Origin of the sequence: Agrococcus jejuensis, from assembly GCF_007679035.1 — a bacterium.
GTDB classification, from domain to species: Bacteria; Actinomycetota; Actinomycetes; order Actinomycetales; family Microbacteriaceae; genus Agrococcus; species Agrococcus jejuensis_A.
This window is the reverse complement of record NZ_VEFR01000005.1, coordinates 168,706-224,090: the sequence shown is the minus strand read 5'-3', so window position 1 is coordinate 224,090 and position 55,385 is coordinate 168,706. Positions and strand designations below refer to the sequence as shown.

56 protein-coding genes (1 of these 56 running past the window's edge) are annotated in these 55,385 nt (G+C 73.1%); 18 read left to right on the top strand and 38 right to left on the bottom strand.

What is annotated here, in order from left to right:
* Positions 1-126: 126 nt before the first annotated feature.
* From FS793_RS16750 to FS793_RS14630, 6 genes are all read right to left on the bottom strand, one after another.
* Positions 127-2,409 (bottom strand): transglutaminase-like domain-containing protein, encoded by a 2,283-nt coding sequence (locus FS793_RS16750; protein WP_144721615.1) that lies wholly within the window; start codon positions 2,407-2,409, stop codon positions 127-129.
* Positions 2,406-3,476: a DUF58 domain-containing protein gene (locus FS793_RS14650; RefSeq protein WP_144721613.1), complete on the bottom strand. Its 1,071-nt coding sequence runs from the start codon at positions 3,474-3,476 to the stop codon at positions 2,406-2,408. Before FS793_RS14650 ends, FS793_RS16750 begins: the two co-directional genes overlap by 4 nt.
* Positions 3,476-4,405, bottom strand: coding sequence for an AAA family ATPase (locus FS793_RS14645; protein ID WP_144721611.1), 930 nt, complete (start codon positions 4,403-4,405; stop codon positions 3,476-3,478). The genes FS793_RS14650 and FS793_RS14645 overlap by 1 nt, the downstream gene beginning before the upstream one ends.
* A 37-nt stretch (positions 4,406-4,442) precedes the next feature.
* Positions 4,443-5,273, bottom strand: coding sequence for a coenzyme F420-0:L-glutamate ligase (cofE, locus tag FS793_RS14640; protein ID WP_144721609.1), 831 nt, complete (start codon positions 5,271-5,273; stop codon positions 4,443-4,445).
* A gap of 10 nt (positions 5,274-5,283) precedes the next feature.
* The gene (coaD, locus tag FS793_RS14635; RefSeq protein WP_092502345.1) at positions 5,284-5,766 is read right to left on the bottom strand and encodes a pantetheine-phosphate adenylyltransferase; all 483 of its coding nucleotides are present in this window, start codon (positions 5,764-5,766) and stop codon (positions 5,284-5,286) included.
* A gap of 274 nt (positions 5,767-6,040) precedes the next feature.
* Entirely contained in the window at positions 6,041-8,239 is a 2,199-nt protein-coding gene (locus FS793_RS14630; protein WP_313959377.1) for an ATP-dependent DNA helicase RecG, read from the bottom strand.
* A gap of 202 nt (positions 8,240-8,441) precedes the next feature.
* Between FS793_RS14630 and rsmD the strand changes: the two genes are divergently transcribed.
* Positions 8,442-9,008, top strand: coding sequence for a 16S rRNA (guanine(966)-N(2))-methyltransferase RsmD (gene rsmD / locus FS793_RS14625; protein WP_144721604.1), 567 nt, complete (start codon positions 8,442-8,444; stop codon positions 9,006-9,008).
* A 106-nt stretch (positions 9,009-9,114) separates the two neighbouring features.
* On the opposite strand, the gene FS793_RS14620 is transcribed toward rsmD, so the two are convergent.
* The gene (locus FS793_RS14620; RefSeq protein WP_144721602.1) at positions 9,115-9,771 is read right to left on the bottom strand and encodes a hypothetical protein; all 657 of its coding nucleotides are present in this window, start codon (positions 9,769-9,771) and stop codon (positions 9,115-9,117) included.
* 70 nt (positions 9,772-9,841) lie between these two features.
* Positions 9,842-10,834: a thiamine-phosphate kinase gene (thiL, locus tag FS793_RS14615; RefSeq protein ID WP_260980189.1), complete on the bottom strand. Its 993-nt coding sequence runs from the start codon at positions 10,832-10,834 to the stop codon at positions 9,842-9,844.
* A 23-nt stretch (positions 10,835-10,857) separates the two neighbouring features.
* Here thiL and FS793_RS14610 point away from each other — a divergent pair, with 23 nt between their 5' ends.
* The 3 genes from FS793_RS14610 (at position 10,858) to rmuC (ending at position 13,828) form a co-directional block, all read left to right on the top strand.
* A complete protein-coding gene (locus FS793_RS14610; protein WP_144721598.1) occupies positions 10,858-11,343 on the top strand; it encodes a DUF3515 domain-containing protein in 486 nt (161 codons plus the stop codon).
* A gap of 69 nt (positions 11,344-11,412) precedes the next feature.
* On the top strand, positions 11,413-12,033 hold the full coding sequence (locus tag FS793_RS14605; RefSeq protein WP_144721596.1) for an exonuclease domain-containing protein: 621 nt from the start codon (positions 11,413-11,415) through the stop codon (positions 12,031-12,033).
* A gap of 238 nt (positions 12,034-12,271) precedes the next feature.
* Positions 12,272-13,828 carry a DNA recombination protein RmuC gene (gene rmuC / locus FS793_RS14600; RefSeq protein ID WP_144721594.1) on the top strand — a complete coding sequence of 519 codons (1,557 nt, stop codon included), beginning with the start codon at positions 12,272-12,274 and terminating at the stop codon, positions 13,826-13,828.
* Between the two features lie 57 nt (positions 13,829-13,885).
* Here rmuC and FS793_RS14595 read toward each other — a convergent pair whose 3' ends face one another.
* From FS793_RS14595 to FS793_RS14525, 17 genes are all read right to left on the bottom strand, one after another.
* Positions 13,886-14,989, bottom strand: a complete 1,104-nt coding sequence (locus FS793_RS14595) for an alpha/beta fold hydrolase (RefSeq protein ID WP_144721592.1) — start codon at positions 14,987-14,989, stop codon at positions 13,886-13,888.
* A complete protein-coding gene (locus FS793_RS14590; RefSeq protein WP_186329550.1) occupies positions 14,986-15,615 on the bottom strand; it encodes a CoA transferase subunit B in 630 nt (209 codons plus the stop codon). Before FS793_RS14590 ends, FS793_RS14595 begins: the two co-directional genes overlap by 4 nt.
* A 2-nt stretch (positions 15,616-15,617) precedes the next feature.
* Positions 15,618-16,388, bottom strand: coding sequence for a CoA transferase subunit A (locus tag FS793_RS14585; protein WP_144721590.1), 771 nt, complete (start codon positions 16,386-16,388; stop codon positions 15,618-15,620).
* Positions 16,385-17,293: an alpha/beta hydrolase gene (locus tag FS793_RS14580; RefSeq protein ID WP_144721588.1), complete on the bottom strand. Its 909-nt coding sequence runs from the start codon at positions 17,291-17,293 to the stop codon at positions 16,385-16,387. Before FS793_RS14580 ends, FS793_RS14585 begins: the two co-directional genes overlap by 4 nt.
* Positions 17,278-18,024 carry a 3-hydroxybutyrate dehydrogenase gene (locus tag FS793_RS14575; protein WP_144721586.1) on the bottom strand — a complete coding sequence of 249 codons (747 nt, stop codon included), beginning with the start codon at positions 18,022-18,024 and terminating at the stop codon, positions 17,278-17,280. The genes FS793_RS14580 and FS793_RS14575 overlap by 16 nt, the downstream gene beginning before the upstream one ends.
* A complete protein-coding gene (locus FS793_RS14570; RefSeq protein WP_186329549.1) occupies positions 18,021-18,650 on the bottom strand; it encodes a TetR/AcrR family transcriptional regulator in 630 nt (209 codons plus the stop codon). The genes FS793_RS14575 and FS793_RS14570 overlap by 4 nt, the downstream gene beginning before the upstream one ends.
* A 174-nt stretch (positions 18,651-18,824) precedes the next feature.
* A complete protein-coding gene (locus FS793_RS16675) occupies positions 18,825-19,430 on the bottom strand; it encodes a signal peptidase I (protein WP_260980188.1) in 606 nt (201 codons plus the stop codon).
* On the bottom strand, positions 19,427-19,915 hold the full coding sequence (locus tag FS793_RS16670) for a hypothetical protein (RefSeq protein WP_260980187.1): 489 nt from the start codon (positions 19,913-19,915) through the stop codon (positions 19,427-19,429). The genes FS793_RS16675 and FS793_RS16670 overlap by 4 nt, the downstream gene beginning before the upstream one ends.
* Positions 19,912-20,523, bottom strand: a complete 612-nt coding sequence (locus FS793_RS16665; RefSeq protein ID WP_260980186.1) for a hypothetical protein — start codon at positions 20,521-20,523, stop codon at positions 19,912-19,914. Before FS793_RS16665 ends, FS793_RS16670 begins: the two co-directional genes overlap by 4 nt.
* Complete coding sequence (locus FS793_RS14560; protein ID WP_260980185.1) at positions 20,523-21,188, bottom strand: SipW-dependent-type signal peptide-containing protein; 666 nt, start codon at positions 21,186-21,188, stop codon at positions 20,523-20,525. The genes FS793_RS16665 and FS793_RS14560 overlap by 1 nt, the downstream gene beginning before the upstream one ends.
* An 8-nt stretch (positions 21,189-21,196) precedes the next feature.
* Positions 21,197-21,826, bottom strand: coding sequence for a SipW-dependent-type signal peptide-containing protein (locus tag FS793_RS14555; protein ID WP_144721582.1), 630 nt, complete (start codon positions 21,824-21,826; stop codon positions 21,197-21,199).
* A gap of 182 nt (positions 21,827-22,008) precedes the next feature.
* Positions 22,009-23,007: a class II fructose-bisphosphatase gene (gene glpX / locus FS793_RS14550; protein WP_260980184.1), complete on the bottom strand. Its 999-nt coding sequence runs from the start codon at positions 23,005-23,007 to the stop codon at positions 22,009-22,011.
* Between the two features lie 120 nt (positions 23,008-23,127).
* Positions 23,128-24,069: a sugar phosphate isomerase/epimerase family protein gene (locus FS793_RS14545; protein WP_144721580.1), complete on the bottom strand. Its 942-nt coding sequence runs from the start codon at positions 24,067-24,069 to the stop codon at positions 23,128-23,130.
* On the bottom strand, positions 24,066-25,562 hold the full coding sequence (locus FS793_RS14540; RefSeq protein ID WP_144721578.1) for a tripartite tricarboxylate transporter permease: 1,497 nt from the start codon (positions 25,560-25,562) through the stop codon (positions 24,066-24,068). Before FS793_RS14540 ends, FS793_RS14545 begins: the two co-directional genes overlap by 4 nt.
* A complete protein-coding gene (locus FS793_RS14535) occupies positions 25,562-26,143 on the bottom strand; it encodes a tripartite tricarboxylate transporter TctB family protein (protein WP_144721576.1) in 582 nt (193 codons plus the stop codon). Before FS793_RS14535 ends, FS793_RS14540 begins: the two co-directional genes overlap by 1 nt.
* On the bottom strand, positions 26,140-27,096 hold the full coding sequence (locus FS793_RS14530; RefSeq protein WP_144721574.1) for a tripartite tricarboxylate transporter substrate binding protein: 957 nt from the start codon (positions 27,094-27,096) through the stop codon (positions 26,140-26,142). Before FS793_RS14530 ends, FS793_RS14535 begins: the two co-directional genes overlap by 4 nt.
* 62 nt (positions 27,097-27,158) lie before the next feature.
* Positions 27,159-28,148, bottom strand: a complete 990-nt coding sequence (locus tag FS793_RS14525) for a PdxA family dehydrogenase (protein ID WP_144721572.1) — start codon at positions 28,146-28,148, stop codon at positions 27,159-27,161.
* Between the two features lie 125 nt (positions 28,149-28,273).
* Here FS793_RS14525 and FS793_RS14520 point away from each other — a divergent pair, with 125 nt between their 5' ends.
* Together FS793_RS14520 and FS793_RS14515 are read left to right on the top strand one after the other, a co-directional pair.
* Positions 28,274-29,581, top strand: coding sequence for an MFS transporter (locus tag FS793_RS14520; protein ID WP_186329548.1), 1,308 nt, complete (start codon positions 28,274-28,276; stop codon positions 29,579-29,581).
* The gene (locus FS793_RS14515; RefSeq protein WP_144721568.1) at positions 29,578-30,501 is read left to right on the top strand and encodes an amidohydrolase family protein; all 924 of its coding nucleotides are present in this window, start codon (positions 29,578-29,580) and stop codon (positions 30,499-30,501) included. Before FS793_RS14520 ends, FS793_RS14515 begins: the two co-directional genes overlap by 4 nt.
* A gap of 7 nt (positions 30,502-30,508) precedes the next feature.
* On the opposite strand, the gene FS793_RS14510 is transcribed toward FS793_RS14515, so the two are convergent.
* Genes FS793_RS14510 through FS793_RS14495 form a run of 4 tightly spaced genes read right to left on the bottom strand, consistent with a single transcriptional unit; the run spans position 30,509 to position 34,156 of the window.
* On the bottom strand, positions 30,509-31,204 hold the full coding sequence (locus tag FS793_RS14510) for a GntR family transcriptional regulator (RefSeq protein WP_144721566.1): 696 nt from the start codon (positions 31,202-31,204) through the stop codon (positions 30,509-30,511).
* Positions 31,201-31,962 (bottom strand): triose-phosphate isomerase family protein, encoded by a 762-nt coding sequence (locus tag FS793_RS14505; protein ID WP_144721564.1) that lies wholly within the window; start codon positions 31,960-31,962, stop codon positions 31,201-31,203. The genes FS793_RS14510 and FS793_RS14505 overlap by 4 nt, the downstream gene beginning before the upstream one ends.
* 2 nt (positions 31,963-31,964) lie before the next feature.
* Entirely contained in the window at positions 31,965-32,423 is a 459-nt protein-coding gene (locus FS793_RS14500; protein ID WP_144721562.1) for a ribose-5-phosphate isomerase, read from the bottom strand.
* Positions 32,420-34,156, bottom strand: a complete 1,737-nt coding sequence (locus tag FS793_RS14495; RefSeq protein WP_144721560.1) for a dihydroxyacetone kinase family protein — start codon at positions 34,154-34,156, stop codon at positions 32,420-32,422. The genes FS793_RS14500 and FS793_RS14495 overlap by 4 nt, the downstream gene beginning before the upstream one ends.
* Before the next feature lie 128 nt (positions 34,157-34,284).
* On the opposite strand from FS793_RS14495, the gene fbaA reads away from it, so the two are divergent.
* Positions 34,285-35,313, top strand: coding sequence for a class II fructose-bisphosphate aldolase (fbaA, locus tag FS793_RS14490; RefSeq protein WP_144721558.1), 1,029 nt, complete (start codon positions 34,285-34,287; stop codon positions 35,311-35,313).
* Positions 35,314-35,362: 49 nt separating this feature from the next.
* Here the strand turns inward: fbaA and FS793_RS14485 are convergent, their stop codons facing one another.
* Positions 35,363-35,710: a DUF2834 domain-containing protein gene (locus FS793_RS14485; protein ID WP_144721556.1), complete on the bottom strand. Its 348-nt coding sequence runs from the start codon at positions 35,708-35,710 to the stop codon at positions 35,363-35,365.
* 56 nt (positions 35,711-35,766) lie between these two features.
* Here FS793_RS14485 and FS793_RS14480 point away from each other — a divergent pair, with 56 nt between their 5' ends.
* Positions 35,767-36,399: a MerR family transcriptional regulator gene (locus FS793_RS14480; protein WP_144721554.1), complete on the top strand. Its 633-nt coding sequence runs from the start codon at positions 35,767-35,769 to the stop codon at positions 36,397-36,399.
* A 44-nt stretch (positions 36,400-36,443) separates the two neighbouring features.
* Positions 36,444-37,436, top strand: a complete 993-nt coding sequence (locus tag FS793_RS14475; RefSeq protein WP_260980183.1) for a hypothetical protein — start codon at positions 36,444-36,446, stop codon at positions 37,434-37,436.
* Positions 37,437-37,498: 62 nt separating this feature from the next.
* Here the strand turns inward: FS793_RS14475 and FS793_RS14470 are convergent, their stop codons facing one another.
* The 4 genes from FS793_RS14470 to FS793_RS14460 form a co-directional block, all read right to left on the bottom strand.
* A complete protein-coding gene (locus tag FS793_RS14470; protein WP_144721552.1) occupies positions 37,499-38,020 on the bottom strand; it encodes a hypothetical protein in 522 nt (173 codons plus the stop codon).
* 57 nt (positions 38,021-38,077) lie between these two features.
* A complete protein-coding gene (locus FS793_RS16325; RefSeq protein ID WP_186329547.1) occupies positions 38,078-38,254 on the bottom strand; it encodes a hypothetical protein in 177 nt (58 codons plus the stop codon).
* An 88-nt stretch (positions 38,255-38,342) separates the two neighbouring features.
* Positions 38,343-38,678, bottom strand: coding sequence for a hypothetical protein (locus FS793_RS14465; RefSeq protein WP_144721550.1), 336 nt, complete (start codon positions 38,676-38,678; stop codon positions 38,343-38,345).
* 117 nt (positions 38,679-38,795) lie between these two features.
* Positions 38,796-39,821: a 4-hydroxy-3-methylbut-2-enyl diphosphate reductase gene (locus FS793_RS14460; protein ID WP_440130471.1), complete on the bottom strand. Its 1,026-nt coding sequence runs from the start codon at positions 39,819-39,821 to the stop codon at positions 38,796-38,798.
* A 27-nt stretch (positions 39,822-39,848) separates the two neighbouring features.
* Here FS793_RS14460 and xseA point away from each other — a divergent pair, with 27 nt between their 5' ends.
* Positions 39,849-41,063 (top strand): exodeoxyribonuclease VII large subunit, encoded by a 1,215-nt coding sequence (gene xseA, locus FS793_RS14455; protein WP_144721548.1) that lies wholly within the window; start codon positions 39,849-39,851, stop codon positions 41,061-41,063.
* Positions 41,064-41,079: 16 nt separating this feature from the next.
* On the opposite strand, the gene FS793_RS14450 is transcribed toward xseA, so the two are convergent.
* Together FS793_RS14450 and argE are read right to left on the bottom strand one after the other, a co-directional pair.
* On the bottom strand, positions 41,080-42,369 hold the full coding sequence (locus tag FS793_RS14450) for an MFS transporter (protein WP_144721546.1): 1,290 nt from the start codon (positions 42,367-42,369) through the stop codon (positions 41,080-41,082).
* A 35-nt stretch (positions 42,370-42,404) separates the two neighbouring features.
* Positions 42,405-43,574: an acetylornithine deacetylase gene (gene argE, locus FS793_RS14445; protein WP_260980182.1), complete on the bottom strand. Its 1,170-nt coding sequence runs from the start codon at positions 43,572-43,574 to the stop codon at positions 42,405-42,407.
* 90 nt (positions 43,575-43,664) lie between these two features.
* On the opposite strand from argE, the gene FS793_RS14440 reads away from it, so the two are divergent.
* The 8 genes from FS793_RS14440 (at position 43,665) to FS793_RS14405 (ending at position 53,787) form a co-directional block, all read left to right on the top strand.
* Complete coding sequence (locus tag FS793_RS14440) at positions 43,665-43,907, top strand: exodeoxyribonuclease VII small subunit (RefSeq protein WP_144721694.1); 243 nt, start codon at positions 43,665-43,667, stop codon at positions 43,905-43,907.
* Positions 43,904-44,536: a DUF4245 family protein gene (locus FS793_RS14435; protein WP_144721544.1), complete on the top strand. Its 633-nt coding sequence runs from the start codon at positions 43,904-43,906 to the stop codon at positions 44,534-44,536. Before FS793_RS14440 ends, FS793_RS14435 begins: the two co-directional genes overlap by 4 nt.
* A gap of 62 nt (positions 44,537-44,598) precedes the next feature.
* Positions 44,599-46,002: a class II fumarate hydratase gene (locus tag FS793_RS14430; protein WP_144721542.1), complete on the top strand. Its 1,404-nt coding sequence runs from the start codon at positions 44,599-44,601 to the stop codon at positions 46,000-46,002.
* A 106-nt stretch (positions 46,003-46,108) separates the two neighbouring features.
* The gene (locus FS793_RS14425) at positions 46,109-48,157 is read left to right on the top strand and encodes a prolyl oligopeptidase family serine peptidase (protein ID WP_186329546.1); all 2,049 of its coding nucleotides are present in this window, start codon (positions 46,109-46,111) and stop codon (positions 48,155-48,157) included.
* Between the two features lie 5 nt (positions 48,158-48,162).
* A complete protein-coding gene (locus FS793_RS14420) occupies positions 48,163-48,654 on the top strand; it encodes a tetratricopeptide repeat protein (RefSeq protein WP_144721538.1) in 492 nt (163 codons plus the stop codon).
* Positions 48,655-48,694: 40 nt separating this feature from the next.
* Complete coding sequence (locus tag FS793_RS14415) at positions 48,695-49,993, top strand: O-acetylhomoserine aminocarboxypropyltransferase/cysteine synthase family protein (RefSeq protein ID WP_144721536.1); 1,299 nt, start codon at positions 48,695-48,697, stop codon at positions 49,991-49,993.
* The gene (locus FS793_RS14410) at positions 49,990-51,309 is read left to right on the top strand and encodes an LLM class flavin-dependent oxidoreductase (RefSeq protein WP_144721534.1); all 1,320 of its coding nucleotides are present in this window, start codon (positions 49,990-49,992) and stop codon (positions 51,307-51,309) included. The genes FS793_RS14415 and FS793_RS14410 overlap by 4 nt, the downstream gene beginning before the upstream one ends.
* 144 nt (positions 51,310-51,453) lie before the next feature.
* On the top strand, positions 51,454-53,787 hold the full coding sequence (locus FS793_RS14405) for a PhoX family protein (RefSeq protein WP_144721532.1): 2,334 nt from the start codon (positions 51,454-51,456) through the stop codon (positions 53,785-53,787).
* A 99-nt stretch (positions 53,788-53,886) separates the two neighbouring features.
* On the opposite strand, the gene FS793_RS14400 is transcribed toward FS793_RS14405, so the two are convergent.
* Both FS793_RS14400 and FS793_RS14395 read right to left on the bottom strand, forming a co-directional pair.
* The gene (locus FS793_RS14400; protein WP_144721530.1) at positions 53,887-54,102 is read right to left on the bottom strand and encodes a CstA-like transporter-associated (seleno)protein; all 216 of its coding nucleotides are present in this window, start codon (positions 54,100-54,102) and stop codon (positions 53,887-53,889) included.
* Positions 54,102-55,385, bottom strand: the 3' portion of a protein-coding gene (locus FS793_RS14395) for a carbon starvation CstA family protein (RefSeq protein WP_144721528.1). Its footprint extends 951 nt past the window's final position; the window shows 1,284 of its 2,235 coding nt (coding positions 952-2,235); the start codon falls outside the window, past its right edge; it ends in the stop codon at positions 54,102-54,104. The genes FS793_RS14400 and FS793_RS14395 overlap by 1 nt, the downstream gene beginning before the upstream one ends.

The window sequence follows — 55,385 nt, the reverse complement described above, 5'->3', positions numbered from 1 at the left end:
CCCTTCGGGCTCGCGCGCTCCTCGACCAGCTGGTGGGGATCACCGCCGGATCCGCGGCTCAGGGACCCGCGGAGAGGAATGCGCCCTCGGCGGCGTGCTCGACCGCGGATTCGGCGGGGGTGCAGCTCAGACGAGCGCGTCGTCGTCGGATCGGTCTCGGCGCCAGACGCGGATGAGGCTCGGCGGCGCGAGGGCGCGCAGCAGTCGCTCGCTGCGCGGGATCGTGCGGCGGATGCCCGCGATCACCGCGCGCGCATCCCTGCCGTGCGCCGTCGACGGCTCGCCCGCGAAGCGCTCGCGCTCCGCCGCGTCGCGCAGTCGCTCGAGCGCGTGCCGCTCCCGCTCGCGCAGGGGCAGCGCCGCGACCGCCGCGGCGATCTCGCCCGGCGTGCGCGACGTCGGCACCCGGCTGCCGGCATCCGCGAGCGTCGCCTGCACCTCCCACAGCGCACCACCCGCACCCTCGGCGATGCGGCGCCGCCGCAGCACCTCGCGCACGGTCGCCGGCGTGAGCAGCACGAGCAGCAGCGCCAGCACGACGAGCACGGGACGCGCCACGAGGTCCCAGCGCACCGGCTCCCCCGCCGAGCCCGGCCCCGTCGCGGTCGGGATCGCACCCGGGTCGGCCGACGTCGACGGGCTCGGCGACGCCGTCGGCGACGCGCTCGGCGACGGCGCCACCGCGGTCGGCGACGGCAGCGTCGGCTGCTCGGTGGCGCCGGCGTCGTCGTCGTCCTCCGCTGACGCGACCGTGCCGCCGGCGGCGATGCCCGGCGTCGTGTCGAACGGCACCCAGCCGTAGCCGTCGAACCACAGCTCGGCCCACGCGTGCATGTCGTTCGTGGTCACGGTGTACGTGCCATCGGCCTGCGGATCCGTGCCCGGCAGGAAGCCGACCGAGATGCGCGCGGGGATGCCCGCGGCGCGCGCGAGGATCGCCGTCGCCGACGCGTAGTGCACGCAGTAGCCCGAGCGCGCATCCATGAACCGCTCGAGCGCAGACCACTGGCCGCCGCCCGTCGTGCCGAAGCCCTCGAGCGGCACCGTCTCGGAGTAGTCCCACGAGCCGTCGGTCATGTACGCCTCGATCTGCTGCGCCCGCTCGAGCGGCGCAGCATCCTCGTCGACGATCTCGTCGGCGAGCTCGGCGAAGAACGAGGCGTCGCCCGGCACCTCGAGCGCCTCCTGCGCTCCCGTCGACTCGGGCGACTCCCCCTCGGGGATGGGCGTGGGCCGCACGCTCGCGACCGAGTACGTCTGGTCGTTGAGCGACACGAGCCGGTCGGGATCGGTGAAGCCGATCGACTGCGACGCCGGATCCCACCGCCACGTGCCCGAGAAGTCGGCCGTCGACGTCGCCTGGACCGGGATGGGCACGTTGCCGATGAAGGCGCGGCCGAGGGTGAACTGCGTGGAGATGGCGTCGCCGCTCGCCGACGCGCCCATGTCCTCGAACGAGGTCGACAGCTCGCCGCGCTCCTCGACGAAGCCGTCGGGCCCGATGCCCTGCAGCGACGTGAGGCGCGTGAGCATCGGCAGACCGTCGCTCGGCGCGTAGTCGAAGATGCGCACGGGCGACCCGCGGCGCAGGTCCTCGGCGAGGTCGATGCCCGTCGACAGCTGCGGCGGCCCCGACGCGATGCCGCCGCTCGCCGGCCCCTGCATCCACCGCGGCCACGCGATGTCGGCTTCGCGCGGCGCGGGCATGACCGCGGGCGCGACGACGGCGGCGAGCACCACGACGACGGCGGCGGCGAGCGCGCGACGCCGGGACCGCTCGCGCCGGCCGAGCACGAGGAACGCCGTCATGGCGATCGCCGCGGGCACGAGCCGCAACGGGTCGAGCTCGATGCGGTACGCCATCGTCATGATCGCCGGCAGCAGCAGCGGCGTCGCGGCGAGCGCGGGCACCCCGAGCGAGAGCAGGCCGTCGACGAGGACCCACAGCAGCAGCACCGCGACGAGCAGCACGCCCACGACGTCGGGAGTCATCGGCACGGGCGGCCCGGGCGTGAACAGCAGCTGCGTGACGCCCTCCACGATCGAGGCGCCCGATGCCGCGAGCGACGACCGCGTGGGGATGAGCCCCGCGATGGCCTCCTGCGGTGCCGTCGCCAGCGTGAGCCACGGCACGGCGACGACGATGGCCGCGAGCGGGGCGAAGATGCCCGCGCCGAGCAGTCGCGCGATGGTCGTGACGCCGACGAGCGCGAGCACGAACGCCACGACGACCGTCTGCCAGCCGCCGTCGAGCAGGTCGATCCACGGCACGAGCGAGAGGCAGATGCCGCCCGCCACGAGCAGCGCGCGCATGCCGATCGACGCGATCTCGCTGCGATGCTGCGGCGCTCGCCGCTCCTCGACCGGCGCCTGCTCGACGGGCGCGACGAGCTCGGGCGCGCGCGTCATGCCGGCCGCCGAGCGTCGTAGGGATGCCCCGCGTTCCACCGCACGTGCCGCACCGAGCGAGCGACGGTGCGGTCGTCGCCGGTGACCGACCACACGGTCGAGCCCGGGTCGAGGTCGGCGAGGATGCGCTGCATCGGCTGGCTGCCCATCCCCGTCACGACGATCGTCGGCCCCTGGGTGCCACGGTCGACCGCCATGCGCGCGACCTCGAGGCGGGCGCACGCGTCGAGCAGCGCCGTGCGCGACGCGAGCACGCCGTCGCCCAGCTGCGCGACGCCCGTCTCCTGCACCTCGACCTGCAGCCCCTGCGACGCGACCGCCATGCACAGCGACGCGAAGGCGCGCACGCCCTCGTCGAACTCGTCGTCGTCGCGCCAGCCGTCGGCGAGCGTGTCGAGCACGATGACGACGCGCGGCGTCGCCGGCGGCTGCTCCTGCCGCACCATGAGATCGCCGTGGCGCGCCGTCTGCCGCCAGTGGATGCGCCGCACCGGATCGCCCGGCCGGTAGTCGCGCACGAGCTGGTCGACGAGGTCGCCCTGCCCGACGCGGCTCACGGCCGCGTCGATGCCGTGCCCGAGCACCGCCGACGCCTGCAGCGGCGTGACGCGCGGGCCGACGACGAGCTCCCCGAGGGTCTCGAGCCGTCGTGTCGACAGCCACGCGCCCAGCGGATCCTTGCGGCGCACGCGCACGGGGCCGAGTCGGTGCACGCCGCGATGCGGTGCGTAGACGCGCAGGTGCGTCGCCGACGACTCGAGTCGATCCCACGAGAACGTCACGGGGTCGAGCGACGTCTGCGGACGCCACCAGCCGCCCGCGTACGCATCCGGCAGCCGCACGGGCACGTCGAGGTCGACGCCCTCGACGGCGACCGACGGCGGATGCCAGTCGACGTCGCGCCCTGCCGGCGCCAGGATGAGCAGCAGCAGGCCAGCCACGACGACGCCGCCTGCGAGCACGGCGGGCACGAGGAACGCGCCCTGCAGCGTCCAGTAGGCGGCCACGCCGAGGCCGATCGCGGCGCACGCGAGCGCGACCCCGCGCACCGTGAGCCGCAGCCGCATCACCGCGCCCTGGGCGCCGGGGTGGTGTCGAGCACGCGGTCGACGACCTGCAGCGCATCGTCGATCGTCGCCGCCTGGTCGTGCAGCAGGATGCGGTGCGGCAGCACGCGACGGGCGAGCAGCTTCACGTCGTCGGGCGACAGCCAGTCGCGGCCCTCGAGGTGCGCGCGGGCCTTCGCGGCGCGCAGGAGCTGCAGCGTCGCTCGAGGGCTCGCGCCGATGCGCACGTCGGGGCGCTCGCGCGTCGCGCGCACGAGGCGCACGGCGTACTGCTCGACGAGCTCGTGCGCGCGCACGGCATGGGCCGCGTCGATCTCCTGCTGGAACGCGTCGCTCGACACGACCGTGTGCAGGTCGGTGAGCGGCGTGTGCGTCTTGCGCGCCTGCACCATGCGCAGCTCGGCCGCTGCATCCGGGTACCCGATCTGCAGGCGCACCATGAAGCGGTCGCGCTGCGCCTCGGGCAGCGCGTACGTGCCGTCCATGTCGATGGGGTTCTGCGTCGCGATGACCATGAAGGGGCGCGGCAGCTGGTGCGTGACGCCGTCGACGGTGACCTGCCCCTCCTCCATGCACTCGAGCAGCGCCGACTGCGTCTTGGGGCTCGCGCGGTTGATCTCGTCGGCGATGACGATGTTCGAGAAGACCGGGCCCGGCGTGAACTCGAAGCGACCCTGGCGCTGGTCGTAGATCGAGACGCCCGTGATGTCGCTGGGCAGCAGGTCGGGCGTGAACTGGATGCGATGCACGCTGCCGCCGATCGCGGCGGCGAACGCCCGGGCGAGCTGCGTCTTGCCGACGCCCGGCACGTCCTCGAGCAGGATGTGGCCCTCGGCCAGCAGCACCGTCAGCACGGTGCGGATCTCGTCGGGCTTGCCGTCGATGACGGTGCCGACTGCACCCTCGATGGCCTCTGCGAGCTCGGTCATCCCACCCCCTATGGTCCGGGCAGTCTCGCACGTCGCCCTATGCGGGCCTGAGGTCTTCCTGGGCGTGCGACGGCGTGTCGCCGTCGGCTCCGGGCGCGTCGGCGGATCGCGCCGCGGCGAGGCCCGCGGCGAAGCCCTCGGCGTGCGCCTCGGCCGACCCGAGGCGGAACATGTCGCTGTCCGCGTCGCGCACGAGCGCACGCGCGCCCGGCTCGCCGAGGCCCAGCACGTGGCGGCCGAGGCCGCGAACGATCGTCACGGGACGGCCGCTCGTCTTGCCCGCGACGAGCTCGGCCGTCGACGCGATCTCGTCGGCCACCGCAGCCGCGCTCACCACGAGCGGACGCCCGTGCGTGTCGACGCTGCCGGCGAGCGGCTCGATGACGCGCAGCCCGGCGGCACCGATGGCCACGTCGGTCTGCCCCGCTCGCCACGGGCGCCCGAACGTGTCGCTCACCACGACGCCGATCGCCACCTGGAAGCGGTCGCGCAGCGCCGTCGCGAGCGCGAGCGCCGACGCGTCGGGATCGACGGGCAGCAGCAGGATCGTGCCCTCGGGCGTGTTCGACGCATCCACGCCGGCCGCCGCCATCACGAAGCCGTTGCGATCCTGCACGATGCGCGTGACGCCGCCCGGGTGCGCTCGGCTCGCCACGACGCGCACGGTCTCGTCGGTGATCGCCTGCTCGCGGTCGACAGCCTGCCGCATCCGCCCCTCGGCCTTCGACACGACCTTGCTCGTCACGACGACGACGTCGCCCTCGGTCGGCGCATGCGGCGCGATCGCGTCGCCCACGATGCGCGCGAGGTCGTCGCCGGCGACGATCTCGCCGATGCCGTCGACCGACCAGGCCTCCAGCCTGCTCATCGGCCCCGCGTCACTTGCGCTGCAGGAACGTCGCCACGGCGCGTGGCACGTAGGGGCTCACGTCGCCACCCAGCTCGGCCACCTGCCGCACGAGGCTCGACGACACGTGCGCGTTCTCGGGGTTCGGCAGCAGGAACAGCGTCTCGATGCCGGCCAGGTCGCGGTTCACGATCGACATGGGCGTCTCGTACGCCAGGTCGATCTGCGAGCGGATGCCCTTCACGAGCACGTCGGCGCCCACCTGCTGGCAGTAGTCGACGAGCAGGCCCATCGACCAGGTCGCGACGGTGAACTGCCCCTCGACGCGCGCCTCCTCGAGCGACCGCTCGATGAGCAGCTGCCGATCCGGCGCAGGCAGGAACGCGTTCTTGTCGGGATTGTGCACCACGAGCACGTGCACCTCGTCGAAGATGCGCGCAGCACGAGAGATGACATCCAGATGACCCAGGGTCACGGGGTCGTAGGAGCCGGGCACGACGGCGATGCGGGGCATGAGGGAAGTCTATCGAGGGTGACGTGTCGGTCATGTTTCGGGGTGCGGTCGGTGTGTCCGCGCACGTCTGGGAGGTGGAGGCGCTCGTCGACGCTCGTCGGGAGGGACGCGGACGCGATGCTCGCGTTCGTGCGTCGGGGCGCGCGGGTGCCGCGCGGCAGGTCGGTGGCCCACGTCCTCCCCAGCCGGACGCGGGCAGGCGCTCACGGTGCCGGGTACGCATCTCGCGTCCCTCGCACCGAATGGGCGCAGCGAGCCCGCAGGCCCGCTCCCCCTACGCCGAGGTCAGGGCCGCTCGAGCGTCGGGGTCGAGGCGACGATGGACCGCGAGGCGCAGCGCGGCGTGGCGCTCGAGCCGCGGATCGGCGGCGAGCACCGCGAGCGCCGCATCCCGCGCCGCCTCGATGACCGCGCGGTCCCTCGTGACGCGCAGCAGCCGCAGGCTGGACCTGCCGCCCGACTGCGCCGTGCCCAGCACGTCGCCCTCGCGTCGATGCTCGAGGTCGACCTCGGCGAGCGCGAACCCGTCGAGCGTCGCCGCGACCGCATCCACCCGCTCGCGCGCGAGCGTGCCGTCCTCCGCCGTCGTGCGCAGCAGGCACAGCCCCGCGTACGCGCCACGACCGACGCGGCCGCGCAGCTGATGCAGCTGCGAGACGCCGAACCGGTCGGCGTCGTTCACGACCATCGTCGTCGCGTTCGGCACGTCGACGCCGACCTCGATGACGGTCGTCGCCACGATCACGTCGACGTCGCCAGCGACGACGGCGCGCATGACGGCGTCCTTCTCGTCCGACGCCATCGCGCCCGTGAGCGACTCGATGCGCGCACCCCGCAGCCGGTGGTGGGTGCGCAGCCTGCGCGTCCACGTCTCGACGTCGGCGAGCACCGTCGGGCCGGCGTCGCCCTCGTCGTCGGTCGGCATGCCGCGCTCGACGTCGCCGGGCGCGATCGCCGGGCACACGACGAACGCCTGCCTGCCCGCCTCCACCTCGTCGGCCACCCGATCCCACACCCGATGCGCGACGGCCTGCGACGCCTCCGGACCCACCACGTGCGTCTGGATCGGCGAGCGGCCGGGCGGCAGGGTGCGGATGGTCGACACGTCGAGGTCGCCGAACGCCGTCATCGCGATCGTGCGCGGGATGGGCGTCGCCGTGAGCACGAGCGTGTGCGGTGCCACGCCCTTCTGCCGCAGCGTCTCGCGCTGCTCGACGCCGAAGCGGTGCTGCTCGTCGATGACGACGAGGCCCAGGTCGGCGAACGTCACGCGGTCGGCGAGCAGCGCATGCGTGCCGACGACGATGCGCGACTGCCCCGCCGCGATCGCGAGCAGCGCCCGCCTCTGCTCGGCGGTCGACATCTGCCCCGTGAGCAGCACGGGATGCAGCTCGGCGGCGAGGTCGGGGCCGAGCGTCGCGACGATCGACCGCAGATGCTGGCTCGCGAGCACCTCCGTCGGCGCGAGCAGCGCCGACTGCCCGCCCGACTCGGCGACGGCGAGCATCGCGCGGATCGCCACGAGCGTCTTGCCCGATCCCACCTCGCCCTGCACGAGGCGGTGCATCGACGTGCGGTCGGCGAGGTCGGCCTGCACCTCGTCGCCCACCGTGCGCTGGTCGGGGGTGAGCTCGTACGGCAGCGATGCGTCGAGCCGCGCCAGCAGCGCGCCCGCAGGGCGCGGCGTCGACGGCAGCGACTGCATCCACGCCCGCGTCGCCAGCAGGTACGTCTCGAGCAGGAACGCCTCGTGCCAGCGCAGCGTGTGCATGGCGACGCGGCCCGCCTCCTCGGACTCGGGCGCGTGGATGCGGTCGAGCGCCGTGCGCAACGGCAGGAGCCGATGCTCTCGGCGCACGTCGTCGGGCAGCGGGTCGGCGACGGGGCCGAGGTCGGCGAGCACCTGCTGGATGAGGGCGCGCAGGTCCTTCGTGGGCAGCGTCGCCGTGGCCGGATAGACGGGGATGACCTCGGCGGCCCATGCCGTGGGGTCGGCCCCCTCCTCCTCGAACGTCTCGTACTCGGGATGCGTCAGCTGCCGCTGGTCGCGGAACACGCTCACGGTGCCCGAGAACATGCCCGTGACGCCGCGGTGCAGCTCGTTCGTGATCCAGGGCTTGTTGAAGAAGGTGAGCTGCAGGGTGTCGGTGCCGTCGGAGATGTCGACCGTCGTGACCCGCAGCGGCCGGCCGCGGCGGTCGCGCTTGCCGGTCTCGCGCGTCTCGATCGCACGCACCTCGGCGACGACCGTCACGTGGTCGCCGACCTGCAGCGCGGACAGGTCGGTGAGCTCCCCGCGCGTGACGTAGCGGCGCGGCACGTGCATGACGAGGTCGCCGACGCGCTCGTAGCCGAACGCGCGCCCCAGCCTGTCGGCCGTCTTCTGCCCGACCGCGTGGCGCAGCGACCGCTCGAGCCCGTCGGGCACGGCGCCGTCGGCGACGCCAGCGTCGTCGGCGGGGCGGTCGGTCACGGCAGCCAGCGTAGGCGACGCGTGCGACGCGGGATGCGGAGGCCGCTGCGGGGTGCGCTGATCGCAGCGCGAGGCGCACCTCGCGGCAGCGGCTCGTCCGTCGCGCATCGAATCTGCACCCCACAGCCACCGCATCCGCACCCTGCACCGCAGGTGGCCGTGGCGTGCGGATTCGACGAGCGGCGTGCGCGAGGATGGATGCGTGACGCGCATCATCGCCGGAGTGGCCGGGTCGTTGACCCTCAAGGTGCCCGACGCGGGCACGCGCCCCACGTCGGATCGGGTGCGCGAGTCGATCTTCTCGGCGCTCGACGCGCGCGGCCTCTGCGACGGCGCGCACGTGCTCGACCTCTTCGCCGGCTCGGGCGCGCTCGGCCTCGAGGCGGCGAGCCGCGGCGCGGCGTCCGTCGTGCTCGTCGACTCGGCGAAGCCAGCAGCGAAGGTCGCGCAGCGCAATGCGGATGCCGTCGCGAAGGCCGGCGCCGAGCGTGCGCTCGTCGTGGCGCAGACGGCCCTCGCCTACCTCGGGCAGACGACGCGCACGTTCGACCTCGTCTTCCTCGACCCGCCGTACGACCTGCCGCCCGCGCAGGTCGCTGCCGTGCTGCAGGCGCTCGTGCCGACGCTCGTCGACGATGCGGTCGTCGTGCTCGAGCAGGCGACCCGCTCGGGCTCCCCTGCGCTGCCGAGCGATCTCGAGCTCGAGCGGACGAGGAAGCACGGCGACACGGCGGTGCACTGGCTCGCACGGCGTCCCACCGCCACCTGAGGCACCCTCCCGGCCGGGCGTTCCGAGGTACGCATCTCGCGGCGAGGTGCTCGAGTCGGCGTACCTGCCCGCGAGCGGCGTACCTCGCGACGATCCCACCGACGCGTCAGGCCTTCGAGAGCCCCGTCCAGTCGACGTCGCCGGACGGGCGCGGGGGCCGCGGATGCGCTTCGGGGTCGAACGCGTGCAGGCGATCGCGGATGCGGGCGGCGAACTCGAGCGCACGGCTCGGCGTCTGCCGGAGCTGCGGCGGCTCGTCGCGGAAGGCCGTCGGGATGAGTCGCACGGTCGGATCGCCGGACACGGCGGGGTCGAGGTCCACGTACGCACCGCCCTCGCGCACCACCGCATCCGCGACGTGCGTCCACGAGCACCGCATGACCTCGATCGGCTGGCCGCGCCGCACGTCCCAGAGCGCGTACCCGAGGGGGTCGTCCACGAGCACGAGGAACGGGGTGATCCAGCCGCGCGTGCCGAGCCACCACGTCGCCTGCCGCTCCTGCACGCCCATGAGCATCGCGGTCTCGTCGACGTCGATCGCAGCCTCGACCGCCTGGAGTCGCGCACGGAGTCGACGCGGCCGATGCCGCGCCATGAGCACGAGGCCGGGCGCAGCGATGATCGGCCAGACGACGAGGAACGACGAGCGCCACTCGGGGGCGAGCACCCAGATCGCGACGTACGCGCCGACGACCGCGAGCACGATCGTCGTGCCGGTCGCGAGCGCGATGCGGCGTCGGCGGCGCCAGGCGGTCACGTCCATGCCCCCACCCGAGCACGGGCGAGCCGTCGAGGCGAGGGCTTGCGCGATGCGACGTCTCGTCGCCGACGACTCAGGCGAACGGGTCCCAGCCGCGCGCCTCGAGCGGCTCGTCGTCGAGCGTCACGCCCTCGCCCGCCTCGACGACGCCGATCTCGAGCACGCCTGCCGGCAGCGCGGCGGATGCGGGCAGCGTCGCGAGCAGCGCGTGGTCCTCGCCGCCGTGCAGCACGCGGTCGAGCGGCGCGGGGAAGCCGCGCAGCGGCGCCGAGCGCAGCGCGAGGCGCACGCCCGACGCCGAGGCGATGCGGGATGCGTCGAGCGCGAGCGCGTCGGAGACGTCGAGCATCGCCGTGGCACCCGCATCCGCGAGCACGGGCCCCATCGCCACGGGCGGCACGGGCGCGAGCTGCGCCGTGACCGCGCGGGGGTGCTCGGCACGCAGCCGCCGCGCCTCGGTCACCGACTCGACGCCGTCGACGATCGCCTCCGCGAACAGCAGCGCCACGCCCTCGCCCGCCGATCCGAGGTCGCCGGCCACGACGACGCGGTCGCCGACCTGCGCCCCCGAGCGCAGCACGGGCGAGCGCCCATCGAGCGACCCGAACGCCGTCACCGCGATGACCGTGCGCTCGGACGTCGTGAGGTCGCCGCCCACGACGCCGCAGCCGGGCGCGAGCGATGCGACGGCCGCGCCGAGGGCATCTGCGAACGCCTCGAGGTCGGCGACGCGCGTGGCGCCGGGCACCGCGAGCGCCACGACGAGGGCGGTCGGACGCGCGCCCATCGCGGCGACGTCGGCGAGGTTCGTCGCGGCCGCCTTCGCGCCGAGGTCCGCCCACGTCGACCACGCGGCGCGGAAGTCGGGGCCCTCGAGCATCGTGTCGGTGGTGACGACGAACGACCCGTCCGCGCGCACGACCGCGGCGTCGTCGCCCGGCCCCACGAGCGTGTCCTCGCCGCACGGCAGCCGCGGGATGATGCGGGCGAGCGCCCCGCGCTCCCCCACCTCGGCGACCGTCGCATCCGCATCCGCAGCGGGCGTCGGGGCGTCGGTCGCAGGCACGCCACGACGATAGCCTGGGGGCGATGCGCCGACTGCCGACCGCCCTCGCCCTCGCCGGGCTCGCGGCGGCGACGCTCTCGGCCTGCGCGTCGACCGTGTCGCTCGACACGGCGCCCGACGCCACGAACCCGCAGTGCGCATCCGTCATCGTCGCGCTGCCCGACGTGCTCGCCGAGGGCCAGGTGGGCGGCCCGTTGCCCGAGCGCCCGACCGACGCGCAGGCGACCGCTGCGTGGGGCGACCCGACGGCCGTGACGCTGCGATGCGGCGTGCCCGTGCCCGACCCATCGACCGCGACGTGCCTGACGATCTCGGGCGTCGACTGGATCGACGTCACCGAGGAGGGCTCGTCGGCGCAGACGTACGTCACCTACGGCCGCGACCCGGCCGTCGAGGTCGTGCTCGACCCCGAGGTCATCTCGGGCGGCACCGTGCTGGGCGAGCTCGCATCGATGGTCGACCGCACCGACGAGGTCAGCGCGTGCATCTCGCCTGCCGACGCGCCGTGACGTCGCGCGCATCCCGACCCGCCGCCGCCCCTCCCGGCCGCTGTCTGCGGTCGCTGGGAGGCTGACGCCATGGCGATCGACTTCACCGCGATCGACTTCGAGACCGCGAACGGCTCGCCTGCATCCGCCTGCTCCGTCGGGCTCGTGAAGGTGCGCGACTCGCGCATCGTCGACCGCGCCTCCTGGCTCATCCGGCCCCCGATCGGGCACGACGAGTTCTCGCACTGGAACGTGCGCATCCACGGCATCCGCGAGATCGACGTCGCGCACGCGCCTCGATGGGTCGACCAGCACGACCGCCTGCTCGACTTCGTCGGCGACGACGTGCTCGTGGCGCACAACGTCGGCTTCGACAAGGGCGTGCTGAAGGCGGCCTCGCTCGCGAGCGGCCTCGCGGTGCCCGAGACGCGCTGGACGTGCTCGCTGCGCATCGCCCGCAAGACGTACCACCTCGACTCGTACCGCCTGCCCGTCGCGGCGATGGCCGCGGGCTTCGAGGACTTCGCCCACCACGATGCCGCGGCGGATGCGGAGGCGTGCGCGACGATCGTCACGCACGCGGGCGGCAGGCACGGCGCGAGCGACCTCGAGCACCTCGCGCGCATCTGCGCGACCCGCATCGAGCACCTCGGCCCCGACGACGACCGCCGCCTCGCGCGCGAGCCCGCCGAGGCGTGGTGGAGGCCGTAGGGCGCTGAGCCGCGGCCTCGTCCCGAGGTGCGGTTGCTGCGCCGAGGCGCGGATGCTGCGCATCGAACGGTTGCGAGGTGCGGTTGCTGCAGTCAGGTGCGGTTGCGACGGCACCTGAGCGCTGGAAGCGCACCTCGCGACCGCATGGGCGACCCCCGCAGCACGGGCGCACGGCGCGTCGCCCGCCGCGACGGCGCGGCAGCGACCCCGTGTCGGTGGTGCTCGCCACACTGGAGCCATGGACCTCGGCATCCCCCTCGCTCTGCTCGTCGCCCTCCTCGTCGGAGCGGCGGCGGGCTGGTTGGCATGCCGCCTCGTCGCCCGCGCCAAGGCCGGCGAGGCGACGCTCGCGGCGCAGCAGGCCGAGCAGGCGCAGGCGCTCGCCGAGCAGCAGGCGGCGCAGCACGAGGCGTTCGCCCGCCAGCAGGAGCTGCACGAGCGCGAGCGCCTCGACGCCGAGCTCGCCGGGCTGCACTCGGCGCACGAGTCGCTCGCGGCGCAGCATCGCGATGCGATCGACGCCCGCGACGCCGCGCAGCGCGAGCGGGCGAGCCTCTCGGCCACGGTCGAGGCGCTGCGCGAGCAGCTCGAGGTCGCGAAGTCCGCCGCCGACGAGTCCACGCAGCGCGAGCGGCGCGAGTCGCGCGTCGCCGAGCAGATCGCCCCCATGAAGGAGGCGGTGACGAAGCTGCAGACGCAGCTCGTCGAGCTCGAGCGCCAGCGCAGCGAGCAGCACGGCTCGATCGCGCAGCAGCTGCAGCAGTCGCTGCAGTCCGAGGAGCGCCTGCGCGCCACGGCCGACTCGCTCGCGAGCGCCCTGTCGTCGAACTCGACCCGCGGCGTGTGGGGCGAGACGCAGCTGCGTCGCGTCGTCGAGGCCGCCGGCCTCCTCGAGCGCGTCGACTTCGACACCCAGACGTCGTTCACGAGCGACGAGCGCCGTCAGCGTCCCGACATGGTCGTGCACCTGCCCGGCGGCAAGCACCTCGCGCTCGACGCCAAGGTGCCCTTCCGCGCGTACCTCGAGGCGTCGCGCATCCCGCTCACGGCCTCCGACGAGGAGCTCGCGCGCCGCGCGTCGCTCATGCAGGAGCACGTGAAGGCGCTGCGCGCCCACGTCGACCAGCTCTCGAGCAAGCAGTACTGGGCGGGCATCGCCAACAGCCCCGAGTTCGTCGTCGCGTTCATCCCGTCGGAGTCGCTCGTCTCGGCGGCGCTCGAGGCCGACCCCGGCATCATGGACTACGCCTTCGGCAAGCGCGTCGCCCTCTCGAGCCCCGTGTCGCTCTGGTCGCTGCTGAAGTCGGTCGCGATCACGTGGAGCCAGGCCGCCGTCGCCGAGGACGCCGCGCGCGTGCACGAGCTGAGCCAGGAGCTCTACGACCGCATCGCCACGATGGCGGGCCACGTCGAGAAGGTGCGCTCGTCGCTCGAGTCGTCCGTGAAGCACTTCAACGCGTTCTCGTCGTCGCTCGAGTCGCGCGTGCTCGTCTCGGCGCGCAAGCTCGCCCGCCTCGACGCTCCGAAGCAGATCGTCGAGCCCAGCGAGATCGACCACGCGCCGAAGCCCCTGACCGCAGCCGAGTTCACCGACCTCGCGATCGAGGCGCCCGCCGCCGAGTCCGAGCAGGTCGTCGACGGCGAGGTCGTGGAGACGGATGCGGACGCCGCGACGACCGACGAGTCGGCCGCCTCGCGCACGCACGCCGACCTCGCGATCGACGAGCTGCTGCGCGACGAGTCGAGCCGCTCGGTGCCGCGCGACGACGACGCCTCCCAGTCGCGCGCCGGCTGACGCCCGCAGGCGCGCAGACCTCGCACCCCGTCGCCTCGCGCGGCGGGGTGCGTCGCGTCAGCCCGCGGCGCGAGCGCGCATCGCCTCCACGACGCCGGCGAACTCGTCGACGCGCTCGAGGTGCGGGGCGTGGCCCACGCCCTCCCACGCGTGCTCCTCGACCCAGCCGCCAGCGTCCGCATACCGGGCGAGCACCGCACGGGTCTGCGCCACCATCGGCTGCGGCGGCGCGTCGTCGTCGCCGGGCCACCCGGGCACGACGCCCGCCTTGCCGAGCATGTTGAGGTCGAAGTACGACGCGTCGCCCACGATCGCGTCGACCTCGCCACGCACCCACGCGATCGGTGGATGCGCAGCGCCGTCGACGATGCCCGTGAGGTCGCTCACCGTCGGTGCCATCGTGTTGAGCACGCCGACGCCGCCGGGCGCGAAGCCCGGCCACGCATCGGTGGCCACGGCGTCGCCCGGGTACGAGCCCGGCGCCGTCGAGGTCGTGAGCATGGATGCGACCCAGAGGTCCTCGAGGTCGCTCGCGTAGCCCGGTGCCACGTAGGCAGCGCGGAACACCGAGCGCGGGCTCGTCACCGCGTCCGCCGACGTGTCGCCCGCTGCGAGGCGAGCGACGAAGTCGGGATTCGCGCCGCCGCCGCCCGTGCCCGGCGCATCCGGATGCACGAGCGAGCCGTCCAGGCGCGTGCCGCCGAACCCGTAGGGCGACACGGGCGACTCGAGCACGAGCCCCGCGACGAGGTCGGGCCGGTCGAGCAGCAGGCGCAGGACGACGCCGCCGCCCATGCTCCAGCCCACGAGCACCGCCCGCGCGATGCCGAGCGCATCGAGCACCGAGGCGACGTCGTCGGCGTAGTCGCCGAGGCCGCGCGTCGCGTCGACCGGCAGCGTCTCGGAGTCGCCGAAGCCGCGCAGGTCGATCGCGATCGACGGCCCCGACAGCGCGAGCATCGTCTGCTGGTAGAGGTGCGCCGACGACACGTTGCCGTGCACGAGCACGACCGGCAGGCCGGAGCCCGAGCCGGCCGACAGCACGTTCGCCCGCAGCCGCGGCGTCGCGACGACCTGCGCCGAGACGCCGGGCAGCAGCCAGGGCCGAACGGCCGAGGCCACGACCGACTCCCCCGCCGCTGCCGCGCCCGAGTCGCTCATGCGAGGATCTCGGGCTCGGTCGCGGCGCGCACCTCGTCGAGCGTCACGCCGGGCGCGAGCTCCACGAGCCGCAGGCCCTCGGGCGTGACGTCGAGCACGGCGAGGTCGGTGATGATGCGGTCGACGACGCCCCGGCCCGTGAGCGGCAGCGAGCACTCGGAGACGATCTTCGCCGAGCCGTCCCTCGCGACGTGCTCCATGAGCACGATGACCCGCTTGGCGCCGTGCACGAGGTCCATGGCGCCGCCCGGGCCCTTCACCATCTTGCCGGGGATCATCCAGTTGGCGAGGTCGCCCGCGACCGACACCTGCATGGCGCCGAGGATCGCGGCGTCGATCTTGCCGCCGCGGATCATGCCGAACGACGTCGCCGAGTCGAAGAACGCGGTGCCGGGCAGGGTCGTGACGGTCTCCTTGCCGGCGTTGATGAGGTCGGGGTCGAGGGCGTCCTCCGTCGGGTACGGTCCGACGCCGAGGATGCCGTTCTCGCTCTGCAGCACGACGGTGCGCCCCTCGGGCACGTAGTTCGGCACGAGCGTCGGCAGACCGATGCCGAGGTTCACGTAGGCGCCGTCGTCGAGCTCCTGCGCGGCGCGGGCGGCCATCTCGTTGCGGGTGAGGGCCATGGTCATGCCTCCTGCACGGTGCGTCGCTCGACGCGCTTCTCGATGTCGGTGCCCACCTCGAGCACGCGGTGCACGTAGACGCCGGGGAGGTGGATGCGGTCGGGGTCGAGCTCGCCAGGCTCGACGAGCCGCTCGACCTGCGCGACGCAGACGCGACCGGCCATGGCGGCGAGCGGCGAGAAGTTGCGCGCCGACTTGTTGAAGATCAGGTTGCCGTGCCGGTCGCCGACCTCGGCGTGCACGAGCGCGAAGTCGGTGCGGATCGCCTCCTCGAGCACGAAGTCGCGCAGCTCGCCGTCGACGTCGAACTGCTGCAGCTGCTTGGGCTCCGACGCCACGGCGATGGTGCCGTCGGCGTGGTACCGCCGCGGCAGGCCGCCCTCGGCGACCTGCGTGCCGACTCCCGTCTGCGTGAAGAACGCGGCGATGCCCGAGCCGCCGGCGCGCAGCCGCTCGGCGAGCGTGCCCTGCGGCGTGAGCTCGAGCTCGAGCTCGCCCGTGAGGTAGCGGCGTTCGAACTCCTTGTTCTCGCCGACGTACGACGACGTCATCTTGTCGATCTGGCCCGCGCGCAGCAGCAGCCCGAGGCCCCAGTCGTCGACGCCGCAGTTGTTCGACGCGACCTGCAGGCCCGTGACACCGCGCTCGACGAGCGCCTGGATGAGCGCCATCGGGTTGCCGCACAGGCCGAAGCCGCCCACGGCGAGCGTGGCGCCGTCGCCCACGTCGGCGACCGCCTCGGCCGCCGACGCGACCGTCTTGTCGATGCTCATGGCATCTCCTTCCCTGCCGCCTCGTGGGCGGCGTGCTCGATGGTCTCGGCGACGGCGTCGAGGCCGGCGCCGAGCAGGATCGTGTAGTGGTTCGTGCCGGGCACCTCGCGCGCCTGCACGGCCGGCACCCGTGCCAGCAGCGCGTCGAGACGCCCGCCGTAGAGCCCGGGCGGCTCGGCGAGCAGGCCGAGCGGGCTCGTGAGGAGGTGGATCGGCGCTGCCACCCGGTCGAGGGTGGCGAGCGCGTCGTCGGCGTCGCCGAGCCCCAGCATCGCGACGCGCACCGCCTCGGGCAGCGCCGACGGTCGCAGCGCGCCGTCGACCGAGGTCAGGTCGTAGTCGACGTACTCCTCGGCGAGCGGCGACCAGTCGACGAACGCCGGATGCCGCTGCCAGAACGCGCGGTACTCCTCGCGCGAGGCGAAGGTCATCGACAGGCGCTCGATCGCGGGCCCGAGCAGCGCCTCGGGGTCGCCGGCGGGTGCGAGCGGCAGCCCGCCGTCGACGAGCACGAGCGACGCGACGAGGTCGGGGCGCGACGCCGCGAGCCGAGCGGCGACGAAGCCGCCCATCGAGTGCCCGACGACGATGGCGTCGGCGACGCCGAGCGCGTCGAGCGCCGCGGCGACGTCGACGGCGAGGGAGTCGAGGTCGTACGGCCCCGGCAGCGTGCGCGAGCGACCCCGCCCGCGCAGGTCGAACGCGACGAGGGGCGCCTCGAGCCGCTCGGCGAGGCCGTGGAACGAGCGGTGGTTCGCCGTGATGCCGTGCAGCCCCACCACGACGCGACCCGACGCGTCCGACCGCCACCGCGTGCCGACGAGCTCGCCGCCCGCCACCGGCACCGCCAAGGCGCGCTCGTCGGCCGCGGCCGTCGCCGGCCCACCCGTCATCGCGCGCTCCATCCACCATCCATCGCGTACGACGCGCCCGTCACCATGCCAGCGTGCGGCCCGGCGAGCCAGGTGGCGAGCGACGCGACCTCCGCCGGCTCCACCATGCGCTTGATCGCCATCTCGGTGAGCATGATCGTCTCGACCACCTCGGACTCCGGGATGCCGTGCGTCCTCGCCTGGTCGGCGATCTGCCGCTCGACGAGCGCCGTACGCACGTAGCCCGGGTCGATGCAGTTGCTCGTGACGCCGTGCGGCGCGCCCTCGAGCGCCGTGACCTTCGAGAGGCCCTCGAGGCCGTGCTTGGCGGCGACGTACGCCGACTTGAACGCCGAGGCGCGGATGCCGTGCACGCTCGAGAGGTTGATGACGCGGCCGAAGCCGCGCTCGATCATGCCCGGCATGGCGGCGCGCACGAGCAGGAACGGCGCCTCGAGCATGAGCTGCAGGATGCGGCGGAAGTCGGCGGGGTCGAAGTCGACGATGGGGCTGACGCGCTGGATGCCCGCGTTGTTCACGAGGATGTCGGCGTCGAGCCGCAGCGTCTCGAGCGCGGCGACGTCGGAGAGATCGACGTGCCACGGCTCGCCGCCCACCTCGGCGGCCGTGCGCGCGGCGGCATCGGCGTCGAGGTCGGCGACGATCACATGCGCGCCGGCGTCGGCGAACGCGTGCGCGATCGCAGCACCGATGCCGCTCGCGCCGCCGGTGACGAGGGCTCTGCGCCCTGCGAGCTCGGTCATGCTTCCTCCTTGGCGTGGAGCGCCCCGCGGACGAGGCGCATCATCTGGTCGAACACGGCGTCGGGCACGCGCGGTGCCTCCTCGCCGTCCTGGTGGGGCCACAGCACCCAGCGCATCCCGATGAGCTCGCCGATGCCCATGAGCGCCCACGCGGCGACCTCGGGGTCGACGTCGCCGATCTCGCCGGCGATCCTCGCGCGCGCGAGCCCGTCGACGTAGCCCTCGACGATGCGCTCGTAGTACCGACGCGTGGCGTCGGGCGCGACCTGCTCGGCCTCGCGCACGACGCGCGAGAGCGCGGGATGCTCGGCGGTGAAGGCGAAGAACGCGCGGAAGCCCTCCGCCGCCGCCTCGGCACGGGTGGTGCCGCGTGCGGCCCCCTCGGCCATCGCTCGACGGACGCGGTGGCCGAGGTCGCCGACGAGCGCCTCGAGCAGGTCGAGCTTCGACGCGAAGTACAGGTAGAACGTGCCCTGCCCCACGCCGGCGCGCTCGGTGATGCGAGCGACGGAGGCCCGCAGGTAGCCGTGCTCGCTGAAGACCTCCTCGGCGGCGGCGAAGATGCGGCGCTTCGTCTCGGCGCCCCTCGCGGTCCTGGGCTCGTGCAGGACGTCGGGCTCGCGCATGGGCCGCCTCTCGTCGTCGAGCGGATCGGGCCCGGCGTCGGTGGCGACTCGCCGACCTGACGCCGGGTTCAGGTCTCGTCTCGAGGATGCCGCATGGCGCGATGCAGCGTCAAGGACGACGGGCTCCGTCGGGTGGACGGCCCGCGGTGAGCGGCGGCTTCCGCCGCGATGGGCTCACTCGCTCGCGTGTCCGCGTGGCGCGTCCGCGTCCTCGAGGGCGCGCCGCCGCGGCCAGAACGCCCAGGTGACGAGCGCCGTCGCCCCCAGCGTGATGCCACCGAGCACGAGCGGATGCTGCAGCGGGGCGATGACCGTCGCGAGACCGGGTGCCGACCACAGCACCTCGCGCACGCTCGTCTCGACGTACGGGAAGGGGTCGGGGTCGGCGTTGGCGTCGCCCTGCATCGTGAACGTCACCGCGTCGCCCTCGACGCCCTGGATGTCCACCACCCGATGGGTGATGGGCAGGTCGGGGGCGCGGTCGACCGTGACGACGTCGCCGACCTCGATCTCGACGGCGGGCACCTCGCGCACGAGGGCGATCGAGCCGGCCGGGATGCCCGGCGCCATCGACCCCGTGGCGAACATGACGATCGTGACCTTCCAGACGAAGGACGCGATGACGAGCAGGATGCAGACGAGCCCGCCGAGTGCGAGCACGTCGAGCAGGACGCGCCCCGAGAGCGCCGCTGCGGCTCGCCCGACGGCGCGCGGGCGCGGGCTCGACGCTGCGCCGTGCCTCGTGCCCGGCGCGTGCTGCGGGGGCGCCTCGAGCGTCACGCGGGCACCGAGAGTCCCGTGCAGCGCGACACGAGCCCGAGCGCCGTCGTCGTGATCGTCCCGACGAGCGGCGTCGACCGCCACGGGTCGGTCGATGCGTGCGTCGCCTGCAGCTCGATGCGATACGTCTGCCCAGCGAGCAGGGTCGTGAGGAGTCCACTCGTCGACCTCGACGTGAGGGAGGGGCCGAAGCTGTCCGTGCCCACGAGCGTGCCGTCCTGGCGGTACGCCGTCAGGACGTATCCACCGCGCGGGACGCCGCCCGCGCCGTGCGCCCAGCGGAAGGTGACGTCGAGCCCCAGCGTCCCGATGGTGCACGCGGCCCCGGGATCCGGTCGCTGCACGAAGCCCGACGTGGCCGGGGCGACGCTCCACTCTCCGTCGCTCCACGCCGCCTCCGTGGGTCGCGCGGACGCGAGCGAGCCGCCGAGGGCGACGATCGCGAGCGCACCGATCGCGGCGCGGACGATGGCGAGCCGCGTCACGGCGATCGCCGCCTCGATCGCGAGGCGCCGAGGGCGAGCGCTCCCACGGCGACGGCGCCCGCCGCCGTCGCCACGAGCCACCCGCTCGACGCCAGGCCCGTGCGAGGCAGGGTGCCGCCATCGCTCGCGATCGTCTCGCCGGAGCCGCTGGCGACGAGCACGAGGTCGACGCGCGCACCCGGCACGTCATCGACGAGCTCGACGTCGAGGCGGTACCAGCGCACGTCGGCTGCGCGCTGCGTCGCGAGCGCGACCTCGCCCGAGTCGAGCGCCGAGTCGTAGAGCGTCTCGACGGCGCCCGTGCAGCTCGATCCGCTCCATGCGAGGGTGCACGAGCGCACGACGGCGCGGAAGGCGTCGTCGGTCGTCGCGACGCGGAGACCGACGGCGATCGTCCCGTCCGGCTCGGAGGCGCTGACGCCGACGTCCCACGTCACGGGGACGCCGACCGACATCGCCGCCATCGCAGTCGCATCCTGCACCGACTCGAGGCGCAGCACCTCGCCCTGCACGACCTCGACGGCCGGCGACGCGGGCGGCAGGAGCGGACCCGGCGCCAGCGCGAGCGACACGGCCGCGGCGGCGGCAGCGACGAGCACCGCGTGCATCAGGTCGAGCCGAGCAGCTGGAAGCGGATGTCGAAGCTGCCGTTCTGCGAGCCGTTGGTGGCGGTCGCGCTCGGCAGCTGCAGCTGCACGCAGTAGTGCACCACGGTGGGGGTGGCACCCTGCGCCAGGCTCTGCGAGCCCGGAGCGATCGCCCCCGTGAGCGTGGATGCGTTGACCACGAGGGTGCCGGTGGAGCCGGAGAAGACGGTGGCGCAGTCGGGCACGGCAGTCGCGGTCGTGCCGGTCACGACGCGCACCGAGTACCGGAGCTCGGACTGCAGGGCCGTGTCGGCAGCGGTGTCGATCGCCGCGAACGTGGGCTGCTGCAGCGTGACGGTGCCTGGGACCGAGCCCGCAGCGAGGCGGACGCTCGCTCTGGTCGTCGCGGTCGAGCCCGGGGCGAGCACCCCGAGAGCGGGGTTGTAGACGAGGGTGAGGGTGGCGCCGGGCGCTGCGGGGTGCTCGGTGAACGTGGCGCCGTCGGTCGCGCCGACGATGCCGAAGGAGCCAGCGGTGATGGTGCCCGTCGCGTGCTCCGAGTCGTTCCACGCCGCGAGCGTCGCCGTGGCCCCGAGGCCGAGCACGAGGCCGCCCGCGAGCAGGGCACGCAGCCGCAGCAGCCGAAGGCCGCTGCGGCTGCGACGCGTGCTCGCGTGCCTCCCCATGCCGCGCGTCAGCTCGACGTGGCGACGAAGTGCCAGGTCGACGTCACGGAGCCGCCCTGCACGAGGCCCGGGCCCGCCGCGACGACGAGGCAGACCTGCGTCGCAGCACCGGCAGCGGTCACAGGCGTGCCGTTGACGAGCGGCGTCGTCGCACCTGCGACGGTGCCGGTGGTGAGGGGGCCGCCCGTGGCGAGGTCGGTGCCCGTCGTGCTCGTCGTGCAGCTGCCGTTGGCGGCGAGCGCGTACGCGTGGAAGGTCAGGTTCGCGGCGTTGGCACCCGTCGAGGTGACCTCGGTGAGGTCGAGGGTCGCGCCGGTCGTGGTGTTGGCGGCGAGACGCACCCAGAAGGGCGTCGCCGTCGACTGGCCGGGCGACAGGTTCGCAGCGGGAGCGGTGAACGTGAGCGCTGCGCCGGGCGCAGAGGCGTGGTCGGTGTAGGCCGTGCCGTCGGTGGAGCCCTCGAGGTTGAACGTGCCTGCGGTGAAGGAGCCCGTGGCGTACTCGCTGTCGCTCCACGCCGCGAGGGTGATGGCGGCGCCGACGCCGAGCACGAGCCCACCAGCGAGGATGGCGCGGATCTTGCGACGCCTGGCGCCGCGATCGGGCGAGGCCAGTGCCTCGGTGGGGGTGGCGGACATGAGGGCTCCACATCGACTCGAAAGGTGAGGACACTTCAAGCGTCTCGTGTCTTGTACCCCACGTCAAGAGCTATTCGCGCACGGGAGCCGCGCCGAGCCCTCCCCTTCCGTCGGTCCCGGGCGCAGACGACGGATGCCGCCGAGCACGAGGCTCGACGGCATCCGTCGTGGGTGGAGCGGCGTCAGCCTGCGCGCTCGGCGTCGCGGTCGAGCCACTTCGAGGCGAGGTGCTCGGCGATGACGCGACGGGCCGTGCCCGTCTTCGAGCGCAGCACGAGCGACTCCGTGCGGATGAGCGGTCCCTTGCGACGCACGCCGTCGAGCAGGCCGCCGTCGGTGACGCCCGTCGCGACGAAGTAGGTGTTGTCGCTCGTCACGAGATCGTCGACCGAGAGGATGCGCTCGAGGTCGTGGCCCGCGGCCACGACCTTCGCGTGCTCGTCGGCCGACTGGGGGTTGAGACGCCCCTCGATGAAGCCATCGAGGGCCTTGATCGCACAGGCCGTGATGACGCCCTCGGGCGTGCCGCCCACGCCGACGCACATGTCGATGCGCGACTCCCACCGCGCGGCGTTGATGCCGCCGGCGACGTCGCCGTCGAGCATGAGGCGCGTGCCTGCGCCCGCGGCGCGGATCTCGTCGATGAGGGCCGCGTGACGCGGGCGATCGAGCACGGCGACGACGACGTCGGCGACGTCCTTGCCCTTGGCCTTCGCGAGCTCGCGGATGTTGTCGCCCATCGACTGCGCGAGCGAGACGACGCCCTTGCCCTCGGGACCGCAGACGAGCTTGTCCATGTAGAACGCGTCGACGGGGTCGTACATCGTGCCGCGGTCGGCGACGGCGATGACGCTGAGCGCGTTCTGGCGACCGGCCGCGGTGAGCGACGTGCCGTCGATGGGGTCGACGGCGATGTCGCACGACGGGCCGCGGCCGTTGCCGACGTGCTCGCCGTTGAAGAGCATGGGCGCCTCGTCCTTCTCGCCCTCGCCGATCACGACGACGCCGTCGAAGGCGACGGTGCCGAGGAAGGTGCGCATGGCGTCGACGGCGGCCTTGTCGGCGGCGTTCTTGTCGCCGCGACCGATGAAGGGCACGGCGCGGATGGCGGCGGCCTCCGTCGCGCGGACGAGCTCCATCGCGAGGTTGCGATCGGGATGCTGGAAGACGGTCTCGGCCATCGTGTGGCTCCTTCGGCAGGGGTGGCAGGGGCCAGCTGCGTCCAGGCTATCGGGGTCGCGTGTCGGGAGGAGGTGCTCGGCGCCGGATGGGGTGTCGCTGGACCCATCCGGCGCCGAGGGTCAGGGGGCGGACGCCGCAGGCAGGAGCGTGCGCAGGTACCGCTGGTTCGTGGAGCAGTTGCCGAGGCTGTCGCCGCCGTAGTGCTCCATGAGGAAGATGCCGTCGAAGCCGAGCTCGATCGCGTCGCGCACGACCTGGCGGTAGTTGATGAGCCCCGCCTCCATGGAGCTCGGCACGCTCGATGCCCACGTGCCGTCGGCCGACTCGTCGCGCAGGTAGTTCTTGACGTGCCAGTAGTTGGCGTACGGCAGCGTCTTCGCGTGCATCTCGCGCCAGTCCTCGATGGGCCGGTGGAGGCGGATGAGGTTCGCGATGTCGGGGTTGAGGCCGACGGCGTCGACGCCGATCTCCTCGACGAGGCGCACGGCCGAGTCGGCGGTGCCGAGGAGCGTGTCCTCGTACATCTCGAGCGACATGCGCAGCCCCACCTCCTCCGCGTGCCTGCCGAGCTCGCGCAGCCGGCGCACCGCGGCGTCCCACGTGTCGCGGTCGTCGGGGTCGCGCGGGCCCTCGGCCGTCCAGAACCAGAGCGCGCGCCGCTGCGCATCCGAGAAGGGCTGGTGCAGCCCGGTCGAGAACACGTCCATGCCCCACTCCGCAGCCGCGTCGATCGACCGGTGCGCGTAGGCGAGGTTCGCCTCCTCGTGCCCGGGCATGATGACGCTCTTGCGCTGCACGTGCACGCTCGGGATGCGGATGCCGCGCGCGGCGGCCATCGCGAGCAGCGCGTCGCGGCGCTCGGGAGCGAGGTCCGCGGGCCGGATGTGGCTGTCGGCGAGCTCGATGCGGTCGAACCCGGCGCGCTGCACCTGCGCGAGCATGTCGTCCCACGCCTCGTCGGCTTGGTCGTGCAGTGCGACGCCGGCGCGATCGACGGTCGCGAAGCCGTGGAGGCACGTGGCGATGGGCCAGGTGTCGGCGGTGAACGCGGCCGCCGTCATCGTCCGACCTCCGCGGGCGTCCGCCGCGACCGGATCGCCACGACGACCTTCGGCAGCACGACGAGCACGACGGCTCCGAGCAGCACCACGATGGCGGTCGGACTCGTGACGACGACGCCGAGGTTGCCCTGGCCGAGCGCGCTCGTCTGCACGAGCGCCTTCTCCAGCAGCGGACCGAGCACGAGGCCCAGCACGAGCGGCGCGATGGGCAAGTCGAGCTCCTTGAGGATCCAGCCGAGGATGCCGAAGAGCACGACGAGCCAGACGCTGAAGAGGTTGTTGCTCACCGCGAAGGCGCCGACGACGCTCGTGAGCAGGATGATCGGGTACAGGTACGCGTAGGGGATGCGCAGCATCTGCGCGAACACCGGGGCGAGCGGCAGGTTCAGCACGAGCAGCAGCACGTTGCCGATGAAGAACGACACGAGCAGACCCCACACGAGCGCTGGCTGCGTCTCGAAGAGCAGCGGCCCCGGCTGCAGGCCGAAGATGGTGAACGCGCCGAGCAGCACGGCGGTGGTGGCGCCGCCGGGGATGCCGAGCGCGAGCGTCGGCACGAAGTTGGCGTTCGCCGCCGCGTTGTTCGCCGACTCGGGGCTCGCGACGCCCTCGATGGCGCCCTTGCCGAAGTTGGCGCGGTTCTTCGACACGCGCTTCTCGATGCCGTACGACATGAACGAGGCGAGGGTCGAGCCGGCGCCGGGCAGGATGCCGAGCACGAAGCCGATGCCGCTGCCGCGCAGGATCGCGGGCATCGAGTCGGTGATGTCCTTGCGGCGGATCACCATGTCCTTGAAGCGCGCGCGGATGGGCGCGGCGGCGCCGACGCGGATCTGGTGCAGCACCTCGCCGAGCGCGAAGAGGCCGATCATGACCTCGACGAACGGGATGCCCGAGAGCAGGTCGACGCTGCCGAACGTGAAGCGCGCGGTCGTGAACCCGGAGGCGACGCCGACGGTCGAGATCAGCAGGCCGACGCCGGCCATCATGGCGCCGCGCACGAGCGCGCCGCCCTGGAAGGTCACGACGATGACGAGCCCGAGCAGCATGATCGCGAGCTGCTCGATGGGACCGAACCCGAGCGCGAGCTCGGCGAGCGGCGGCGCGAGCGTCACGAGCAGCGCGAGGGAGATGATGGCGGCGATGAACGAGCCGATCGCGCTGATCGCGAGCGCCGGGCCCGCCCTCCCCTTCCTGGCCATCTGGTAGCCGTCGAGCGTCGTGACCACGCTCGACGCCTCGCCCGGCGTCGAGATGAGCACGCTCGTGATCGTGCCGCCGTACTGGGCGCCGTAGTAGATGCCCGCGAGCATGATGAGCGCCGTGATGGGCTCGAGCGCGAACGTGAGCGGCAGCAGCACCGCGACGCCGGTGGTCGCGCCGAGCCCAGGGAGCAGGCCGATGACGGTGCCCGCCACGACGCCGATGAGGCACCACAGCAGGTTCTCGGGCGTCAGCGCCTGCGAGAAGCCGAGGATGAGGTTGTCGAGCATCAGAGGAGTCCGAGCAGTCCGGTGGGCAGCGGCACGCTGAGCAGCTCGCGGAACACGAGCCAGATCGCGCCAGCGGCGACCACGGAGATGATGAGGGAAGGCACGACCGGGCGCTTCTCGAGCACGATGGCGACGAACGCCATGAGCAGCGTGAACGACAGCAGCAGTCCGATGAGCGAGGTGAGGAGCACGGCGGCGACGAGGCCGACCATGACCGAGACGAGGATGCGCGTGCGCTGGCGCTGCGTGCGGCCGAAGATGTCGACCTCCTCGCCGTCGGCGTTGCGCAGCGGCTCGTCCTCGGGGGCGACGACCGCCGCGACGGGCTCGTCGCCCGCGGCGAGGTCGGTCGCGAGGTCCTCGATCGTCACGCCGCGGTCGCGGCGCAGCACGCGCTGCGCCACGTCGACGAGCGCCAGCAGCGCGACGGCTGCGCCGAACACGACCGGCAGGAAGCCGGGGCCGACCCTGCCGTCCTCGCCGGTGAAGCCGTAGGTGGAGCCGACGATCGCCGCGGCGGTGCCGACCGCCGCGAGGATGAGGCTGAACCCCACCCCCGCGGCGCGGACGGAGATCCTCACTGGCCGAGCGCCGTGGCGAGGTCGGCCTCGTTGCCGGCGACGTACTCGGCGAACTCGTCGCCGTAGAGCACGTTCGGCTGCATGAGGTTGGCCTCGATGTACTCGTCGTACGCGTCGGTCTCGGCGAACTCCTCGGCCGCGTCGATCCAGAACTGCGTCTGCTCCTCGGTGAGGCCGCCGGGTGCGATGAAGCCGCGGAACTGCGCGAACGCCACGTCGATGCCCTGCTCGACGGCCGTGGGCACGTCGGCGATCGCCTCGTACTCGTAGCGCTCCTCGCTGAACGAGCACAGCGCCCGCATGTCGCCGGACTCGAGCTGGCCGACGACCTCGCCGGGGTTGAGGCTCGCGATGTCGACCTGGCCGCCGAGCACGCCGGCGATGACCTCGGCGCCCGACTCGAACGGCACGCGGTCGAACTCGACGTCCTGGTCCTCCTCCACGAGGCTGAAGACGACCTCGTCGAGGCTCACCGCGCCGGAGACCGCGGCGACGACACGGCCGTCGGCGGCGGCGTCGATGACGTCGGTGCACGTCTCGTACGGGCTGTCGGCGGGCACGACGAGCAGCGTGTAGTCGTCGCCGAGCTTCATGATGGGCGTGAACGAGGTCGACGCGAACTCGACGTCCTGCGAGAGCGGGATCGAGATGAGGCTCGTCTCGGCGGCGAGCAGCACGTTGGGGTTGCCCTCCTCGCCGAGGAAGTACGAGTAGCCGACCGCGCCCGAGCCGCCCTCGCGGTTCTCGGTCGTGATCGTGAGGCCCGTGACGCCCTCGAGGCCGCTCGCGATCGCGCGGCCGGAGGCGTCGGAGCCGCCGCCTGCCGAGAACGGCACGACCATCGTGACGTTGCCGGTGACGGGGCCGTCGGCGGTGCCGCCGCCGCTCGAGCAGGCGGCGAGTGCGAGCGCAGCGACTGCCGCTGCGGCGATCGTGGTGGGACGTGACGTCATCGTCGTGCTCCTCATGGGATGGGTGGTGCTGGCGTGGGAGAGAGGGAGGGAGGTGCGGATGCTCAGGCGGCGCGGGCCGCGCGACGCTGCGCGCCGACGCCGATCGCGACCTGCACGGCGTGCTCGTACGCGCCGGTGCCGGCGGTGCGGGTGCCGACGAGGTCGAACGCCGTTCCGTGGGCGGGGGTGCACACGGGCGTGGAGAGGCCGCCGGCCATCGTCACGCCGCGGTCGAAGCCGAGCAGCTTCACCGCGATCTGGCCCTGGTCGTGGTACATCGTGAGCACGCCGTCGAACGCGCCGTCGCGCGCCTTGAGGAAGATCGTGTCGCTCGGGAAGGGCCCGGTCGCATCGACGCCACGGCGCTGCAGCTCGGCGACGGCGGGCGCGATGACGTCGATCTCGTGGCGTCCGAACGCGCCGCCCTCGCCCGCATGCGGGTTGAGGGCGCACACGCCGATGCGCGGCTCGGCGATGCCGCGGGCGCGCAGCACGCCCTCGAGCAGCTCGCCGCGCTCGACGACGAGGTCGTGCGTCACGAGGTCCGCGACCTCGGCGATGGAGCAGTGCGACGTGACGCGACCGGTGACGAGCGTCGGCAGGATGTTGAGCTCCGTCGCGGCGGTGCCGTCGTCGAGCACCGTCTCGAACCACGACATCTCGTCGTTCTCCTGCATGCCCGCGAGGTGCAGCGACGTCTTGTTGAGCGGTGCGAACACGATGGCGTCGACCTCGCCCGCCTTCGAGAGCTCGAGCGCGGTGCGCAGGCTCGCCATGGCCCATCGACCCCCGGCCTCGGTCGCCGCGCGGCGCTCGAAGCCCTCGGCCGGGCGGGTGCCGCCGTTGTCGACGAGTCGGATGGCGTCGCGATCGATGGACGCGGGATCGATGCCGGCGTCGGCGATCGCGTCGCGCAGCTCCTGCTCGTCGGCCACGACCACGACGTCGGCGTCGGCCCCGGGCGCGACCTCGGCGAGCCAGCGCGCGACGAGCTCGGGACCCACGCCTCCCGGGTCTCCCAGGGTGAGTGCGATGCGGGGACGGATGCTCATGTCGTGCTCCTCGGCCGTGCGGCCACGTCGTCGTGTCGGGTCCGAGTGCAGCGATCTCCGCTGCACCACAGCGACAATATCCTATAGGATCTTGCACGGCAACGATGCCGAGCGAAGGAGCGACGATGACCGCGACGACGAGCCGACCCCGACGCCGGACCTGGGTGCGATGGCAGATCTTCGGCATCCTCTGGATCCTCGTGCTGCTGAACTTCATCGATCGCGCCACGCTCTCGATCGCCATGCCGTTCGTCGCCGAGGAGTTCGAGCTCGGCCCCGAGCTCCAGGGCGTGATCCTCGGATCGTTCTTCTGGACGTACCTGCTCTTCCAGATCCCCGGCGGCTGGCTGCTCGACCGATTCGGCCCCCGCGCGATCGTCGGCGGCGCCGGCGTGGTCTGGGGCGCGTTCCAGCTGCTGGGCGGCTTCGCGACCGGCGGCATCTTCCTCGTCGCGACGCGTCTGGGCCTCGGCGCCAGCGAGGCGCCCGTCTTCCCGGCAGCCGCGAAGCTCAACGCGGCCTGGCTGCCGCCGAAGGAGCGCGCCCGCGGCGCCACCTTCGTCGATGCGGCCGGCCCCTTCGGCTCCGCGGTCGGCGGTCTCGTCGTCGTCGCGCTCATCGGCGCCCTCGGCGACTGGCGCTGGGCGTTCATCCTGACCGGTGGCCTGACGATCCTCGTCGCCGCGCTCTACTGGCTGTACCTGCGCGACACCCCGCAGCAGCACCCGGGCGTCGGAGCGCGCGAGCTCGCGCACATCGAGGACGAGACGGCCGTCGTCGCCGGCACGTCCTCCACCGCGACGGGGCCGCTCCCCCGTGCCGTCGACTACCTCGCGTCGCGCTCGTTCTGGGGCATGATGATCGGTCGCCTCGGCTGGGCGACCATCTGGTGGGGCATCATCTCGTGGACGCCCTCGTACCTCTCGCAGGCGCTCGGCTTCGACCTCGCGGCGCTCGGCTGGGGCACGTTCCTCGTCTACGGCTCGGGCGTGCTCGGCCAGCTCGTCGCGGGGTTCGTCGCCGACCGCTGGCGCGCCGCGACCACCCGCTACAACGTCGTCATGCGCACGATCCTCGGCGTCTCCGGCGTCGGCACCGCGGCAGCGATCTTCGCGATCCCGCCGGTGACCGACGGCATCGTCGCGCTCGCGCTGCTGTCCACCGCCGTGTTCTTCATCAACTTCGGCGGCCTCTACTGGACCATCCCCGCGCTGCTCGTCCCCGGGCCGCAGGTCGGTCGCGTCGGCGGGGTCATGAACGTCGCGTCGTCGGGCGGTGGCGGCCTCGCCCCGATCGTCATGGGCTTCGCGATCGGCGCCGCGGGCGGCGGCTTCGGCGGCGCGTTCGTGTTCCTGGGGGCCGCAGCGGTGGTCTATCTGGTCGGCTCCATGCTCGTCGACTTCGAGCGTCCGCTCGCACGGGTGCGCGCATGAGCGCCTACCGGGGCGATCTCGTCGACGCCCACCACCACTTCTGGGAGCCGGGCGACGGGCGGCAGCCGTGGCTGCGACCCGGCGTGCGCATCCCGTTCCGCTACGGCGACTACGACGCCATCAAGCGCGACTACCTGCCCGACGACCTGCGCCGGGATGCGGCGAGCGCCGGCATGCGGCTCGTCGGCTGCGTGACGATGGAGACGGAATGGGACGACGACGACCCGCTCGGCGAGATCGACCACATCGAGTCGGTGCGGCAGCGCTTCGGGCTGCCGAGCGCCGCCATCGGCCGCGTGCAGCTGCAGCGAGCCGACGCTGCGGCGACGCTCGAGGCGATGGCGCAGCGCAGCATCGTGCGCGGCATCCGCCACAAGCCGGGGCAGACGGCGTCGCCGAGCGACGCCGGCACGACGCTCCTCTCCGACGCCGGGTGGCGGGCGGGCTACGCGCGCCTGGCGACGCTCGGGCTGGACTTCGAGCTCCAGACGGCGTGGTGGCACCTCGACGAGGCGATGGACCTCGTGCGCGCGCACCCCGACACACGGCTGACGATCAACCACACGGCGCTGCCCGCGGACCGGTCGCGCGCGGCGATCGACGACTGGGCGGCCGCGATCGGTCGCATCGCCGCGCTCGAGCAGGTCTGGATGAAGGTGTCGGGCATCGGCGTGCCCGGCGCAGCCTGGACGGTGGATGCCAACCGCGAGATCGTGCTCCGCGCGATCGACGCGTTCGGCCCCGACCGCATCCTGTTCGCGAGCAACTTCCCGGTCGACTCGCTCGCCGGCTCGTACGCCGACATCCTCGGCGGGTTCGCCGAGATCGTCGCCGAGCATGCGCCGCACGAGCAGCGGGCGATGTTCGTCGACAACGCGGTGCGCCGCTATCGGCTCGCGCCCGACGACCTGGAGGCCTGACCGCGCGTCAGCGGCCCGACAACGACCGATCGCGCACGTTCGCCACGTGCGCGCGCATGGCCTCGCCCGCGGCCTCGGGCGCCGCCGCATAGGCCTCGACGATCGCCCGGTGCTCGGCGAGCGCCTCGATGACGTCGCTCGGGCCGCGCAGCGCCGCCTGCCGCAGTCGATGCGTCAGCGCGCCGAGCGAGGCGTGCATCTCCTGCAGGTACCGATTGCCGGAGTGGTCGAGGATCACGGCGTGGAAGGCGCCGTCGGCCTCGAAGTACCGCTGGGTGACCTCGAGCGGCACCTCGCCGGCGGCATGGGCGCGCACGACGTCGTGGCTCGCGGCCTCGTGCACCTCGTGGGCGGCGCGGAGCGCGGGCAGCAACGCCTCCGCCTGCGAGGCGGCGAGCGCCGCGGCGCGCTCCTCGAGCATCATGCGGGCCTCGAAGAGCTCGGTGAGCTGCTCGGCGTCGAGCGGCGGGGCGACCCGGTAGCCCTTGAGGGCCTCCCGAGTCACGAGACCCGTGCGCTCGAGCTGCACGAGCGCCTCGCGCACGGGCGTCGGCGACACGTCGAGCTCGCGTGCGAGCGTGTCGATCGAGAGCCGCTCCCCCGGCTGCACGGTGCCGAGCAGCAGGTCGGCGAGGATGCGGTCGTGCACCTGGTCGCGCAGCGCCCTGCGCTGCACGTCCAGGTGACGACCGCCCTCGCTCATGCGCTCAGCGCCTCGTCGAGGATCGCGCCGAACGCGACGGGGTCGTGGGCGAAGCGGCCCAGGAACATGCCGTCGACGTCGGGCGCGATGCGCGGCAGCAGGCCGGGTCCGGCGGAGCCGCCGTAGATGACCTGCGCACCGGGCAGCAGCGCGTCGCCGGCGAGGTGGTCGCGCAGCACGCTCGTGACGCCGCGGATGTGCGACTCCCCAGCGGGCTCGGGCGCTCCGATGGCCCATACGGGCTCGTACGCCACGACGAGCCGGCCGCCGACGCCGCGCTCGCGCGCGAGCCGCAGCGACGCCTCGAGCTGCTGCACGCACGCGGCGGCCGCCGTCGAGGGGTCGTCCTGCACGAGCTCTCCGATGCAGAGCACGGGTGCGAGCCCGGCGTCGAGCGAGGCGGCGACCTTGCGGGCCACGGTCTCGTCGGTCTCGCCGAACATCGCGCGACGCTCGGCGTGGCCGATCTCGACCATCCGCACGCCGTGCTCGACGAGCTCGGGGGCGCCGACCTCGCCCGTGAAGGCGCCCGACGGCTCCCAGTGCACGTCCTGCGCTCCCACCGTGAGCCCTGCGGGCACGGCGATGTCGACGACCGCCGGGATCGACGGGAACGTCGGGATGACGAACGGCTCGACGACGCCCGATGCGACGGCCTCATGCACGCGGCAGATGGCGGCGACGTCGCGCGTCCAGCGCTCCGTCGCCGCCTTGCCGAAGTACATCTTGAGGCTCGATCCGATGACGAACCTCGCCATGCTCAGCGCGCTTCGTACGCGACGAGGTCGTCGATGTTGGCCTGCGAGTGGCTCGACGGGTCGAACGTGTACGTGAGCCACTCCTTCGCGAGGCGCCGCGCGAGCTCGATGCCCACGACGCGCTGGCCCATGCACAGCACCTGCGCGTCGTTCGACAGGATCGAGCGCTCGACCGAGAACGAGTCGTGCGCCGTCACCGCGCGGATGCCCTTGACCTTGTTCGCCGAGATGGCGACCCCGAGGCCCGTGCCGCAGAACAGGATCGCCCGATCGGCCTCGCCCGCCGCGATGCGCTTCGCGGCCTCGATGGCGACGTTCGGGTAGCTCGTCGCGTCGGCGTCCGACGAGACGCCGACGTCGACGACGCTCGCCACCTCGCCGTTGGCCTCCAGGTCGGCCTTCACGATCTCCTTGTAGTCGTAGCCGGCCTTGTCGGATCCGATGATGAGCCGAAGCGTCACTTGCCGTCCTCCTCGATGTCCTGTGCGAGCACGTCCGCGATGGTCGTGCAGATGAGCGCGAACGACACGGCGCCCGGGTCGGGCGTGCCGATCGACTTGTCGCCGTGCGACTTGGCACGGCCGAGGGTGGCCTTGAGGGCCGCGGTCTCCTGCGCCGCCTCCTCGGCGACGCCGGCCGCGTGGGACCACGCGTCGACGAGCGAGTCGCCGGCGGCGATGCGCTCGCGGAGCTCGTCGGCGAACGGCACGATCGCGTCGATCATCGTCTTGTCGCCCACCTTGGCCTTGCCGAACGACGCGACGGCATCGCGCGCCGCGTCGACGCCCGCGGACACCTCGGTGCGCGAGATGTCGGCCGTGTCGCCGAGCGCCCCTGCGACGGAGCGCAGGATCGTCGCCCAGATGACGCCCGACGTGCCGCCTGCGCGGTCGCCCCACGCCTCGGCGGCGCGACGCAGCGTGGTCTCGGCTCCGGCACCGCCCTCGATCGCGGCGAGCGCCGCGTCGCGTCCGGCGTGCACGCCGCGGCGCATGCCGATGCCGTGGTCGCCGTCGCCGGCGACCGCGTCGAGGCGGCCGAGCTCGTCGGCGGCGCCGTCGATCGCGTTCGCGATCTCGACGAAGGACGTGCCGATCGTCTGCGCGACGGCCTTCGAGGCGTCGGACGCCTCGGGGATGTCCTCCTCGACCACGCCCTCCACGACCACGTCGACGTGCTCCTGCGCGGCGACGGAGCCCTTGCGGTACGCGGGCGTGTCGGCGGGGGCCGTCCACAGCTCCTCGAGCTCGTCGTCGAGCCACAGCAGCGACAGCGAGCAGCCGGCCATGTCGAGCGACGTGCACATCTCGCCCACGTCGGGCTCGACGACGACCAGGCCGCGCTCCGTCAGGAGTCGGTCCACGGCGCGGTAGAGCACGAAGAGCTCCTCGTACTTCACCGAGCCGAGGCCGTTCAGGATCGGCACGATGCGCGCGCCGTCGACGTCGATGCCCTCGGGCACCTCGTCGAGCAGACGCGAGACGAACAGCTCGGCGAGGCCGTCGGCCGTCGGCATGTCCACCTCGTCGATGCCGGGCTCGCCGTGGATGCCGAGGCCCACGGCCATGCGGCCCTCGGGCACGGTGAAGAGCGGACCGTCGGCACCCGGGAAGGTGCAGCCGCCGAAGGCGACGCCGAAGGTGCGCGTGCGGCTCATGACATGCGTGGCGAGGCGCTCGACGTCGTCGAGCGAGTCGCCGCGCTCCGCAGCGGCGCCGGCGATCTTGAACAGCGCGAGCATGCCCGCGATGCCGCGGCGATCCTCGACGCGGTCGATCGGCGCGCTCCAGATGTCGTCGGTGCCCAGCACCGTGCGCACGTCGTGCCCCTCGGCCTTCAGACGCTCCTGCGCCTCGGTGAAGTTCAGCACGTCGCCGGCGTAGTTGCCGTAGCAGAGCAGCACGCCCTTGCCCTGGTCGGCGGTCTTGGCGATCGAGTACACCTGCTGCGTCGACGGCGACGCGAAGAGGTTGCCCATCGCCGCGCCGTGCGCGATGCCGGGGCCGACGAGGCCTCCGAAGGCCGGGTAGTGGCCGCTGCCACCACCGATCACGAGGGCCACGGTGTCCTCCGCGGCGCGCGTGGAGCGCACCACGCCGCCCGGCACGGCGGTGACCCACCGTGCGGATGCGGCCGCGAAGCCCTCGATCATCTCGTCGGCGAACGCCGACGGCTCGTTGAACAGACGCGTCATCGCGTCCCCTTTCGGTTCGATGCGACGCGGCAACCCTATAGGACATGTCCGTGCAACCCGCCGCTGTCGACGGCACGTGCGCGCTCCTAGACTCGGGGGCGACGCGATCCGCTCGAAGGAGATGCCCCATGCCCGTCGCAACGCCCGCCCAGTACGCCGAGATGCTCGAGAAGGCGAAGTCGAACGGCTTCGCCTACCCCGCCATCAACGTCTCGTCCTCGTCGACGATCAACGCGGTCCTGCAGGGCCTCACGGAGGCCGGCTCGGACGGCATCATCCAGGTGACGACGGGCGGCGCGGACTTCTTCGCGGGCCAGTCGGTCAAGAACCGCGCCGGTGGCGCCATCGCCTTCGCCAAGTACGTGACGGAGGTCGCGAAGGCGTACCCCATCACGGTCGCGCTCCACACCGACCACTGCCCGAAGGACGCGCTCGACTCGTTCCTGCTGCCACTGATCGCGGCGAGCGAGGAGGAGGTCGCCGCCGGCCGCCCCGCGCTGTTCCAGTCGCACATGTGGGACGGCTCGGCCGTGCCGCTGCCTGAGAACCTCGAGATCGCGAAGGAGCTGCTCCCCCGTCTCAAGGCGCTCGACATCATCCTCGAGGTCGAGATCGGCGTCGTCGGCGGCGAGGAGGACGGCGTGCAGCACGAGGGCTCGAACGACGCCCTCTACACGACGCTCGGCGACGTCGAGCAGGCGGTCGACGCCCTCGGCCTCGGCGAGCAGGGCCGGTACATCGCCGCCCTGACGTTCGGCAACGTGCACGGCGTCTACAAGCCGGGCAACGTCAAGCTGCGCCCCGAACTGCTCGGCGAGATCCAGGCCGGCATCGCGGCGAAGCACGGCACGGGCGAGAAGCCGCTCGACCTCGTCTTCCACGGCGGCTCGGGCTCGACCGACGCCGAGATCGCCGAGGCCGTGCAGAACGGCGTCATCAAGATGAACATCGACACCGACACGCAGTACGCGTACTCGCGCTCGGTCGCCGACTCGGTGCTGTCGAACTACTCGGGCTTCCTCAAGGTCGACGGCGAGGTCGGCAACAAGAAGGTCTACGACCCCCGCGCCTGGGGCAAGGCCGCCGAGAAGGCCATGGCGGCACGCGTCGTGGACGCCACGCGCCAGCTCGGCTCGGCCGGCTGGTCGGGTCGCTGACCCACCCACCGCATCGCGAAGGCCCCCTGCGCAGCGCAGGGGGCCTTCGTCATGCGGCGGCGCGAGCCCGGCGGTCGAGGGCGAGCTCGCGGAGCCCGAGGAAGAGCGGGAACGCGAAGGCGACGGCCGTCACGAGGCTCAGCGGCACGAACGCCCACGCCCATCGCGACCAGCCCAGGCGCGCGCCCTCGACGATCATCACGATGCCCGCGGCGAGCGCGACGACGAGCAGGTCGATCGATGCCGACGTCGAGGCGGCATTCGCGAACCACCCCTCGACGTAGCCGAGCCCGGCCGGCGGGTCGACGAAGAACGCGATGTTGAACGTCCACGTGCCGATGAGCCCGAGGAGGCTGAGCACGAAGAGGATCACGGCGAGGGTGCGGTGCCGGTGCATGGGACGACTCCTGACGAACGATTGACATCGGGACTATCGATAGTCATGCTACCAACATGCGCATCGCAGAGCTCAGTCGCCGCACCGGGGTGACGTCGGCATCCATCAAGCACTACGTCCGCGAGGGGCTGCTGCCTGCGGGCGAGCGCATCGGCTACAACCAGACCGCCTACGACGAGAGCCACGCCGGACGCCTGCATCTCATCCGCGCACTGCTGGACACGGGCGGCCTGTCCGTCTCGGCGACGCGCGCCGTGCTCGCCGCCATCGACGACGAGCGCCTCCCCGTCGGACGGGTGCTCGCCACGGCACAGGACGCCGTGTCGCGCACCGACGCCGACCCGTCCCCCGGAGCGCTCGCGCGCGTGCGCTCGGTCGCCGCCGACCGCGGCTGGACGGTCAGCGACGACAACCCGGGCGTCCGGCAGTGCGCCGAGGTGCTCGACCGCTTCGCCGACATCGATCGCGACGACCTCGGCGGCATGCTCGAGCGCTACGCGGACCCCGTGCTCGACATCGCCCGCGGCGACCTGCGGGCGGTCGCAGACGACCGCGGCGATCGCGACCGCATGGCCGAGACCGTCGCCGTCGGCACCGCGCTCGGCGACGCGATGCTCGCGGGCCTGCGTCGCATGGCGCAGGAGCACGTCGCGCGCACCGCCGGTCCCGGCACCGACGACGAGCGATGAGCGACGGCAGCCGCCGGTCGCGCGAGGACGCACGAGGAGCAGCCATGACCACGATGCCCGCCACCACGACCGCCGTCGCGGCCGCGCTCGACCTGCCCGCCGTCGACCGATGGCACCGTCCGCTCGTCGTCGTCGCCGCCGCGATGGGCGTCCTCGCCCTCGTCACCGGCGTGCTCGCGCTCGTCGACCAGCGCGAGATCCTCGGTCAGATCGCCTGGCTCAAGCCGCTGAAGTTCGCCATCTCGCTCGCGCTCTACGCCATCACGATGGCGTGGATGCTCGGGCAGCTGCGCCGCTGGCGCCGCGCCGCCGACATCGCGGGCACCGTGACGGCCGTCGCGATCCTCGCCGAGATCGTCGTCATCACGGGCGCCGCGGCGGTCGGCACCACGAGCCACTTCAACGTCACGACGCCGCTCAACGGTGCGCTCTGGGGCATCATGGGCGCCTCGATCGCCACGCTGTGGATCGCCGGCCTGCTCGTGGCGATCGCGCTCGCCGTCAATCCCATGCCCGACCGCGCGCGCACGCTCGCGGTGCGCGCCGGCATCGGCATCGGCCTCGTGGGCATGGCGATCGCCTTCCTCATGACCGGGCCGACGCAGGCGCAGCTCGCCGACTTCCAGGGCATCGCGGGCGCGCACGCCGTGGGCGTCGCAGACGGCGGTGCCGGGCTGCCGTTCCTCGGCTGGAGCACCGAGGGCGGCGACCTGCGCGTGCCGCACTTCGTCGGCATGCACGCCCTGCAGCTGCTGCCGCTGGGACTCCTGGGTCTCGAGCTCGCCGGCCGACGCATCCGCGTGCTCGGCGACCCGCGCGTGCGACTCGAGCTCGTTGCCGTGGCGGCCCTCGCGATGGTGGCGCTGCTGGCGCTGCTCACGCTGCAGGCGCTCGCCGGACAGCCGGTCGTGGCGCCCGCGGGCCCGTTCCTCGCCGCCGGCGTCGCGCTCGTCGTCGCGACGCTCGGCGCGACGACCGTGGTGCTCGTGCGCGGGCGGGCACGGTCGGCGCCCACGCTCGCGACGGTCCACGCCTGACGCGACCCGCACGACGACGGCCCCCGGCATCGTGCCGGGGGCCGTCGTCGTCGCGTCTGCGCCTAGGGCTGGATGCGGTCCGCCGCGTTCGGCGGCGGCGGCTGCGTGCCACCGAGCGGCTGGACCGGGTTCGGCTGCGGCTGCTGCTGCTGCTCGGGCTGCCACCCCTGCTGCTGCGGCGCCGGCTGCTGCTGCTGCCCCGGCGCCGGCTGCTGGGACTGCCAGCCCTGCTGCTGCTGCTGCTGGGGCTGCCAGCCCTGCTGCTGCTGCGACTGCGCCCACGCCTGCGCGCTCGCGACCGCCGCGCCACCGACCACGGCGGCACCCGCTGCGCGCGTCACGAGGTGCGCGACGAGGAGTGCGACGCCGATGCCGCCGAAGACGAGCGGACCCCACACGAAGAAGACGAACACGATGTCCGTGCCGCCCGTCGCCGACTGCGTCGACAGGAAGACCTGCAGGAACTGCGCGTTCGGGTAGTCCTGCAGGGTCGAGAAGGTCGAGATGAGATTCCGCACGAGGGCGAACGCCCCGATGACGAGGCTCGCGATGGCGAGGCGGAGGAGGATGGGCTGTCGACGCATGGCGTCATCCTCCACCCGCGATGCTGGATGCGCGCTCGGACTCGCGCAGCCCTCGCCTCAGAATCCCGTGCCGGTGCCGTAGCCGTGCCGGTTGCGGTTCTGGATCTCGCTGTTGGCCTGCAGCCCGGGGTTCGCCTCGTCGGCCTGGCCGGGCAGCGGGTCGTCGCCATAGGTCTGCACGCCGGAGCCCGTGAGGGACTGCCAGAAGCGTCGGAGTCGGTCGCGGATCGTCATGGCTGCCTCCTCGTCGGACCCGGCGGGGGCGGCACCCGCGCCGTCCCCCGACTGTAGCCGCAGGACCTGGATGCGAGCGGTGACCGCGCTACTCCCAGTCGGCGTTCTCGTCGACGATCGAGTCGGTGCCCTCCGGCAGCACGGTGTCGTCGACGCCGTTGCCGTCGGTGTCGATCGCCCACTGCGCACCGCCGTGCTCGTCGGGCACGTCGGCGGGGTCGTCCTCGGCGACGTCCTCGTCGCGGTCCTCGTAGCCCTCGGGCACGTCCTGCACCGTGATCGAGTCGGTGTCGTCGACGCCGGCGGGCTCGGGCGCCTCGACGGCGTCGCCGACCGTCTCGTCGAAGTCCTCCCCCGTCGCGACCTCGTCGCTCCACTCCTCGGTGCTCTCGACGCCTGCGTCCTGCACGGTCTCGTCGCTCATGTCCCCTCCAAGGCTCGTGCGTCGCCGATCGACGACGTCCATCCCACCCTGCACCCGACGACCGCGACCGCGCAGCCGCGTGCGCGAGCGCGCGGCGACGGGTAGGGTCCGCCGCCGTCAGCGTCGCGAGGGACGCAGCTCCTTGGGCAGCGAGAACACGAGGTCCTCCTCGGCGGTGCGCACCTCGTCGACGCCGCGCCATCCGGCGTCGGTGAGCTCGGCGAGCACCTCGTCGACCAGCACCTCGGGCACGCTCGCCCCGCTCGAGACGCCGATGGTGCGCACGCCCTCGAGCCAGGCCTGCTCAATCTCGACGGAGGCATCCACGCGGTACGCCGCCCGCGCGCCGGCCTCGAGGGCGACGTCGACGAGCCGCACGGTGTTCGACGAGTTCGCGCTGCCGACGACGATCACGAGGTCGCAGTCGGCCGCGATCTTCTTCATCGCCACCTGGCGGTTCTGCGTCGCGTAGCAGATGTCGTCGCTGGGCGGATCCTCGAGATGCGGGAACCGCACGCGCAGGCGCCGCACCGTCTCCATCGTCTCGTCGACCGACAGCGTCGTCTGGCTCAGCCACACGAGCCTCGTGTGCTCGGGCACGTCGACCGCGTCGGCGTCGGCGGGCGACTGCACGAGCGTCATGCGCCCGGGCGCCTCGCCCATCGTGCCCTCGACCTCCTCGTGACCCGCATGGCCGACGAGCAGCATGTGGGCCTCGTCGCGCGCGAAGCGCTGCGCCTCCCGGTGCACCTTGGTCACCAGCGGGCACGTCGCATCGATGGCCTGCAGGCCGCGATCGGCTGCCTCGGCGACGACCGCGGGACTCACGCCGTGCGCGCTGAACACGACGAGCGCACCCTCGGGCACGGCATCCACCTCGTCGACGAAGACGGCGCCCGCGCGCTCGAGCTCGGCCACCACGTGGCGGTTGTGCACGATCTGCTTGCGCACGTAGACCGGCGCCCCATGCTGCGCGAGCGCCTGCTCCACCGTGATGACCGCGCGGTCGACGCCGGCGCAGTAGCCGCGCGGGCTCGCGAGCAGCACGCGTCGCGGCCCGACGTCGCCGGGGTCGACTAGCCTGTGGCGGACGATCGGCGCGCGCGGCGGATCCAGGGGAACCCGGCCGTTCGAGATCGTCACGCATCGAATCCTACGTTCGGAGGCCGCATGGGCGACCGCGTCTCGGGCACGCCCGAGGAGCCGTGGACCGTCGCGCGCCTCGCGACCGAGCTGCAGTCGTACGTCGCACGCCTCGGATCCGTGTGGGTCGAGGGCGAGCTCACCCAGTGGAACGTGCGTCGCGGCATGGTGTTCGGCAAGGTCAAGGACGTCGACGGCGACTTCACGATCGACGCGAAGGCGTTCACGTCGACGCTGCGCGAGCCGTTCAGCCAGGGCGACCGCGTCGTCGCGCTCGTGCAGCCCGAGTACTGGGCGAAGGGCGGCACGCTGTCGATGCAGGTGCGCGCCATGCGGCACGTCGGCCTCGGCGAGCTGCTCGCACGCATCGAGGAGCTGCGGCAGCGTCTCGCGGGCGAGGGACTCTTCGACCCCGCTCGCAAGCGCGCCCTCCCCTTCCTCCCCCACGGCGTCGGCCTCGTGACGGGCAAGGACTCGGATGCGGAGCAGGACGTGCTGCGCAACGCGCGGCTGCGCTGGCCCGGCGTGCGATTCGAGATCGCCTACGCGGCCGTGCAGGGCGACGCCGCGCCGCGCGAGGTCGTGCGCGCCATCGAGCAGCTCGACGCGAACCCCGACGTCGACGTCATCGTGATCGCACGTGGCGGCGGCGACTTCCAGGCGCTGCTGGCGTTCAGCGACGAGCGCGTGCTGCGCGCCGCGGCCGCCGCGACGACGCCGATCGTCTCGGCCATCGGCCACGAGGCCGACCGACCGCTGCTCGACCTCGTCGCCGACCTGCGCGCATCCACGCCCACGGATGCGGCGAAGCGCGTCGTGCCCGACGTCGCCGAGCAGCTCGACATGGTCTCGCAGGCGCGGGCCCGCATCCGCTCGCGCGTCACGCAGCGCGTCGCCCACGAGGTCGAACGGCTCGCGGCCGTCCGCTCGCGGCCGTCGCTCGCGCGTCCCGAGTCCCTGCTCGACGCCCACCTGTCGGAGGTGCGGCAGCTCGCCGTGCGCGCCGACGACCTCGCCGGCCGCTCGGTCGAGCGCGCCGAGCACGGCATCCACCGCCTCGCCGATCGCCTGCGCGCCCTGAGCCCGCAGGCGACGCTCGACCGCGGCTACGCCGTCGTGCAGACCGCGACGGGCGGCGTGCTGCGCGACGCCGCGGATGCGACGCCCGGCGACGCCGTGCTCGTGACGCTCGCGTCGGGCGCGGTCGACGCCGAGGTCACCGCGGCGCGCCCGGCCACGTGACCGGGCGCACCTCCGGTCAGCGCTGCTGGAACACGCGCCGCACGACGACGAGCCCGACGAGCGACAGCACCGCGATCGCCATGTAGTAGAAGCTCGGCGCGTTGAGGTTGCCGGTGACCTGCAGCAGCCACGTGAGCACCAGCGGCGCGATGCCGCCCAGCAGCGTGACGCCCACGTTGTACGTGATCGACAGGCCCGTCCCGCGGATCTCGGCGGGGAACATCGACGAGAGCAGGCCGGGCAGGGGCGCGAAGTAGAAGGCCATGATGAGGCCGAGCATCGCGATGGAGACGATGAGCGCCGGCACGCTGCGGAGCGTCACGATGACCTGGAAGATCGGCCAGGCGAGCACGAGCGCCGCGACCGCTGCCCACGTCATGACCCGCGCGGGTCCGACCCGATCGGCGAGGCGACCCACGAGCGGCGAGCCGATCAGCGCGATCGCGCCCGCGACGACGCCGCCGAGGTAGGCGGCCTCCGGGGCGATGCCCAGGTTCGCGACGGCGAAGGTCGGCATGAACAGGATCATGTAGACCGAGATCGTGGCGACGCCGATGACGGCCGATCCGGCGAGCAGGCGACCGAGGTGCTGCGTCAGCAGCGTGCCCATCGGCGAGCGGGTGCGCTGGGCGGCGCCGAGCTCGTCGGGCTCCGCGAGGCGTGCGCGGATGTAGAGGCCGACGGGACCGATGAGCAGGCCGACGAAGAAGGGCACGCGCCATCCCCACGCGTCGAGCTGCTCGGTCGTGAGGGCCGTGTTGAGCGCGAAGCCGAACGCCGACGCGAGCAGCATCGAGGCGCCCTGCGCCGCGATCTGCCACGACGCGTAGAACATCTTGCGGTGCGGCGCCGTCTCGATGAGGAACGTCGTCGCGGTGCCGAACTCGCCACCGGCGGAGAACCCCTGGATGAGCCGCGACAGCAGGATGATGACGCCGCCCCAGATGCCGACGGCCGCGTACGTCGGCGCCACCGCCATGAGCAGCGTGCCCACCATCATGAGCCCGAGGGTCACGGTCAGGGCGTTCTTGCGCCCCTTGCGGTCGGCGTAGGAGCCGAGGATCCAGCCGCCGAGCGGACGGATGAGATAGGTCGTCGCAAACGTCGCGAACGTGTACAGCAGGCCGTACTCGCCGGCGTCGGGGAAGAAGACGCGCGTGATGACGACCGCGAACGACGCGTAGACGATGATGTCGAACCACTCGAGGGCGGCGCCGATCGACGACGAGATGACGGCCTTGCGCGCGGCGGCGAGGCGCTCGGGCGACGCCTGGACGGCGGGCTGCTGCGGGGCGGTGGTGCTCATGGGGCTCCCGGGTGGTGGATCGAGGACGGTGGGGGTCAGGCGCGCAGGTCGGCGACGAGGGCGTCGACGAACGCCTCGCACGCCGCGATCTGCTCGAGGTGGATGAACTCGTCGGGTGCGTGCGCCTGGGCGATGTCGCCGGGGCCGCACACGATCGTGGGGATGCCGGCGTTCGCGAAGAGCCCGGCCTCGGTGCCGTAGGTGACCTTCTCGTCGCTCGGGGTGGCACCCCACGCTGCCGCGAGGCCGACGATCTCGGCGTCCGCCGCCGTGTCGACGCCCGGCGCGGCCGCGGTCGTGGTGAGCGTGACCGACGCCTCGGCGAACCGCGAGCGCATGTCGGCCTCCACGCGCGCGCACTCGGCGCGGAACCGCTCGACGAGCGCAGCGTGGTCGACGGTCGGGAGCGCGCGGAACTCGAAGTGGATCGTGCACTCGGCCGGGATCGTGTTGATGGCGATGCCGCCGTCGATGCGGTTGACGCTGACCGACGTGTACGGCACGACGTAGCCGTCGTCGAAGGGGCCCTGCTCGCGCATCTCGTCGCCGACGCCCTGCACGAAGCGCACGAGCTCGGCGGCCGCCGCGACCGCGTTCTCGCCCTGCGGCGTGAGCGACGAATGGGCGGCGACGCCGCGCACGTCGATCCGGAAGACGTTCATCGACTTGTGGCCGCGCACGACGCGCATGCTCGTCGGCTCGCCCACGACGCAGCCCCGCGGCAGCCCGCCCTGGGATGCGAGCCGGTCGACGAGGTCGATCGCGCCGACGCAGCCGATCTCCTCGTCGTACGACAGCGCCAGATGGATGGGCTCGGCGAGGGGCTGCGCGACCATGTCGGCGGCCTTCACGAGCACGACGCCGAGGAACGACTTCATGTCGGCGCTGCCGCGTGCGTAGAGCCGACCGTCGCGCACCTCGGGCGCGAAGGGCTCGCTCGACCACTGCTGGCCGTCGACCGGCACGACGTCGGTGTGCGCCGACAGCACGATGCCGCCCGACGTGGAGCCGTCCGCCGCCGGGATCGTGGCGAGCAGGTTCGCCTTCGTGCCCTCGGGGTTCGGGATGCGCGTGGACGCGATGCCGAGCGACTCGAGATGGCGCTCGACGTGCTCCACGAGCTCGAGGTTCGAGTCGCGGCTCGTCGTGTCGAAGGCGACCAGGGTGCGGATCTCCTCCATCGTGGCGTCGGCGGGTGCGGACACGGCTGCTCCTCTCGGTGGCGGCAGGGGGATCCTTCGATCCTTCCACCGTCGACGCCCCGTGCCGACGTCGGGGGCGCGACGGTAGGATCGATCCCTGTGAGCGAGACCGCTGCGCCCATCGGGCAGACGCCCGCCGACGACCTCGGCTACGAGGCCGCGCGCGACGAGCTCGTGCGCGTCGTGCAGGCCCTCGAGTCCGGCGACACGACCCTCGAGCAGTCGCTCGCGCTGTGGGAGCGGGGCAACGCGCTCGCCGAGCGCTGCGAGCAGTGGCTGCAGGGTGCGCGTGCTCGCCTCGACGCCGCCCGCGGCACGGAGGCCGACGCATCGTGAGCAGGAAGCAGCCCGCGATCGTCGCCGAGCTCGGTCGCCCCGAGACCGCGCAGGAGGCCGCCGACCGCAAGGCCGCCTCGAGCGCCCGCTACCGCGGGTCGAAGACGCTCGTGAACCTCGTCGCCGCCATGCTCGCGACGCTCGGCATCGTCATCGTCATCGTGCTCGTCGTCATGCGGCCGGGCCCCGCCGCGCCCGAGCCGATCGACGTGAGCGCCGCCGCCGCCGACGCATCCGCATCCCTCGACGTGCCCGTCGCCGATCCCGACGTGCCGGGCACGTGGGCCGCCAACGCGGCCGAGCTGCGCAGCGGCCCCGCAGGCATCGAGCAGTGGTACGTCGGCTGGGTCACCGCCGAGGAGTCGTTCGCGTCGCTGACGCAGGGCGTCGGCGCCGACGCCACCTGGCTCGCGGCCACGACGCGCGAGGCCACGCCGACCGGCACGCTCGACGTCGACGGCGTCGAGTGGACCGTCGCCGACCAGCGCGAGCTCGCCGACCCCGGCAACCTCGCCTGGGTGGCGTGGACCGAGGCGGGCGACTCGACGTACGTCGTCGCCGGCACGGCGGGCGACGACGAGCTGCAGACGCTCGTCGAGGCCGTCACGGCCGAGCTGCCCGCATCCTGACGGGCTCCCCCGAACCACCGCGCTGCGGCGCGGCACCCTGAGACCACCGAGCAGAGAGGCCGATGAGCATGACCGAGTACCGGATCGAGCACGACACGATGGGCGAGGTGCGCGTGCCCGTCGACGCGCTGTACGCCGCGCAGACGCAGCGCGCCGTCGAGAACTTCCCCATCTCGGGCTCCGGCCTCGAGCCCGCGCAGATCGTCGCGCTCGCGCGCATCAAGCGCGCCGCCGCCATCGCCAACAAGAGCCTGGGCATCCTCGACGCCGACGTCGCCGACGCGATCGTGGCCGCCGCCGACGAGATCGTGGGCGGCGCGCACCACGACCAGTTCCCCGTCGACACCTACCAGACCGGCTCGGGCACGTCGTCGAACATGAACATGAACGAGGTGCTCGCGACCCTCGCGACGACGCACCGCGGCTCGGCGGTGCACCCCAACGACCACGTCAACGCGTCGCAGTCGTCGAACGACGTCTTCCCCACCTCGGTGCACGTGGCCGTCACCGGCGCGCTCATCGAGCAGGCCATCCCCGCGCTCGAGCACCTCAGCGCGGCCCTCGAGGCGAAGGCCGCGCTGTGGAAGGACGCCGTCAAGCCCGGCCGCACGCACCTCATGGACGCGACGCCCGTGACGCTCGGCCAGGAGTTCGGCGGCTACGCCGCACAGGTGCGGTACGGCATCGAGCGCATCCAGGCCGCGCTCCCCCGCGTCGCCGAGGTGCCCCAGGGCGGCACGGCCGTCGGCACAGGCATCAACACGCCGCTCGGCTTCCCCGAGCAGGTCATCGCCGAGCTCGCCGCATCCTCGGGCCTGCCGATCACCGAGGCGCGCGACCACTTCGAGGCGCAGGCGAACCGCGACGGCCTCGTCGAGGCGTCGGGCGCGCTGCGCACGATCGCGGTGTCGCTCACGAAGATCTGCAACGACCTGCGGTGGATGGGCTCCGGCCCGAACACGGGGCTCGGCGAGCTCGCGATCCCCGACCTGCAGCCCGGCTCGTCGATCATGCCGGGCAAGGTCAACCCCGTCGTGCCCGAGGCCGTGCTCATGGTGTGCGCACGCGTCATCGGCAACGACGCGACCGTCGCATGGTCGGGCGCCTCGGGCTCGTTCGAGCTCAACGTGCAGATCCCCGTCATGGGCACCGCGCTGCTCGAGTCGATCCGCCTGCTGTCGAACGCGTCGCGCGTGCTCGCCGACAAGACGATCGACGGCCTCGAGGCCAACGTCGAGCGCGCCGCTGCGCTCGCGGGCATGAGCCCGTCGATCGTGACGCCGCTCAACCGCCTCATCGGCTACGAGGCAGCCGCGAAGATCGCGAAGCACTCGGTGAAGGCCGGCATCACGGTGCGCGAGGCCGTGATCGACCTCGGCTACGTCGAGCGCGGCGAGCTCACGGAGGCCGACCTCGACAAGGCGCTCGACCTGCTCTCGATGACGCACCCGGGCGTCGCCAAGTAGCACCCCGCGAGATCTTCGAGGTTCTCGGCCGCTCTCGACGTCACGAGCGGCCGAGAACCTCATTCCTGTTTCTGGCAGGGTGGGGGACATGCGTGCGTACCCTGCCGTGAGGCGTTCCGAGACGGTCGACGAGCTGCACGGGGTGCGCGTCGCCGATCCGTATCGGTGGCTCGAGGATGCGGACTCCGAGGAGACCGCCGCGTTCGTCGCCGCGCAGAACGCGTTCGCCGAGCCCGTGCTCGCCGCGCTCCCCGCCCGCGACGCGTTCCGCGCTCGCGTGACGGCCCTGCTCGGCGCCCCGACCCGAGGATGCCCGTTCGAGCGCGGCGGCCGCGTCTTCGCGTGGCGCAACGACGGCCAGAACCAGGACGTGCTCACGGTCGCCGACTTCGTCGATGCGCTCGAGGACGCACGCGTCGTGCTCGACGCCAACCTGCTCTCCGCCGACGGCACCGTGTCGGTGACGACGGCATCCCTCAGCCCCGATGGCCACCTGCTCGCCTACGGCGTGGCCGACGGCGGCTCGGACTGGCGCATCCTCAAGGTGCGCGACGTCGTGACGGGTCTCGACCTCGCCGACGAGATCCCCTGGACGAAGTGGAACCAGCCGGTCTGGCTGCCCGACGGCCGCTCGTTCACGTACTGGCGCTACGACGCGCCGGACGGCAACGGCCTCACCGACGAGATGGGCGCCGGCCGCCTCATGGTGCACGTCGTCGGCGACGACCCCGAGACGGATGCCGTGCTCTTCTCGCGCCCCGACGAGCCGCGGCTCTTCGCTCGCCACTGGCCGCGCGACGACGACTGGTTCGTGCTGCAGACCGACACGGGCGCCTCGAGCGGCAACGACCTGCACGTGCGCAGGCACGACGAGCCCGTCACGGCGCTGCGCCAGCTCGTCGCGGGGCACGACGTCGAGCGCAACGCCATCGGCGTGCGCGACGGCCTGCTGCTCTTCGTGACCGACGAGGGCGCGCCGCGCTACCGCCTCGACGCCTTCGACCTGGTCTCGGGCGAGCGCTCGACCGTGATCGCCGAGCACGAGACGGACGTGCTGCTGGGCGCCTCGCTCACCGAGCACGGCCTCGTGCTGGAGTACTCGCACGACGCGTCGCATCGCGTGCAGCTCGCCGCGAACGACGGCACCCTGGGCGATGCCGTGCCGATCGGCGACGGCGTGAGCCTCACGGGCCTCAGCGCCCGCGCCACCTCGTCGACGGTCTTCGTCACGACGTCGTCGTTCGTCGACCGCGGCACGCGGCACGTCGTCGAGACGCACGGCCCGACCCTGGTCTCGCACCGCACGCTGCTCACGCCCGGCCCCCCGGCGCCCGACGCCACGACCACCCGCATCCGCGCCACGAGCACCGACGGCGCCGAGGTGCCCGCGTTCGTCGTGCGCCCCGCCGACGACGACGGCTCGGCACCGCGCCCCACGCTCATCTGGGCGTACGGCGGCTTCAACATCCCCATGAACCCCGGCTTCCGCGCCGTGCTCGCCGCATGGGTGGATGCGGGCGGCGTGCTCGTGGTGCCCAACCTGCGCGGCGGCGGCGAGTTCGGCTCCGACTGGCACAAGCAGGGCACGAAGGCGCGCAAGCAGCAGGTCTTCGACGACCTCTACGCGATCGCCGAGCACCTCGTCGCCACGGGCGTCACGACGCCCGAGCAGCTCGCGCTGCACGGGCGCTCGAACGGCGGCCTGCTCGCCGGTGCCGCGCTCACGCAGCGTCCCGAGCTGTGGGCGGCGGTGCTGCCGGGCGTCGGCGTGCTCGACATGCTGCGCTTCCACCGCTTCACGATCGGCTGGGCGTGGACGAGCGACTACGGCGACCCCGACGACGCCGCCGAGTTCCCGGCGCTCGCCGCCTACTCGCCGCTGCACGCCATCCGCGAGGGCGTCGCCTACCCGCCGACGCTCGTGACGACGGGCGACCACGACGACCGCGTCGTGCCCGCCCACTCGTTCAAGTTCGCGGCCGAGCTGCAGCGCGCGCAGGCGACGAGCGGCTCGGACGCGCCGATCCTGCTGTCGATCGACACGCGCGCCGGACACGGCATGGGCAAGCCCAAGGATGCGGCGGCGCTCGAGTTCGCCGACCAGCTGGCGTTCGCCGCGCACCATGCGGGGCTCGCCGTCGACGCGGTCGCGTGACGGACATGACCGACTGGCAGGCGCGCATCGACGCGTTCTGGGCTGCGCTCGACGAGGATCGCCCGCAGGAGATGATCCGGCAGATGCGGGTGCTCATCGCCGAGCTCGGACCCGGGGACGCTCGCGGGCCGTTCGAGCTGGGCGGCGTGTTCGACGCCCTCGGCATGGAGGAGGTCGCCGCCGCCCACTACCGGCGCGCCCTCGAGCTCGGCCTCGACGACGAGCGTGCGGCGCGCCTCGCGATCCAGCACGGGTCCACGCTGCGCAACCTGGGCCGCGTCGACGAGGCGATCGAGGTGCTGGCGCACGCGCCCGACCACGACGCCGTCGGAGACGCTCGCGCGATCTTCCTCGCCCTCGCCCTGCACGACGCGGGTCGCAGCGGCGAGGCGGTGCGCCTGCTCGTCGAGGCGCTCGAGCCCGAGCTGCCGTCGTATCGGCGCTCGGTGCGCGCCTACGCCGAGGACCTGCCCGCGCCGCCGCGTCACGGGACGTAGCACGACGTCGGGCGGGCCTCCGCGCGTGTCAGCATGACGCATGCTCCGCCGCACGACCGCCGCCACCGACCTCGGCTTCGCGACCCGTCAGCTGCAGCCCATCGAGGTCGCCGAGCCCGTGCGCAGCCGCACGACGCCGCTCTACATGACCGCCGGCTTCCCGTTCGACGCGTTCGACGAGTCCGCCGAGCACTTCCGCACCGGCGACGGCTACTCGTACACGCGCGTCGCGAACCCCACGGTCACGGCCGTCGAGCGGCGCATCGCCGACCTCGAGGGCGGCGCCGACGCCGTGCTCGTCGGCAGCGGCCAGGCGGCGATCGTCGTCGCGCTGCTGGGCCTCGTCGGCGCCGGCGACCACGTGCTCGCGGGCGCGAGCATGTACGAGGGCACGCGCGGCCTGCTGCTCGAGGAGCTCGCGCGTCTCGGGGTCACGACCGACTTCGTCGCGGGCAACGATCCCGCCGCGTGGCGCGCGGCCATCCGGCCCGAGACGCGCGCGGTGCTGCTCGAGGCCATCCCGAACCCGCGCAACGACCTCCCCGACCTGCAGGCGATCGCCGACGTCGCGCACGAGCGCGGCATCGCCGTGGTCGTCGACTCGACGCTCGCGACGCCGTACCTGCTGCGCCCCATCGAGCACGGCGCCGACCTCGTCGTGCACTCCGCGAGCAAGTTCCTCGCCGGCCAGGGCGCCGTGCTGGGCGGCGCGGTCGTGGATGCGGGCACGTTCGACGCGACGCGCTCGGGCCACCTCTACCCGCACCTCACGGCGCCGAGCCGTGTCGGCGGGCCGAGCCGCGTCGACCGCCACGGACCGCTCGCGCGCATCGCGCACATCCGCGACAGCGTCGCCGTGCGCTTCGGACCCACGATCTCGCCGCTCAACGCGTTCCTCATCGGCCAGGGCATCGAGACGCTCTCGTTGCGCGTCGAGCGGCAGTCGGCGAACGCGCTGGCCATCGCGAGGTTCCTCCACGAGCACCCGGCCGTCGCCTCCGTCGACTACTCGGGGCTGCCGTCGAGCCCGTACCGCGCGCTCGCCGACCGCTACTTGCCGCGGGGCCAGGGCTCCGTCTTCGCGTTCACGGTGCACGGCGGCGAGGCGGCCGCGCGTCGGCTCGTCGACGCCCTGGCGCTCTTCACGCCCATGACGCATCTCGGCGACGTGCGCTCGCTCATCCTGCATCCGCGCACGACGAGCCACACGCAGCGCACCGAGGCCGAGCTGGGGCTCGCGGGCATCGAGCCCGGCACGCTGCGCGTGTCGATCGGCATCGAGGACGTCGCCGACCTCGTGCGCGACCTCGACCGCGCGCTGCGGGTGGCGTCGGCATGACGCGGCAGCAGCACCTGGGCTGGTTCCTCGCCCGCGGCTTCGGACCGCACGGCTGGGGGCATCCGTACCTCGACTGGGACTACCGCTGGACGTCGCCCGCGCTGTACCGCCAGTCGGTGCGCGAGCTCGAGCAGGCGAGCGTCGAGCTGCTCGTCATCGAGGACGCACCGTCGCTCGGCAGCCCCGAGACCCTCGACCTGCGCGTGCGCCACGCGTTCGGCGGCCCCAAGCTCGACCCGCTGCTGCTGGCGCCGTACCTCTTCGAGGCGACGCGCGCGATCGGCATCGCGCCCACGATCAACCCGGCGGCGCTGCCGCCGTACACCGCCGCGCGGCAGCTGTCGACGCTGCAGCATCTCTCGGGCCACCGCCTCGGCGTCAACGTCGTCACCGACACCGGCAGCGCCCGCCACTTCGGCGCCGCCGCTCCCCTCGGCCACGACGCCGCCTACGACCGTGCCGAGGAGTGGCTCACGGGCGTGCGCGCGCTGTGGCGCTCATGGCCGGAGGATGCGCTCGTCGCCGACGTCGGCTCGGGCGTCTACGTCGACGGCTCGCGGCTCGAGCGCGTGCAGCACCGCGGCGAGCACTTCGCGTTCGACGGACCGCTCAACGCCGTGCCCTTCACCGACGGCGAGCCCCTCGTCGTGTCGCCGGGCGGATCCGGTCGCGGGCTCGGGTTCGCGGGCGCGCACTCCGACGTGCAGCTCGCGCTCGCCCCGCTCGAGGCGTCGGCGCTGCGCGCCTACCGGCAGCGCATCCACGACGCGGCGATCGCGGCCGGGCGCACGGCCGACGACATCCGCATCCTGTTCGCGATCCAGCCGACGATCACGCCGAGCGCCGAGGAGGCCGACCGCATCGTGCGCGCCTCGGCGAACCCCGACGACGCGACGATCGTGCAGCTCGCCCGCAAGCAGTCGAGCGACCTCGAGACCGACCTCGCATCGCTCGACCTCGACGCGCCCATCCCGCCGGGCACGTTCGGCGACCACGTCTCGCACGGCTCGATCGCACGCCTCGTCGGCGAGCACGACGCCGCGACGACGCCGTTGCGGGTGCTGCTCGCCGGCCTGGCCCGCCTGCGCCGCACGGGCGACGGCACGGGCCTCGTCGGCACCGCCGAGGAGCTCGCCGACCGCATCGAGCAGCTCGGCGAGGAGGTCGACAACGACGGATTCCTGCTCTGGGGCGACCTGCACCCCGTCACGGTGCACCGCACGCTCGACGAGCTCGTGCCCATCCTCCGCCGGCGAGGGATCCTCAGGCGTGAGCTCGACGATCGCGGCCTGCGGGCGAACCTCCTCGGCTCCTGACCGATCGTTCGGGACGTTCGCCCGCGCGACGCGCCGCATCCCCCGTCACGCCACCGCCGCGACACCTGCTGGCCACCTCCTGACGGTTCCGTGATCGGGTGCGCTGGGCCGCTCGGGTCGGGGCGCACCGAGGAGGGGGCTCCCATGGTCGATGTCGAACGCCGTCCACTGCTGCCGATGGCTGCGCACGTGCGCGGCAAGCGCAGTGCCGTCACGTGCCAGCTGAAGTGCGCGAACGCGTGCCTCGGCGACGTGTGCAACACGTCGCGCAACGCGTACCTGCGCGACATCATCGACGCCGAGCTCTCGCGCCGCACCCTGCTGGGCGCCGGCGTCGCCGGCACCGTCGCGCTCCTCACGACCCAGGCCATCGGCGCTGCGGCGCCCGCGCAGGCCGCCGCTCCCGTGCCCGGCGCCGCGTTCGGCTTCACGCCCATCGCGCCGGTCGCGGCGACGGTCGACGAGCTCACCGTGCCCGAGGGATTCACCTACCAGCCCATCCTGCGCTGGGGCGACCCGCTCTTCCTCGACTCCCCCGCCTTCGACGCGCTCGATCAGACGGAGGCGAAGCAGCGCCGCCAGTTCGGCTACAACTGCGACTACACCGACATCCTGCGCATCGACGCGACGACGGCGCTGCTGTTCGTGAACCACGAGTACACGAACGAGCCCATCATGTTCCCGGCCGCGCAGATCGCCGAGGACCCCGCCCGCGTGCGCGCCGTCGGCCGCGCCGCCCACGGCCTCTCGGTCGTCGAGCTCACGCGCGGCAGCGACGCCGAGGCGTGGGAGCCCGTCGTGGGCGCCGCCCGCAACCGTCGCTTCCTCGACGACACCCCCTACGCCATCACCGGCCCCGCCGCGGGCTCGCCGCTGCTGCAGACCGTCGCCGACCCGACGGGTCGCGTCGCGCTCGGCACCCTCGGCAACTGCGCGGGCGGCACGACGCCGTGGGGCACGATCCTGTCGGGCGAGGAGAACTTCAACGGCTACTTCGCCGCCGCCGGCGCCACGGCCGCCGACCGCCGCTACGGGCTCACGTCGCCGACGACCGCGCGCGGCTGGGAGCTCGACGACCCGCGCTTCGACACCCGCACCCCGGGCTACGAGAACGAGGCCAACCGCTTCGGCTGGATCGTCGAGATCGACCCGTTCGACCCCGCCTCCACGCCGCGCAAGCACACGGCCATGGGCCGCATGAAGCACGAGGGCGCCAACGTGCACGTCGCCGCCAACGGTCGCGTCGCCGCGTACATGGGCGACGACGAGCGCTTCGACTACCTCTACAAGTTCGTCTCGGCAGGCACGTACGTCGAGGGCGACCGCGCGTCGAACATGACGCTGCTCGAGACCGGCGACCTCTACGTCGCGCAGTTCGAGGGCAACTCGACCGTCGAGATCGACGGCTCGGGCACCCTGCCCTCCGACGGCGCCTTCGACGGCGTCGGCCGGTGGCTGCCGCTCGTCGTCGGCGGCGAGTCGCAGGTGACCGGCTGGGCGGTCGACGAGGTGCTCGTGAACACGCGCGGCGCCGCCGACCTCGTGGGCGCGACGAAGATGGACCGCTGCGAGGACGTGGAGCCGAACCCGATCACGGGCCTCATCTACGTCGCGTGCACGAACAACTCGAACCGCGGCGTCGGCACGAACGCGGTCGCCGACGAGGCGAACCCGCGCACGCAGAACCGCGACGGCCACGTCATCGAGATCGCCGAGGACGGCGGCGACCACACCGGCACGACGTTCCGCTGGAGCATCCTCATGCTCTGCGGCGACCCTGCGCAGGGCGACCAGACGTACTTCGCAGGCTTCCCCGTCGACCAGGTGTCGCCGATCTCGTGCCCCGACAACCTCGCGTTCGACTCCGAGGGCAACCTGTGGGTGTCGACCGACGGGGCTCCCGACGGCATCGGCTACAACGACGGCCTCTTCCGCGTGCGGCTCGAGGGCGCGCAGCGCGGCCTCGTCGAGCAGTTCCTCTCGGTGCCGGTGGAGTCGGAGACGTGCGGCCCCGTCATCCACGACGACGAGTGGCACGTGTTCGTCGCGGTGCAGCACCCGGGCGAGGACGGCCTGTTCGCGACGCCGTCGTCGCTGTGGCCCGACTACGCGCCCGCCGGCGCGACGGGCGTCGACGGCACCTTCCACGGCCCGCGCCCGACGGTCGTGCAGGTGCTGCCGATCCCGGTCGAGCCGAGCCCGGAGCCCTCTGAGCCGCAGCCCTCGGTGCCGCCGTCGTCGGGCGGCCCGAGCGTGCCGCCGACGATCGTGCCCTCCCCGACCGACGGCGTGAGCCCGTCGGGCTCGACCGCACCCACCGGCGGCGCGGGCGCCGGCGGCTCGGGCGGCTCGGGATCGCTGCCGCAGACGGGTGGCCCGCTGCTCGCGCCCCTCGTCGCAGGCGCATCCGCCGCCGTCGCGATCGGCGCCGGCCTCGTCGCGCGCCTGCGCACGAAGGGCACCGACGAGGAGGCGTAGCCACCTCGCAGTCCGCGTCTCGCAGGCGATTCCGGGTCTGCAGGGAACATTCCCCTCAGGAACCGGAATCGCCTGCGATACGCGAGCTCGCGAGCTCGCTCAGCAGCACCGGCCCTGCGGGTTCGCGTCCTGCCAGCGGTGGTAGTCGCGCCAGAACGCGCGGCGGTCGAGCGGTGGACGCTCGGGATGCGCGGCGAGCTCGTGCGCGAGGTAGGACTCGTAGCGCGACTCGCCCGTGAGGCCGCGCGCGTACCAGGCGGCCGCACGCCACGCACGCCGGAGGGCGTGCGTGGCGGCGGCGGCGCGATCGGGCATCAGTGGCCTCGCGACGGCTGCTGGTCGTCGGGCAGCGCCGCCCACTCGCGCTCGAGCGCCTTCTCCTCCTTCGACGCGACGAGCCCAGCGGGCGCGTAGCGGCGCGACGGCACGGGCGCATCCTCGCGGTCCACGATCTCGCGCGTGCGCCATGCGCGCAGCACGGCGAGCACGCTCGTCGTGATCACGACGATCGCGAGCGACACGAAGATGATCGAGAGCGTGCCCTGCACGGCCGTGTTGCGCACGACCGCCTCCATCGCCTCGACCGTGCCCGCGGTGCCGAACGACTCCTCGCCCGAGGCGAGCGCGTCGCGGAAGGCCATGTGGTTGGCCCAGTAGCCCACGGCCGGCACCGGCGAGAAGATCTTGAGGATCGATGCCGTGATGGTCACGACCGCGACGAACGCGAGCGGCAGGCCCACGATCCACAGCCACCGCCACGTGCCGCGGCGCGCGACGATCGTGAGCACGATCGCGAGCGCGATGGCCGCGAGCAGCTGGTTGGCGATGCCGAACAGCGGGAAGAGCGTGTTGATGCCGCCGAGCGGGTCCGTGACGCCCATGAGCAGCACCGCACCCCAGCCGGCGACCATGATCGCCGTGCAGATCCAGGCGCCGAGCCTCCACGACGTGTCCTTGAAGCGCTTCGCGACGTTGCCGATCGAGTCCTGCAGCATGAAGCGGGCCACGCGCGTGCCGGCGTCGACGGCAGTGAGGATGAACAGGGCCTCGAACATGATCGCGAAGTGGTACCAGAACGACATCATCGATGCGCCGCCGACCCACTGCTGCAGGATGTGCGCGAGGCCGAACGCGAGCGTCGGCGCGCCACCGGTGCGCGACACGATCGTCTCCTCGCCGACGTCCTGCGCTGCTTGCGCGAGCACCTCCGGACTCGTCTGCACGCCCGCGAGCATGAGCCCGTTGACGAAGTCGGCAGCGCCCTCGACGGTGCCGCCCGTCGCGGCGGCCGAGGCGTTCATGGCGTAGTAGATGCCCTGGTCGATCGACACGGCGGCGACGAGCGCCATGATCGCCACGAACGACTCCATGAGCATGCCGCCGTAGCCGATGAAGCGGGTCTGCCGCTCCTTCTCGACCATCTTCGGGGTCGTGCCCGACGAGATGAGGGCGTGGAACCCCGACAGGGCGCCGCACGCGATCGTCACGAACAGGAACGGGAAGAGGCTGCCCGACCAGACCGGACCCGTGACGCCGCTCGCGAAGGAGGTGAACGCCGGCACCTCGATCTCGGGCCGCACGAACACGATCGCGACGGC

Coding starts and splice junctions, on each gene's coding strand:
- FS793_RS16750 (WP_144721615.1), bottom strand. CDS start 2,409: ATGACGCGCGCGCCCGAGCTCGTCGCGCCCGTCGAGCAGGCGCCGGTC.
- FS793_RS14650 (WP_144721613.1), bottom strand. CDS start 3,476: ATGCGGCTGCGGCTCACGGTGCGCGGGGTCGCGCTCGCGTGCGCCGCG.
- FS793_RS14645 (WP_144721611.1), bottom strand. CDS start 4,405: ATGACCGAGCTCGCAGAGGCCATCGAGGGTGCAGTCGGCACCGTCATC.
- cofE (WP_144721609.1), bottom strand. CDS start 5,273: ATGAGCAGGCTGGAGGCCTGGTCGGTCGACGGCATCGGCGAGATCGTC.
- coaD (WP_092502345.1), bottom strand. CDS start 5,766: ATGCCCCGCATCGCCGTCGTGCCCGGCTCCTACGACCCCGTGACCCTG.
- FS793_RS14620 (WP_144721602.1), bottom strand. CDS start 9,771: ATGGACGTGACCGCCTGGCGCCGCCGACGCCGCATCGCGCTCGCGACC.
- FS793_RS14610 (WP_144721598.1), top strand. CDS start 10,858: ATGCGCCGACTGCCGACCGCCCTCGCCCTCGCCGGGCTCGCGGCGGCG.
- FS793_RS14605 (WP_144721596.1), top strand. CDS start 11,413: ATGGCGATCGACTTCACCGCGATCGACTTCGAGACCGCGAACGGCTCG.
- rmuC (WP_144721594.1), top strand. CDS start 12,272: ATGGACCTCGGCATCCCCCTCGCTCTGCTCGTCGCCCTCCTCGTCGGA.
- FS793_RS14595 (WP_144721592.1), bottom strand. CDS start 14,989: ATGAGCGACTCGGGCGCGGCAGCGGCGGGGGAGTCGGTCGTGGCCTCG.
- FS793_RS14590 (WP_186329550.1), bottom strand. CDS start 15,615: ATGGCCCTCACCCGCAACGAGATGGCCGCCCGCGCCGCGCAGGAGCTC.
- FS793_RS14585 (WP_144721590.1), bottom strand. CDS start 16,388: ATGAGCATCGACAAGACGGTCGCGTCGGCGGCCGAGGCGGTCGCCGAC.
- FS793_RS14580 (WP_144721588.1), bottom strand. CDS start 17,293: ATGGAGCGCGCGATGACGGGTGGGCCGGCGACGGCCGCGGCCGACGAG.
- FS793_RS14575 (WP_144721586.1), bottom strand. CDS start 18,024: ATGACCGAGCTCGCAGGGCGCAGAGCCCTCGTCACCGGCGGCGCGAGC.
- FS793_RS14570 (WP_186329549.1), bottom strand. CDS start 18,650: ATGCGCGAGCCCGACGTCCTGCACGAGCCCAGGACCGCGAGGGGCGCC.
- FS793_RS16665 (WP_260980186.1), bottom strand. CDS start 20,523: ATGCACGCGGTGCTCGTCGCTGCCGCCGCCGCGGCCGTGTCGCTCGCG.
- FS793_RS14560 (WP_260980185.1), bottom strand. CDS start 21,188: ATGGGGAGGCACGCGAGCACGCGTCGCAGCCGCAGCGGCCTTCGGCTG.
- FS793_RS14555 (WP_144721582.1), bottom strand. CDS start 21,826: ATGTCCGCCACCCCCACCGAGGCACTGGCCTCGCCCGATCGCGGCGCC.
- glpX (WP_260980184.1), bottom strand. CDS start 23,007: ATGGCCGAGACCGTCTTCCAGCATCCCGATCGCAACCTCGCGATGGAG.
- FS793_RS14545 (WP_144721580.1), bottom strand. CDS start 24,069: ATGACGGCGGCCGCGTTCACCGCCGACACCTGGCCCATCGCCACGTGC.
- FS793_RS14540 (WP_144721578.1), bottom strand. CDS start 25,562: ATGCTCGACAACCTCATCCTCGGCTTCTCGCAGGCGCTGACGCCCGAG.
- FS793_RS14530 (WP_144721574.1), bottom strand. CDS start 27,096: ATGACGTCACGTCCCACCACGATCGCCGCAGCGGCAGTCGCTGCGCTC.
- FS793_RS14525 (WP_144721572.1), bottom strand. CDS start 28,148: ATGAGCATCCGTCCCCGCATCGCACTCACCCTGGGAGACCCGGGAGGC.
- FS793_RS14520 (WP_186329548.1), top strand. CDS start 28,274: ATGACCGCGACGACGAGCCGACCCCGACGCCGGACCTGGGTGCGATGG.
- FS793_RS14515 (WP_144721568.1), top strand. CDS start 29,578: ATGAGCGCCTACCGGGGCGATCTCGTCGACGCCCACCACCACTTCTGG.
- FS793_RS14510 (WP_144721566.1), bottom strand. CDS start 31,204: ATGAGCGAGGGCGGTCGTCACCTGGACGTGCAGCGCAGGGCGCTGCGC.
- FS793_RS14505 (WP_144721564.1), bottom strand. CDS start 31,962: ATGGCGAGGTTCGTCATCGGATCGAGCCTCAAGATGTACTTCGGCAAG.
- FS793_RS14495 (WP_144721560.1), bottom strand. CDS start 34,156: ATGACGCGTCTGTTCAACGAGCCGTCGGCGTTCGCCGACGAGATGATC.
- fbaA (WP_144721558.1), top strand. CDS start 34,285: ATGCCCGTCGCAACGCCCGCCCAGTACGCCGAGATGCTCGAGAAGGCG.
- FS793_RS14485 (WP_144721556.1), bottom strand. CDS start 35,710: ATGCACCGGCACCGCACCCTCGCCGTGATCCTCTTCGTGCTCAGCCTC.
- FS793_RS14480 (WP_144721554.1), top strand. CDS start 35,767: ATGCGCATCGCAGAGCTCAGTCGCCGCACCGGGGTGACGTCGGCATCC.
- FS793_RS14475 (WP_260980183.1), top strand. CDS start 36,444: ATGACCACGATGCCCGCCACCACGACCGCCGTCGCGGCCGCGCTCGAC.
- FS793_RS14470 (WP_144721552.1), bottom strand. CDS start 38,020: ATGCGTCGACAGCCCATCCTCCTCCGCCTCGCCATCGCGAGCCTCGTC.
- FS793_RS16325 (WP_186329547.1), bottom strand. CDS start 38,254: ATGACGATCCGCGACCGACTCCGACGCTTCTGGCAGTCCCTCACGGGC.
- FS793_RS14465 (WP_144721550.1), bottom strand. CDS start 38,678: ATGAGCGACGAGACCGTGCAGGACGCAGGCGTCGAGAGCACCGAGGAG.
- xseA (WP_144721548.1), top strand. CDS start 39,849: ATGGGCGACCGCGTCTCGGGCACGCCCGAGGAGCCGTGGACCGTCGCG.
- FS793_RS14450 (WP_144721546.1), bottom strand. CDS start 42,369: ATGAGCACCACCGCCCCGCAGCAGCCCGCCGTCCAGGCGTCGCCCGAG.
- FS793_RS14430 (WP_144721542.1), top strand. CDS start 44,599: ATGAGCATGACCGAGTACCGGATCGAGCACGACACGATGGGCGAGGTG.
- FS793_RS14420 (WP_144721538.1), top strand. CDS start 48,163: ATGACCGACTGGCAGGCGCGCATCGACGCGTTCTGGGCTGCGCTCGAC.
- FS793_RS14415 (WP_144721536.1), top strand. CDS start 48,695: ATGCTCCGCCGCACGACCGCCGCCACCGACCTCGGCTTCGCGACCCGT.
- FS793_RS14410 (WP_144721534.1), top strand. CDS start 49,990: ATGACGCGGCAGCAGCACCTGGGCTGGTTCCTCGCCCGCGGCTTCGGA.
- FS793_RS14405 (WP_144721532.1), top strand. CDS start 51,454: ATGGTCGATGTCGAACGCCGTCCACTGCTGCCGATGGCTGCGCACGTG.
- FS793_RS14400 (WP_144721530.1), bottom strand. CDS start 54,102: ATGCCCGATCGCGCCGCCGCCGCCACGCACGCCCTCCGGCGTGCGTGG.